Source organism: Frankia sp. AgB32 (genome assembly GCF_023243045.1).
GTDB lineage: Bacteria > Actinomycetota > Actinomycetes > Frankiales > Frankiaceae > Frankia.
The window spans coordinates 1-56,809 of record NZ_JALKFX010000005.1 but is presented as its reverse complement, the minus strand read 5'-3'; the positions used below and the strand labels follow the sequence as shown (position 1 = coordinate 56,809).

The 56,809-nt window shown below is 72.6% G+C and carries 53 protein-coding genes, 4 pseudogenes and 1 riboswitch (1 of these 58 cut by a window edge); of the genes and pseudogenes, 27 read left to right on the top strand and 30 right to left on the bottom strand.

Annotated features, from left to right (window positions below; translation table 11 throughout):
• The 8 genes from MXD60_RS02890 to MXD60_RS02850 all read right to left on the bottom strand — a co-directional run.
• Positions 1 to 252: the 5' end (the start) of an amidohydrolase family protein gene (locus MXD60_RS02890; RefSeq protein WP_248817359.1), read on the bottom strand. The gene continues 1,059 nt to the left of window position 1, outside the view; 252 of the gene's 1,311 nt are visible here — the first part of the coding sequence; its start codon is at positions 250 to 252; the stop codon falls past the left edge of the window.
• 43 nt (positions 253 to 295) lie between these two features.
• The gene (locus MXD60_RS02885) at positions 296 to 1,165 is read right to left on the bottom strand and encodes a methylenetetrahydrofolate reductase (protein ID WP_248817358.1); all 870 of its coding nucleotides are present in this window, start codon (positions 1,163 to 1,165) and stop codon (positions 296 to 298) included.
• Between the two features lie 716 nt (positions 1,166 to 1,881).
• A complete protein-coding gene (locus tag MXD60_RS02875; RefSeq protein WP_248817357.1) occupies positions 1,882 to 3,297 on the bottom strand; it encodes an aminotransferase class V-fold PLP-dependent enzyme in 1,416 nt (471 codons plus the stop codon).
• 46 nt (positions 3,298 to 3,343) lie between these two features.
• Positions 3,344 to 3,457, bottom strand: a riboswitch (SAM riboswitch).
• A 72-nt stretch (positions 3,458 to 3,529) separates the two neighbouring features.
• Entirely contained in the window at positions 3,530 to 4,345 is an 816-nt protein-coding gene (locus tag MXD60_RS02870; protein ID WP_248817356.1) for an SAM-dependent methyltransferase, read from the bottom strand.
• Between the two features lie 133 nt (positions 4,346 to 4,478).
• Positions 4,479 to 4,880, bottom strand: coding sequence for a hypothetical protein (locus MXD60_RS02865; RefSeq protein WP_248817355.1), 402 nt, complete (start codon positions 4,878 to 4,880; stop codon positions 4,479 to 4,481).
• 96 nt (positions 4,881 to 4,976) lie between these two features.
• On the bottom strand, positions 4,977 to 5,372 hold the full coding sequence (locus tag MXD60_RS02860; protein ID WP_248817354.1) for a DUF1634 domain-containing protein: 396 nt from the start codon (positions 5,370 to 5,372) through the stop codon (positions 4,977 to 4,979).
• A gap of 41 nt (positions 5,373 to 5,413) precedes the next feature.
• On the bottom strand, positions 5,414 to 6,253 hold the full coding sequence (locus MXD60_RS02855) for a sulfite exporter TauE/SafE family protein (RefSeq protein ID WP_248817353.1): 840 nt from the start codon (positions 6,251 to 6,253) through the stop codon (positions 5,414 to 5,416).
• A gap of 146 nt (positions 6,254 to 6,399) precedes the next feature.
• Positions 6,400 to 7,479, bottom strand: a complete 1,080-nt coding sequence (locus tag MXD60_RS02850) for an alpha/beta hydrolase (RefSeq protein ID WP_248817352.1) — start codon at positions 7,477 to 7,479, stop codon at positions 6,400 to 6,402.
• A gap of 168 nt (positions 7,480 to 7,647) precedes the next feature.
• Here MXD60_RS02850 and MXD60_RS02845 point away from each other — a divergent pair, with 168 nt between their 5' ends.
• Positions 7,648 to 8,268 carry a TetR/AcrR family transcriptional regulator gene (locus MXD60_RS02845; protein ID WP_248817351.1) on the top strand — a complete coding sequence of 207 codons (621 nt, stop codon included), beginning with the start codon at positions 7,648 to 7,650 and terminating at the stop codon, positions 8,266 to 8,268.
• Between the two features lie 216 nt (positions 8,269 to 8,484).
• The gene (locus MXD60_RS02840; protein WP_518467229.1) at positions 8,485 to 9,981 is read left to right on the top strand and encodes an MFS transporter; all 1,497 of its coding nucleotides are present in this window, start codon (positions 8,485 to 8,487) and stop codon (positions 9,979 to 9,981) included.
• A gap of 68 nt (positions 9,982 to 10,049) precedes the next feature.
• Here the strand turns inward: MXD60_RS02840 and MXD60_RS02835 are convergent, their stop codons facing one another.
• Both MXD60_RS02835 and MXD60_RS02830 read right to left on the bottom strand, forming a co-directional pair.
• Positions 10,050 to 10,550, bottom strand: a complete 501-nt coding sequence (locus tag MXD60_RS02835) for a hypothetical protein (protein ID WP_248817350.1) — start codon at positions 10,548 to 10,550, stop codon at positions 10,050 to 10,052.
• Positions 10,547 to 11,482, bottom strand: a complete 936-nt coding sequence (locus MXD60_RS02830) for a ParA family protein (protein WP_248817348.1) — start codon at positions 11,480 to 11,482, stop codon at positions 10,547 to 10,549. Before MXD60_RS02830 ends, MXD60_RS02835 begins: the two co-directional genes overlap by 4 nt.
• 790 nt (positions 11,483 to 12,272) lie before the next feature.
• Here MXD60_RS02830 and MXD60_RS02825 point away from each other — a divergent pair.
• The 4 genes from MXD60_RS02825 to MXD60_RS02810 all read left to right on the top strand — a co-directional run bounded on the left by MXD60_RS02825 (position 12,273) and on the right by MXD60_RS02810 (position 17,296).
• Positions 12,273 to 14,198 carry a phosphatidylglycerol lysyltransferase domain-containing protein gene (locus tag MXD60_RS02825; protein ID WP_248817407.1) on the top strand — a complete coding sequence of 642 codons (1,926 nt, stop codon included), beginning with the start codon at positions 12,273 to 12,275 and terminating at the stop codon, positions 14,196 to 14,198.
• Positions 14,199 to 14,265: 67 nt separating this feature from the next.
• Positions 14,266 to 15,378, top strand: coding sequence for an alpha/beta hydrolase (locus MXD60_RS02820; RefSeq protein ID WP_248817346.1), 1,113 nt, complete (start codon positions 14,266 to 14,268; stop codon positions 15,376 to 15,378).
• A gap of 287 nt (positions 15,379 to 15,665) precedes the next feature.
• A complete protein-coding gene (locus MXD60_RS02815) occupies positions 15,666 to 16,409 on the top strand; it encodes a rhomboid-like protein (RefSeq protein ID WP_248817344.1) in 744 nt (247 codons plus the stop codon).
• 464 nt (positions 16,410 to 16,873) lie between these two features.
• Positions 16,874 to 17,296 (top strand): ricin-type beta-trefoil lectin domain protein, encoded by a 423-nt coding sequence (locus MXD60_RS02810; RefSeq protein ID WP_248817342.1) that lies wholly within the window; start codon positions 16,874 to 16,876, stop codon positions 17,294 to 17,296.
• A gap of 166 nt (positions 17,297 to 17,462) precedes the next feature.
• Here MXD60_RS02810 and MXD60_RS02805 read toward each other — a convergent pair whose 3' ends face one another.
• Together MXD60_RS02805 and MXD60_RS02800 are read right to left on the bottom strand one after the other, a co-directional pair.
• Positions 17,463 to 19,634, bottom strand: coding sequence for a protein kinase domain-containing protein (locus MXD60_RS02805; protein ID WP_248817340.1), 2,172 nt, complete (start codon positions 19,632 to 19,634; stop codon positions 17,463 to 17,465).
• Between the two features lie 86 nt (positions 19,635 to 19,720).
• Positions 19,721 to 20,620, bottom strand: coding sequence for an MFS transporter (locus tag MXD60_RS02800; protein WP_248817338.1), 900 nt, complete (start codon positions 20,618 to 20,620; stop codon positions 19,721 to 19,723).
• Between the two features lie 276 nt (positions 20,621 to 20,896).
• Here MXD60_RS02800 and MXD60_RS30190 point away from each other — a divergent pair.
• From MXD60_RS30190 to MXD60_RS02790, 3 genes and pseudogenes are all read left to right on the top strand, one after another.
• Positions 20,897 to 21,166 (top strand): annotated as a pseudogene (locus MXD60_RS30190) (helix-turn-helix domain-containing protein); the annotation flags it as partial.
• A 217-nt stretch (positions 21,167 to 21,383) separates the two neighbouring features.
• A complete protein-coding gene (locus tag MXD60_RS30185) occupies positions 21,384 to 21,602 on the top strand; it encodes an MmyB family transcriptional regulator (protein WP_308222345.1) in 219 nt (72 codons plus the stop codon).
• A gap of 22 nt (positions 21,603 to 21,624) precedes the next feature.
• Positions 21,625 to 22,206, top strand: coding sequence for a nucleoside/nucleotide kinase family protein (locus MXD60_RS02790; RefSeq protein ID WP_248817336.1), 582 nt, complete (start codon positions 21,625 to 21,627; stop codon positions 22,204 to 22,206).
• A 32-nt stretch (positions 22,207 to 22,238) separates the two neighbouring features.
• Here MXD60_RS02790 and MXD60_RS02785 read toward each other — a convergent pair whose 3' ends face one another.
• On the bottom strand, positions 22,239 to 23,258 hold the full coding sequence (locus MXD60_RS02785) for a Rieske 2Fe-2S domain-containing protein (RefSeq protein WP_248817334.1): 1,020 nt from the start codon (positions 23,256 to 23,258) through the stop codon (positions 22,239 to 22,241).
• 289 nt (positions 23,259 to 23,547) lie between these two features.
• Between MXD60_RS02785 and MXD60_RS02780 the strand changes: the two genes are divergently transcribed.
• From MXD60_RS02780 to MXD60_RS02755, 6 genes are all read left to right on the top strand, one after another.
• A complete protein-coding gene (locus MXD60_RS02780; RefSeq protein ID WP_248817406.1) occupies positions 23,548 to 24,363 on the top strand; it encodes a ribonuclease FAU-1 family protein in 816 nt (271 codons plus the stop codon).
• Between the two features lie 204 nt (positions 24,364 to 24,567).
• Positions 24,568 to 25,623, top strand: a complete 1,056-nt coding sequence (locus MXD60_RS02775) for an Rv2578c family radical SAM protein (RefSeq protein WP_248817332.1) — start codon at positions 24,568 to 24,570, stop codon at positions 25,621 to 25,623.
• 73 nt (positions 25,624 to 25,696) lie between these two features.
• Positions 25,697 to 27,340, top strand: a complete 1,644-nt coding sequence (locus tag MXD60_RS02770; protein ID WP_248817330.1) for an ABC-F family ATP-binding cassette domain-containing protein — start codon at positions 25,697 to 25,699, stop codon at positions 27,338 to 27,340.
• A 77-nt stretch (positions 27,341 to 27,417) separates the two neighbouring features.
• A complete protein-coding gene (locus MXD60_RS02765; protein ID WP_248817405.1) occupies positions 27,418 to 28,380 on the top strand; it encodes a phospholipid scramblase-related protein in 963 nt (320 codons plus the stop codon).
• A gap of 596 nt (positions 28,381 to 28,976) precedes the next feature.
• Positions 28,977 to 29,723, top strand: a complete 747-nt coding sequence (locus MXD60_RS02760) for a CE1 family esterase (protein WP_248817328.1) — start codon at positions 28,977 to 28,979, stop codon at positions 29,721 to 29,723.
• A gap of 132 nt (positions 29,724 to 29,855) precedes the next feature.
• On the top strand, positions 29,856 to 30,464 hold the full coding sequence (locus tag MXD60_RS02755) for a P-loop NTPase family protein (protein WP_248817326.1): 609 nt from the start codon (positions 29,856 to 29,858) through the stop codon (positions 30,462 to 30,464).
• A gap of 33 nt (positions 30,465 to 30,497) precedes the next feature.
• Here MXD60_RS02755 and MXD60_RS29205 read toward each other — a convergent pair whose 3' ends face one another.
• Positions 30,498 to 30,845, bottom strand: a complete 348-nt coding sequence (locus MXD60_RS29205) for a hypothetical protein (RefSeq protein WP_248817415.1) — start codon at positions 30,843 to 30,845, stop codon at positions 30,498 to 30,500.
• 113 nt (positions 30,846 to 30,958) lie between these two features.
• Positions 30,959 to 31,258, bottom strand: a pseudogene (locus MXD60_RS29200) (class I SAM-dependent methyltransferase); the annotation flags it as partial.
• A gap of 373 nt (positions 31,259 to 31,631) precedes the next feature.
• Between MXD60_RS29200 and folD the strand changes: the two are divergent.
• The 4 genes from folD (at position 31,632) to MXD60_RS02725 (ending at position 36,407) form a co-directional block, all read left to right on the top strand.
• The gene (folD, locus tag MXD60_RS02740) at positions 31,632 to 32,492 is read left to right on the top strand and encodes a bifunctional methylenetetrahydrofolate dehydrogenase/methenyltetrahydrofolate cyclohydrolase FolD (RefSeq protein WP_248817324.1); all 861 of its coding nucleotides are present in this window, start codon (positions 31,632 to 31,634) and stop codon (positions 32,490 to 32,492) included.
• Positions 32,493 to 32,722: 230 nt separating this feature from the next.
• Positions 32,723 to 35,038, top strand: a complete 2,316-nt coding sequence (locus MXD60_RS02735) for an MMPL family transporter (protein WP_248817322.1) — start codon at positions 32,723 to 32,725, stop codon at positions 35,036 to 35,038.
• A 63-nt stretch (positions 35,039 to 35,101) separates the two neighbouring features.
• The gene (locus MXD60_RS02730; protein WP_248817320.1) at positions 35,102 to 35,557 is read left to right on the top strand and encodes a MaoC family dehydratase; all 456 of its coding nucleotides are present in this window, start codon (positions 35,102 to 35,104) and stop codon (positions 35,555 to 35,557) included.
• Positions 35,558 to 35,579: 22 nt separating this feature from the next.
• On the top strand, positions 35,580 to 36,407 hold the full coding sequence (locus tag MXD60_RS02725) for a crotonase/enoyl-CoA hydratase family protein (RefSeq protein WP_248817318.1): 828 nt from the start codon (positions 35,580 to 35,582) through the stop codon (positions 36,405 to 36,407).
• A gap of 270 nt (positions 36,408 to 36,677) precedes the next feature.
• On the opposite strand, the gene MXD60_RS02720 is transcribed toward MXD60_RS02725, so the two are convergent.
• From MXD60_RS02720 to MXD60_RS02710, 3 genes are all read right to left on the bottom strand, one after another.
• Positions 36,678 to 36,920 (bottom strand): hypothetical protein, encoded by a 243-nt coding sequence (locus MXD60_RS02720; protein WP_248817316.1) that lies wholly within the window; start codon positions 36,918 to 36,920, stop codon positions 36,678 to 36,680.
• 33 nt (positions 36,921 to 36,953) lie between these two features.
• Positions 36,954 to 37,937, bottom strand: a complete 984-nt coding sequence (locus MXD60_RS02715; RefSeq protein ID WP_248817315.1) for a beta-ketoacyl-ACP synthase 3 — start codon at positions 37,935 to 37,937, stop codon at positions 36,954 to 36,956.
• A 264-nt stretch (positions 37,938 to 38,201) separates the two neighbouring features.
• Positions 38,202 to 38,918, bottom strand: a complete 717-nt coding sequence (locus MXD60_RS02710; protein ID WP_248817314.1) for a TetR/AcrR family transcriptional regulator — start codon at positions 38,916 to 38,918, stop codon at positions 38,202 to 38,204.
• A gap of 485 nt (positions 38,919 to 39,403) precedes the next feature.
• On the opposite strand from MXD60_RS02710, the gene MXD60_RS02705 reads away from it, so the two are divergent.
• Complete coding sequence (locus MXD60_RS02705; protein WP_248817313.1) at positions 39,404 to 39,565, top strand: hypothetical protein; 162 nt, start codon at positions 39,404 to 39,406, stop codon at positions 39,563 to 39,565.
• 15 nt (positions 39,566 to 39,580) lie between these two features.
• Here the strand turns inward: MXD60_RS02705 and MXD60_RS02700 are convergent, their stop codons facing one another.
• The 5 genes from MXD60_RS02700 to MXD60_RS02680 all read right to left on the bottom strand — a co-directional run bounded on the left by MXD60_RS02700 (position 39,581) and on the right by MXD60_RS02680 (position 44,173).
• Positions 39,581 to 40,243 (bottom strand): TetR/AcrR family transcriptional regulator, encoded by a 663-nt coding sequence (locus MXD60_RS02700; RefSeq protein WP_248817312.1) that lies wholly within the window; start codon positions 40,241 to 40,243, stop codon positions 39,581 to 39,583.
• A gap of 265 nt (positions 40,244 to 40,508) precedes the next feature.
• Complete coding sequence (locus MXD60_RS29195; RefSeq protein ID WP_248817311.1) at positions 40,509 to 42,320, bottom strand: acyl-CoA dehydrogenase; 1,812 nt, start codon at positions 42,318 to 42,320, stop codon at positions 40,509 to 40,511.
• Positions 42,321 to 42,324: 4 nt separating this feature from the next.
• Positions 42,325 to 43,491: an acyl-CoA dehydrogenase family protein gene (locus MXD60_RS02690; protein ID WP_248817310.1), complete on the bottom strand. Its 1,167-nt coding sequence runs from the start codon at positions 43,489 to 43,491 to the stop codon at positions 42,325 to 42,327.
• A 126-nt stretch (positions 43,492 to 43,617) separates the two neighbouring features.
• Entirely contained in the window at positions 43,618 to 43,911 is a 294-nt protein-coding gene (locus MXD60_RS02685; RefSeq protein WP_248817308.1) for an EthD family reductase, read from the bottom strand.
• Positions 43,912 to 43,975: 64 nt separating this feature from the next.
• The gene (locus tag MXD60_RS02680; protein ID WP_248817307.1) at positions 43,976 to 44,173 is read right to left on the bottom strand and encodes a hypothetical protein; all 198 of its coding nucleotides are present in this window, start codon (positions 44,171 to 44,173) and stop codon (positions 43,976 to 43,978) included.
• A gap of 200 nt (positions 44,174 to 44,373) precedes the next feature.
• Between MXD60_RS02680 and MXD60_RS02675 the strand changes: the two genes are divergently transcribed.
• Positions 44,374 to 45,015 (top strand): TetR/AcrR family transcriptional regulator, encoded by a 642-nt coding sequence (locus MXD60_RS02675; RefSeq protein WP_248817305.1) that lies wholly within the window; start codon positions 44,374 to 44,376, stop codon positions 45,013 to 45,015.
• A 32-nt stretch (positions 45,016 to 45,047) separates the two neighbouring features.
• Here MXD60_RS02675 and MXD60_RS02670 read toward each other — a convergent pair whose 3' ends face one another.
• Both MXD60_RS02670 and MXD60_RS02665 read right to left on the bottom strand, forming a co-directional pair.
• Entirely contained in the window at positions 45,048 to 45,260 is a 213-nt protein-coding gene (locus MXD60_RS02670; RefSeq protein WP_248817303.1) for a hypothetical protein, read from the bottom strand.
• Positions 45,257 to 46,177 (bottom strand): amidohydrolase family protein, encoded by a 921-nt coding sequence (locus MXD60_RS02665; protein ID WP_248817301.1) that lies wholly within the window; start codon positions 46,175 to 46,177, stop codon positions 45,257 to 45,259. Before MXD60_RS02665 ends, MXD60_RS02670 begins: the two co-directional genes overlap by 4 nt.
• Positions 46,178 to 46,534: 357 nt before the next feature.
• On the opposite strand from MXD60_RS02665, the gene MXD60_RS02660 reads away from it, so the two are divergent.
• The gene (locus MXD60_RS02660) at positions 46,535 to 47,293 is read left to right on the top strand and encodes an SDR family NAD(P)-dependent oxidoreductase (protein WP_248817299.1); all 759 of its coding nucleotides are present in this window, start codon (positions 46,535 to 46,537) and stop codon (positions 47,291 to 47,293) included.
• Between the two features lie 92 nt (positions 47,294 to 47,385).
• Positions 47,386 to 47,583, top strand: a pseudogene (locus MXD60_RS29670) (hypothetical protein); the annotation flags it as partial.
• 109 nt (positions 47,584 to 47,692) lie between these two features.
• Here MXD60_RS29670 and MXD60_RS02650 read toward each other — a convergent pair.
• Complete coding sequence (locus MXD60_RS02650; protein WP_248817296.1) at positions 47,693 to 49,525, bottom strand: acyclic terpene utilization AtuA family protein; 1,833 nt, start codon at positions 49,523 to 49,525, stop codon at positions 47,693 to 47,695.
• A 67-nt stretch (positions 49,526 to 49,592) separates the two neighbouring features.
• Positions 49,593 to 50,387 carry an enoyl-CoA hydratase/isomerase family protein gene (locus tag MXD60_RS02645; RefSeq protein WP_248817294.1) on the bottom strand — a complete coding sequence of 265 codons (795 nt, stop codon included), beginning with the start codon at positions 50,385 to 50,387 and terminating at the stop codon, positions 49,593 to 49,595.
• 434 nt (positions 50,388 to 50,821) lie between these two features.
• Here MXD60_RS02645 and MXD60_RS02640 point away from each other — a divergent pair, with 434 nt between their 5' ends.
• Positions 50,822 to 51,226, top strand: coding sequence for an NAD(P)-binding domain-containing protein (locus MXD60_RS02640; RefSeq protein WP_248817292.1), 405 nt, complete (start codon positions 50,822 to 50,824; stop codon positions 51,224 to 51,226).
• 12 nt (positions 51,227 to 51,238) lie between these two features.
• Complete coding sequence (locus MXD60_RS02635; protein ID WP_248817291.1) at positions 51,239 to 51,730, top strand: efflux MFS transporter permease; 492 nt, start codon at positions 51,239 to 51,241, stop codon at positions 51,728 to 51,730.
• Positions 51,731 to 51,817: 87 nt separating this feature from the next.
• On the opposite strand, the gene MXD60_RS02630 is transcribed toward MXD60_RS02635, so the two are convergent.
• Positions 51,818 to 52,066 (bottom strand): hypothetical protein, encoded by a 249-nt coding sequence (locus MXD60_RS02630; RefSeq protein ID WP_248817289.1) that lies wholly within the window; start codon positions 52,064 to 52,066, stop codon positions 51,818 to 51,820.
• A gap of 360 nt (positions 52,067 to 52,426) precedes the next feature.
• Entirely contained in the window at positions 52,427 to 52,609 is a 183-nt protein-coding gene (locus MXD60_RS30180) for a hypothetical protein (RefSeq protein ID WP_248817287.1), read from the bottom strand.
• A 255-nt stretch (positions 52,610 to 52,864) separates the two neighbouring features.
• Here MXD60_RS30180 and MXD60_RS02620 point away from each other — a divergent pair, with 255 nt between their 5' ends.
• A complete protein-coding gene (locus MXD60_RS02620) occupies positions 52,865 to 54,661 on the top strand; it encodes a CocE/NonD family hydrolase (protein WP_248817285.1) in 1,797 nt (598 codons plus the stop codon).
• 88 nt (positions 54,662 to 54,749) lie between these two features.
• On the opposite strand, the gene MXD60_RS02615 is transcribed toward MXD60_RS02620, so the two are convergent.
• A complete protein-coding gene (locus MXD60_RS02615) occupies positions 54,750 to 55,205 on the bottom strand; it encodes a TetR/AcrR family transcriptional regulator (RefSeq protein WP_248817283.1) in 456 nt (151 codons plus the stop codon).
• Positions 55,206 to 56,312: 1,107 nt separating this feature from the next.
• Between MXD60_RS02615 and MXD60_RS28480 the strand changes: the two are divergent.
• Positions 56,313 to 56,809, top strand: a pseudogene (locus MXD60_RS28480) (collagen-like protein); the annotation flags it as partial.

The following is a 56,809-nucleotide window of genomic DNA, read 5'->3' as shown; positions in this document are numbered from 1 at the left end:
CTCGATGGCGCCGGCGAGGTCCCCGGTGACGTTGCGGGCCAGCGACGCGGTGAGCGCCTTGTCCAGATGCGCGTGCGGCTCGACGAACGACGCGAGCAGCACCTGCCCGGTCAGGTCGACGTCGTCCGGCCCGGTGCGCCCGGTGCGCCCGGCCTGGTCGGTCGACGGGACGACCTGGCGGATCATCCCGTCGGCGATCTCCACGTCGACGACGTCGCCGTCCGCCGTCGTGGCGCCGCGCAGCCAGCTCATGACCGCACCGCCCGCATCACAGCGCCGCTCATGAAGGTGCCGCTCATGAGAGTGCCGCCCGGGGATGAACGCCGAGGATGCGGCGGGCGATCTCGGCGGTGGCGCCCGCGGCTGCAAGTTCGTGGCCGGGCCGCGCGCCACCGGAGAGGTTGATCCCGTCGACGCCGGGCAGCGCCAGCATCCGTTCGGCGAGCTCCGCCCCGGCGCGCACGCCCGACACCCGCGGATCGACCGCCTCCATGATCCCCTCCAGGTAACCGGCGGGCAGGCGGGGACCGGCGAAGGACGCGACGACGGCCGCGCTGGCCGCGCTCGTCACCACCGGCACGCAGCCGAGCACCGTCCCGCCGAAACCCGTGTCGCGCAGCGCGGCCACCGCGTCGGCGAGCGGCTCCAGGCCGCCGCAGTGGTCGACGAACACCACGTCGGCACCAGCGTCGATCTTGGCGTCGAGCCGGGAGAGGCGACGGTCCGCCGGCGGCGCGGCCGGCGCGTGCGCCACCGACACCAGCGGCCCGCGGCTGCGGGCCAGCGCGACGACGTCGAGGCTGTCCAGGTCGAACACTCCCGGCGCGTCGGCCCGGTGACCGAGCGCCGGATGGTCGCCGGTGACGCAGTGCAGCCCGGTCACGCCCGCGTCGGCGCAGGCAGCGATCTCACCCTCGAGCGCGACCCGGTTGCGGTCCCGGCAGTTGATCCCCGCCCATACCGCCACCCCGAGGTCCGTGAGCAGCCGAGCCCGGTACGACGGCGGAAACTGCACCCGCGCGCCACCGTGATCCCCGAGCAGGCAGGCGTCGGCAGCCTCGGCGAGCACGGCGGCGCTTGCCCGCAGACTGTCCGCGGACAGCGCGGCCGCCGGCAGGTCGGCGACGACAACCGGCCGCACCGCCGCCACCGCCCGAAACGCCACGGCCGCCGCAGAGCGGACACCCGCCGCGGATCGGCCGGCCGTGAGGGGCTGGACGGCTGTGTCGGGCTCGGCGGCCGTGGCGGGCTGGGCCGCGTTGGGCCCGCCAGCGCCAGCCGCCGCCAGTCGGGGGGCGCGTACGGCCAGGCGGCGAGGGCGTCGAGGAACGAGCACGGACCGGTGCCGGGGACCTCGCAGAGCCCGTCCTCAGATACTCCCGCGCAGGGGCCGTGCACCATCTGCTTGGGGCATCGGGCGACCGCGCCACGCCAGGTGGCCTCGGCGAACGCCCCGATGTTCATCACGCCAACACTGTCGGGCGAGGCCATCGACATGCGGTTTCGAGTCGATAGACCTTCTGTTAAAGGTTCACCTGCGTCCGTGCCCGGACGGTCCGGGGGACACCCATCGCCGCGCCCGCCTGGTCGGTATCCGTCCACCCCGGGCGAGGCCCCAGAAAGGATGATCGTGGACGGACCGCCGTCCCTGCGTCCGGCAGATCTCGAAGGTCCAGATCACACAGGGCGACGAGGTCGGGTTCGCGCCCGGATTGTCGTCCAGAGGGACCCACCTGCGCGCGCCGACGCCGCTGGACGTCACGCTCCGTGGCTGGCTGGCTGGCTGGCTGGCTGGCTGGCTGGCTGGCTGGCGACGGCGCGGGCGGTCGGTTCGGAACCGGCCGCTACGGCTCGTGGCGCTGGGAGCGCGGCTGGAGGCGGTCAGGTGCCGCAGGGCGAGGCGCCGGCTGCGGCCGGGCCGGTGGCGAAGTCCTCGACCCACTGCGGTGGGCGGCGGTCGTCGGGAGCGGGCTGCCACTGGCCGTCGCGGACGGCGTAGGTCCAGCCGGTGCCGACTCGCAGGTAGCTGTCGAGGGCGTCGAGCAGGCGGTCGACGTGCTCGGTCGTCGAGCCGACGCCGACGCTGGCGCGCAGCGCGCCGCCGGGGACGCCGAGGCGGGCCAGCAGCGGATGCGCGCAGAACCGGCCGGCCCGCACGCCGATGCCGTGCTCGGCCGAGAGGTAGGCCGAGACCCGGCCGGGGTCGTGCCCGGGCAGCGATAACGCGACCACGCCGATCCCGGCGCCGCCGACCTCGTCGCTGTCCGCCCAGATCCGGTGGATCACGACGCCGTCCAGCGCGTCCAGTCCGCGCAGCAGTCGCTCGCGCAGCTGGGTCTCGTGCTGCTCCCAGGCACCGGCGGGCAACGCGGCGATCGTGCGGCAGGCGGCGGCGATCGCGGTCGCGCCGGCGAGGTTGGGCGTGCCGGCCTCGTGCCGGGCGGGGCCGGTGGCCCAGTCGACGGCGTCCGTACCGACCTCGCGGACGGCGCCGCCGCCGGCCAGGTACGGCGTCGCCGCGTCCAGCCAGTCGGCCGCCCCCACGAGCACCCCGGCGCCGAAGGGCGCGTAGAGCTTGTGGCCGGAGAAGGCGAGGTAGTCGACCCCGAGCGCGGCCATGTCGACCCGGCGGTGCGGCGCGAGCTGCGCGGCGTCGACGAAGATCCGCGCGCCGGCGGCGTGCGCCAGCCGGGCGAGGCGGGCCAGCGGTGGCGCCTCGCCGGTGACGTTCGACGCCCCGGTCACCGCGAGCAGGGCCACCGGGGCGGCCCGCAGCTCGGCGTCCAACGCGGCCAGGCTTTCCGCCAGGGTCGACCGGGTCGCCACGCAGCGCGCCCCGCGCCCGCGCCACGGCAGCAGGTTCGCGTGGTGTTCCAGGTCGAACAGCACGACGTCGCCAGCGTCCGCGGGCAGCGCGCGGGCCAGCAGGTTGACGGCATCGGTGGTGTTGCGGGTGAACAGGACGAGGTCATCGTCGCGGGCGCCGACGAACCGGGCGACGTCCGCCCTGGCGCCCTCGTACAGCGACGTGCACACCTGGGAGGCGAACCCCGCCCCGCGGTGCACGCTCGCCGAGTAGGGCAGCACCCGCTCGACGTGCTCGGCGACGGCGGACAGGCACGGCGCGCTGGCCGCGTAGTCGAGGTTGGCGTACTCCACCCGGCCGCCGCCGACGAGCGGCACGCCCAGCCCGGCACCCCGCACGGCCAGCAGCGCTGCCGCCGGTCCCGTGTCACCAGCGGCGGCAGGCTCGCCCGGCTGGGTGGGAACCACCGGGCGGCGAGCGGATTCGGGCATGACAGAAACGATCGAGGTCAATGTCGCTCCTCTTGGACCCGTGACGGGTCGGCACTTGCCGCTGGCGGGTTGCCGCAGCCCTGTCATCACCCGGGGCACCCCAGTGCGGACGCAGGGTTGCCGGCCAGCAAGCCGGGGCTGAACGCTGGCGCTCAAGACCTGACAGGGACTCTAGCAAAACCCGCCTATCCGCGTCGGGCAGATCGACTTTCGAGCGCCTGACCTGCGGCGACTACGGCAGCCGCGCGACGCCGCCGGCGATCCAGACCCGCTCGTGGCCGTCGGGCAGCGGTCCGGCGGGGCGCCAGGCCGGGACGAGGGTCACGCCGGGGTCCAGCAGGTCGAGGCCGTCGAAGAAGGCGCGGATCTGCTCGGTCGTGCGCAGGGTGAGACTGGAGGAGGACTTCTGGTAGGTCGACACGATCGAGCCCGCGCCGGCGGTGGCCGCGTCGGAGACGGCATGGGACAGCGTCAGGTAGCTGCCGGAGGGCAGACCGTCGAGCAGGGTGCGCACCACGCCGTACGGGTCCTCCTCGTCGGTGATGAAGTGCAGGATCGCGACCAGGCAGAGTCCGACCGGGCGGGTGAGGTCGAGGGTGTCGCGCACCTCGTCGGAGGCCAGCAGGGGCAGCGGCTCGCGCAGGTCGGCCTGTAGGTAGGCGGTGCGGCCCTCGCGGGTGCCGCCGAGCAGCGCCCGGGCGTGGGTGAGTACCAGCGGGTCGTAGTCGGCGTAGACGATGCGGGCGGCCGGGTCGATCGCCTGGACGATCTCGTGCAGGTTCGGACCGGTCGGAATGCCGGTACCGATATCGAGGAACTGCCGGACGCCGTGATCGGCGGCGAGGTGGGCGACGGCACGGTTCATGAACGCCCGGTTCTCCCGGGCCATCAGTGGCGCCTCCGGAGCGGCGGCGATGACTTTTTCCGCTGCTTCCCGATCGGCGCGGAAGTTCTCCTTTCCGCCGAGGTAGTAGTCGTACATTCGCGCAGAATGCGGAACGTCGATGTCCAGGGCGGCCGGCACGATGTCAGGGCGATCGGCGGTCATGGCGCTTCCGTTTCCCGAGTAGGCGGCTGGCTGGTCTGCGGCGAAGCTCCCTGGGCGCCCCTCCGAGAGGCAGGCGCGCACGGTTTCCGTGCACGCTCCCGGCGTCCGCCCGCCTGGGAGCGTGGCAGATCGGTCACGGGCTGATGCGTGGAAACTCCGCAACAGTAACGGCTTCGCCACCCGTTCGGCGGAGCGGTCGGAAAGGCCCGGACGGACCATTGCCACGTCCTGTCTGGTCGACCACCGCGATGTTCCCCGCGTCCATGAGTGGCGACGACGCGGTCAGCACCGCTCGTGCGGGCGCGTTTTCGGTGATCGACCAGCCGGGCACGTGTTCGGCGGAGCGGATCGGGCCCAGCCGCAGGCGCAGCCCGACACGCCAGCCGGCGACCAGCGCCGGCCGCATCGACGCCGGCGCGCCCACGAACACGGCGCGGACCCACGTCAGCGCGTCGTGGCTGGCCGCCGCCGGCACCGGCAGGGAGATCGCCGTCGCGTGGTCGTGCGGGCCGAGGTGGTCGCCCAGGGTTCCCATCTCGGTACGGGAACCCGGCTGGGCCGCCCGGTGGTCGCCGGTCGCCGTGGACGCGGGGGAATCCGGATCATCCCGTCACGATGCGCCGCCGGCGCCTCATTCCGCGGCGCCGAGGCCGCCGGCCACGACCAGCAGCAGGATCACGACCGCGGCGACCGCGGCCAACCACGGCTGACGCGAGCGCAGCCAGGCGAGTCCCGCCGCGGCGACCCCGGCGGCCGGGGTCGCGACCAGCACGGCCATGCCGAGCAGCATGACGGCGCTGGACCGGGCGTGGCGCAGCCCGCTGGCAAGGTCGGACAGGCGCAGCGCCGCGGACCCGTCGAGCAGGCCGCCACCCGTACCGTGCACCCACGCCGCACCGTTCTCGCTGAGTCCCGTGGCCAGCCCGGCGAGGACGAGCGCCATGCCGAGGACGCCGCCCACCCGGAGCACGACAGCGACCGCCCGCGCACCGACCTCCGGGGTTTCGCCCTGCGCTGTGATGGTCATGCCGCCACCTGCCCCTTCTCGCGTCCGTCCGTCGTCCGTCATCAGGCCAGCCCGCGCAGCAGCATCTGGGCGCTGATGACGAGCAGCACCACGAGGAACACCGCCCGCAGGGTCGTCGTCCGCACCCCGGCGAGCATCCGGGAGCCGAGGCGCGCCCCGACGACCGTGCCGATCGCCACCGCGGCGGCCAGCGCCGGCACCACGTCACCGCGCTGCAGGTAGACGACGGCGCTGGCGGCGCCGGTCACCCCGATCATCAGGTTGCTCGTCGCCGTCGACACCTTGATCGGCAGCCGCATCGCGAGGTCCATGGCCGGCACCTTCATCGCGCCGGAGCCGATGCCGAGCAGCCCGCTGACCGCGCCCGCGGCGGTCATCATCGTCAGGCCGGTGGCGGTCCTGGTCACCTGGTAAGCGCGCTGGCGCTGGCCGTCGGTGACGCTGCCGTGCAGGGTCAGCACGTCGGCGATCCGGTCGCCCGGCACTGCCAGCCCGGACCGTTCCTGCCGGTTGCGCAGCATCTGGACGGCGCTGAACGCCAGCACCGTGCCGAACACGACGTACAGGGTGCGGGCGCTGAGGTGGCCGGCCAGCAGGGCGCCGCCGACGGCCCCGCTCACCGTGGCCACCTCGAGGGTGACCGCGATCCGCAGGTTCGCGAAGCCCTGGTCGAGGTAACGCGGCGAGGCCGCGGCACTGCCGGCGACGACGGAGATGACGGACGCGCCGATCGCGAGCCGCACATCGAGGCCGAACGCGAGGGTGAGGATCGGCACGATGAACGTGCCGCCTCCCAGGCCCAGCAGGCTGCCCAGGCAGCCCGACGCGACGCAGACGAGGGCGATGACGACGATCTCCACCAACGGGCTCACGGTGCTCACCGATCTTTCACCGATCCCTGACAATTAGGTCTGTTACAGAGCTTATCTGGAGCAGAGATATCGGTCCAGGGGAGCGAGTCGGGAATGGCGAGGTCAGCGGGAGGGCGGCCCGCCGCCGTGGCGTCGGATCCGAGCGGGCCGGGCGGTCAGCGCCCGAGGGCCCGATCCAGGAAGTCCACCACCGCGGCCATCCGCGGCGCCGCCGGGAACAGGGCGCCGTGGCCGGCTCCGGGGATGATCGTGAGCTCGACCGCGGGGGCGCCCGCCGCCCGCAGCGCCTCGGCGAGTTCCAGGGACTGTCCGTGTGGTACGACGCAGTCGGCGTCGCCATGCTCGATGAGGAACGGCGGCAGCGCCGCGCGACCCAGATAGTGCAGCGGGCTCGCGGCCCGCACGAGCTGGGGTGCGGTGGCGACCGTGCGGCCGAGGAAGCGGGACTCCGGGGAGCCGGCGCGACCGTGCTGGGCATCCGCGGGGGCGCAGCGCGGGTTCGAGCGGGCCTGCTCGTCCATGGAGGCGAAGTTCACCGGGGCGTAGAAGTCGATGACGGCCTGCACGGCGCTGGACACGCCCGGGCTGCCGAGGCGCGGGTCGTCGTACATCGCCACGCCCGCCGTCGCGCCGAGCATGACCGCGAGATAGCCGCCGGCGGACTGGCCGCTCGCCGCGATCCGATCCGGGTCGAGGCCGTGGTCGTCCGCATGCGCGCGCAACCACCGCACGGCCGCCTTGACGTCCTGGACCGCGGCGGGGAAGCGGGCCTCTCCGGAGAGCCGGTAGTTGACGGCCGCGACGGCGTAGCCGGCCGCCAGCAGCGTGGCGACGACCGGAGCGTCGTCGCGCTTGTCGCCGAGCGCGAAAGCTCCGCCGTGGATCGTGAGCACCACCGGAAGGCGGCGCGCGCCGGCGTCGGCGCTCGACGGCGCTGTCGGCCGGTACAGGTCGAGGCGCTGCGCCGCGGACAGCCGCGCGTAGGGCACGTCCCGCAGCTCCCAGGTGCCCGGCGGGGTCGCGCTGTGATCGCCGGAGAACTCGGTGGCCCTGGGTCCGCCGGGCAGCCGCGGGTGCCGCCCGGTGGCCCGGGTGGCAACGGCGACCCCCGCTGCCAGTGCGGCGCAGGCCGCGGCGGCGGCGGTGTGGCGGCGCTGTACGGCGGGAATGACGGGATCCTCTCGGGTGGTGATCGGTCGGCCGCGCTTGGTCGACCTTGTGGGCCCGACCATCATCCCTGGCGGCGGCGGTGTCCGCGCGTTGCCGCGGCGCCGGATCGGTCGGGACGATGTGGTCGGCGACACGTCGATGTCGGCGTCGCGAGTTCCAGTACAGTACGGTACTGTTTTCATGAGCTCAGGGACGCCCGCAATCGTGGGGTCTCCGAAGGAGGGGAGGAGGTTGTGAACATCCCCTGCGGCGCAGGCCGCGGACGGCCCCGGGACGATGCCCGGGAGCAGGCGATCCTCGACGCCGCGCTGCAGCTGCTCGTCGAGGTCGGCTATGAGCGGATGAGCATGGTCGCCGTGGCGAACCTGGCCCGCGCCAGCAAGGCGACGATCTACCGGCGCTGGTCCAGCAAGGACGAGATGGTCATCGAGGCCCTGCGCCGGCGCGCACCGGTCGACAACATCCCCGCCGACACCGGGTCCCTGCGCGACGACCTGGTGGCCCAGGTGCGCCTCATGATCGAGGCCGCGTCCGGCCCCGAGGGGGCGCTGCTCGTCGGCGTCCTGCGGGCGGCGAGTGAGTCACCGCAGCTCGCCGAGGTCATCCAGACCAACATGCGCCAGCACAAGGCAGAGATGTGCTGCTGCCTGCTGGAGCGCGCGGTGAAGCGGGGAGACCTGCCCGAATCCGCCGACCCGGGTCCGCTGGTCGAGGTCATCGTTTCGATGATCTTTATGCGGCTGCTGGTCACTGGAGAGGCGCTGGATGACGCGTTCGTCCATCACCTCGTCGACGAACTTGCGCTGCCCCTGCTCGCCGGCCGCGCGGGAATCCCGGCGGAGCCCGCGTCGTGAACTGATAGTCTTCCGAACATACGATCGAACGCTCCGAGCTGCAGCGCGGAGCGCTCCACGGGACCCGCGGGGGCGGTCGGCTCCGTCACCCCGTAGTGATCCGCCTCGTCTTCCCTGTGTCCTGTCGCCGGGGCCGTCGCGATGCCGTCGGTCCCAGTTGTCGAACGCCGGTAACCGGTCCGTCCGGTTCCGACCTTCCTGGCAAGGAGCCTCCACGTGACCGAAACCGTCGACCGCCGGACAGCGCCCGATCCGGTGGGCGTGGCCGACGGAACGCCCGACCCTCGCCGCTGGCTGGCGCTGTGCATCATCGCGGTCGCGCAGCTCATGGTCGTCCTCGACGCGTCGATCGTGAACATCGCCATTCCGCACGCCCAGTCGTCGCTGCACATCTCCACCGCCAACAGGCAGTGGATGGTGACCGCCTACACCCTCGCGTTCGGCGGCCTGCTCCTGCTCGGCGGCCGCATCGCCGACTACCTCGGCCGCAAGCGGGCCTTCATGCTGGGGCTCTTCGGCTTCGCGCTCGCCTCGGCGCTCGGTGGTGTCGCCCCCAACGCGGGGCTGCTGTTCGCCGCCCGCGCCCTGCAGGGTGCGTTCGCCGCGGTGCTCGCCCCGGCCGCGCTGTCGCTGATCACGGTCACGTTCACCGAGAGCAAGGAGCGGGCCAGGGCGTTCGGCGTCTACGGCGCCATCTCCGGCGGCGGCGCGGCCATCGGCCTGATCGTCGGCGGCATCCTCACCGAATACGCCTCCTGGCGCTGGTGCCTGCTGGTGAACGTGCCGATCGCGCTGATCACCGCCGCTGCCGCCGCGCCGATCGTCCGGGAGAGCCGGGCGACCGGTGAGGCCCGCTACGACCTGCCTGGCGCACTGACCGTCACCGGCGGTCTCGTCGCCCTCGTGTACGGGTTCACCCTGGCCGCCGAGGACGGCTGGAGCGATCCGCGCACCCTCGGGCTGCTCATCGGGTCGGTGGCGCTGCTCGTCCTGTTCGTCGTCATCGAGTCGCGGTCGACCGCCCCGCTGCTGCCGCTGCGGGTGGCGTTGGAGCGCAACCGGGGCGGGTCGTTCCTCGCCTGCCTGCTCACCGGCGCCGGCCTGTTCTCGATGTTCCTCTTCCTCACCTACTACTTCCAGCAGACCCTGGGCTACAGCGCGCTGAAGACCGGATTCGCGTTCCTCCCGTTCAGCGGTGGGATCATCGTCTCGGCCGGCATGGCCAGCCAGCTTCTCCCGCGGGTCGGCCCGCGGGTGCTCGCCACCGGCGGTGGCCTGCTCGCCGCGATCGGCATGGCCCTGTTGGTGGGGATCGGGCTCGACACCAGCTTCGTCGCCCACGTCCTTCCGTCCGAGCTGCTCATCAGCTTCGGCATGGGCCTGTCGTTCGTGCCGCTGTCGAGCGTCGCGCTTGTCGGCGTCGGCATGCATGACGCCGGGGTTGCCAGCGCGCTGGTCAACACCACCCAGCAGGTCGGAGGCGCGCTGGGGACCGCGCTGCTCAACACGGTCTACGCGACCGCGGTGACCGGCTACCTCGCCGATCACCACGGCCCGCGGGCCGTCGACCAGTCCCAGATCGAGGGTTACACCACCGCCTTCATCTGGGCCGCGGTCTTCATCGCCCTCTCCGCGATCGTGGTGGCCGTCCTCGTGACCGCCGGCCGGGACTCGGCGGCGACCACGGACGGCGTGCCGGCGCACGTCGGCTGACCCGGATCCGGCCCCGCCGCCCGGCGGGGCCGGATCGTCGCGGGTGCCGCCGCGGGTCGCGGTGAGCCTCAGAGGTCGGGGCCGCGCATGGCACGTGCGCTGAGCCGAAATCCGACCGTCTGATCCACGATCTTGCGTAGGACGGTGGCCTTCGGGTCGCGGCCGCCGACACCGTCCACGCCGAGCGCCTCGGCCAGGGCGCGCAGCTGAGGCACCGACACCCGGCCAAGCTCGGCCAGGCGCGCGGCGGCCTGCTCCCGGCTCGCGGCGGCGAGCAGCGCCGCGCGCAGGGCCTCGACGTCGATCGCCGCCGGTGGCGCCGGGGGCCGTCGGATCCGCGCCGGGCCCTGCGCCCGGGGCGCGGCCATCGGCGCGGCGGCCGAGGTGGAGCCGCCGGCCTCGGCCGAGGGGACGATCGCCAGCCGGGCTCGGCCGGCGATCAGGTCGTCGAGCTGGCGCGGAGCCAGCTGCGCGAGCAGATCGGCGACCTGGGCGAGCAGCAGGGAGCTCAGCCGGACGGCGTCACCGGCGGCGCCCGCCGGCGCGTCCGGCGCGGTCGTGTCGGTCACGGCTGAGCCGTCCGGACGCGGGCGAGGAACTCCTCGACGAGATGGCGCAGTTCCCAGGCCAGGGCGGGGGAGAGCTGGTCGGAGAGGATGGCGGGAATCTGCGCGCGGGCGGCGCCGGCGAAGTGGCTGTTGCTCTCGCGGACCATGGCGTCGAACACCGGTAGCCCCAGCTCGCGGGTCTGTGTCAGGTAGGGGCGCAGCGCCGCGATCGGGCGGCTCGCGTAGAGCTGGACCATCGTGAAGACGACGCCGAGGATCGCCGGCTGCAGCTTGCGGATCATGGGCCCCTGGTCCGAGCGTAGGTCGACGATCTGGTTGAACTCCCAGACGAACCGGCGCAGCCTCGACTGCAGATGCTCGATGCCCAGGGTGGACAGCTCGTCCGGCCGGGCGGGGATGAGTAACTGGTCGCAGGCGGCGACCGCCGCCCGGGTCAACACGCCGAAGTTCGGCGGGCAGTCGAGCAGCACGAGGTCGTACCCCGGGCGCGGCAGGGTGGCCAGTGCCGCCGCGAGCCGCAGGTAGACGTCGAAGTAGTGCCGCGTCGACCGGTGGACCTCCGCGCCGCCCAGGCGGGCGGCCAGATTCATCTCGACGTCGCCGAGCGACAGGTGGGAGGCGATCAGGTCGAGGGTGCCACTGCCGGACGCGATGCGGTCGTTCACCACCGGCGGCGAGCTGATCAGCGGCTCCACCGACAGCCTGGGGCCATCCATCCGCCACGCCTCGAACCAGTTCTTGATCGTCCGGCTCTCGGCCAGTCCCGCCCGCCACTGCTCGGGACGCAGGAAGGAGAAGGTCAGGCTCGCCTGCGGATCCAGGTCGACGAGCAGGACCCGCTTCCCCCAGGCGGCGATCTGCGCACCGATGTTCGCCGTCAGCGTCGTCTTACCGACGCCGCCCTTGTAGTTGACGACCGCGATCACCCGCACGGCAGGTCCGGCCCGCGTGCATCCGTCGACGCCGGCACGATCATTGATCGCGACACCGCACCCCCTGTGGCTGCTACATCCTGTATCCGCGGCATCGCGGCAGCGTCGCCGCCAGAGGTGACTGGTGACGTGCTGGCCAGCACACCACGGCGCAGCGCGGACAGAAGTGCGTCGACCCGACCCGGGTGGCCGCGGTGCGTGCGTCTTGACCTGCAGTGGTGCGACTGGTTCTACGTTGTGGCGACGATGGGCCACCTGAGCGCTACCTGGCGGGACCGCCGAAGGCACCGCCACGGCCGGGAGGATCGTCGGGAAACAGCCGATCGGCCGGCTATTCTCGGCCCGACCCTGTGCTGTAGCAGTTACCTCCTCGGGGGACGATGAGTGGATGAGTAGTTCGAGTGGGGCCGGCTCGGGCACCAATCTCGGCCGTGGCACCGGGCCGACCCGGGATCCTGGGCACGCCCGGGGCGCCGCGGCGCGCACCATCGGACGGGTCACGAGCCGGCGCGCCAGGTCGTCGTCGCGCGGCCACCGGCCGCCCGGTCCGGCCGCTGGGCGGGCCGATGTCCGCCCGGCCACGGCCGTCGGCGCGGTCCCGTCCGACCCGGCGACGTCCGACGGCCTGCACCCCGCCGCACCGGGTGCCGCGGGCCCGCACCCTGCCGGCGTGGCGTCCCGCGCACCGGAGGTCGACTCCGGCCGGCTCGCGTCCGGCGGCCCGGCTTCCCGTGGGCCGGCCGACGGCGCGCGGTGGCGGTGGCAGCTGCCGGCCGCGGGCCGGCCCTGGGTGCCGCGGCTCGCGGCGCTGCTGACCTTCGTCGTCGGGCTGCTGGACGTGGTGTCGGCGCTGACCCCCGAGTGGCGTACGCGCCTGGCCGACCTGCGGGTTCTGCTGCCTGGCGCCGCATCGCGCCAGGCGGCGGCGTTCACCGTCGTGGTCGGCATGCTGCTGATGTTGCTCGCGGCCGGACTGCGGCGGCGCAAGCGGCGGGCCTGGCGGGGCGTCGTCGTCCTGCTGGGTGTCGGCGTCGTCCTGCATGTCGCCAAGGGCCTCGACTACGACGAGGCGGCCGCGTCGGCGGCGTTGCTCGGCGCCCTCGTGCTGGCCCGCGGCGAGTTCCGGGCCAAGGGCGATCCATCGACCCGCTGGCGGGCGCTCGGCGTCGGCCTGCTGCTGACCGCGGTGTCGATCGCGAACGGCTTCCTGCTGCTGCACCTGCGCGAACACCGCATCGCCGGGCCGCACTCCTGGTCGGCCCAGCTCGAACAGATCGTCCTGGGGCTCGTCGGTATCCCCGGCCCGTTGCAGTTCACCACAGATCGGTTCGCCGACCTTGCGTTCCGGGTGCTGCTGACCCTGGGCGTCGGCACGATCGGGATGACGGCCTACCTGGCGCTGCGCCCGCCGCGCCCGCGGCCACGGCTCACCGAGCAGGACCAGGTGCGGGTCCGTGACCTGCTGGCGCGCCATGGGGGAGCCGACTCGCTCGGCTACTTCGCGCTGCGCTCCGACAAGTCGGTGATCTGGTCGCCGACCGGGAAGGCCTGCGTCGCCTACCGGGTCGTCAACGGGGTCATGCTGGCCAGCGGAGATCCTCTCGGGGACCGGGAGGCCTGGCCCGGGGCTATGCGGGAGTTCCTGCGTGAGGCCGCCGACCACGCCTGGACCCCAGCCGTCATCGGCTGCTCGGAGCCCGGGGGGACGGCGTGGACCAGGGCGGGACTCACCGCCCTGGAGTTCGGGGACGAGGCCGTGGTCGACACCGCCACGTTCAGCCTTGAGGGCCGGGCGATGCGCAACGTCCGGCAGGCCGTCGCGCGCGTCGAACGGGCCGGCTACACCGCCGTTGCCAGCCGCGTGCGTGATCTCGATCCCGACGCCATCGCCCGGGTGAAGGGCCAGGCCGCGGCCTGGCGCGGCGCGGAGACCGAGCGCGGGTTCTCCATGGCGCTGGGTCGGCTGGGCGATCCGGCCGACGGGGACTGCGTCGTCGTCCTCGCCTACGACGGCGCCGTCCCCGTCCGCGGGAGCGCGTCGGCCGACGCCGTCCCGTCAAAGGTCACACCGTCAAAGGTCACACCGTCAAAGGTCACACCGTCGAAGGCCGTGCCGTCGAAGGCCGTGCAGGCACAAGCCGTGCAGGCCGAAGCCGTGCCGGCGAAGGCAGCGGGCGCGGGGGGAGTGGCGCCGCAGCTGCGGGCGTTGCTGCACTTCGTGCCGTGGGGCCGCGACGGGCTCTCCCTGGACGCCATGGTGCGCGACCGGGAAGCCGACAACGGCCTCAACGAGTTCCTCATCGTCAGCACCCTGCGCCAGGCCCCGGACCTCGGCGTGCGGCACCTGTCGCTGAACTTCGCGTTCTTCCGCTCGGCCCTGGAACGCGGCGAGCGACTCGGAGCCGGCCCGGTCATCCGTGGCTGGCGCGGACTGCTGATGTTCCTGTCCCGCTGGTTCCAGATCGACAGCCTCTACCGGTTCAACGCCAAGTTCGCTCCGACGTGGCAGCCGCGCTTCGTCTGCTATCCGGCCACCGCGGAACTTCCCCGGATCGCCGTCGCCATGTTGGAGGCCGAGGCATTCCTCGTCTGGCCCAGCTGGCGGGCCCGGCTGTCCCGGCCCCGCCGGATCGCCGCCGGCCTCGTGCGGCGCCGTCGCGGCAACCGCCACGACGGCGCGGACACCGGCCGGACGCAGACGCCGGGCGTGTCCTGACTGCCGCCGGCCGCCGCGCAGCGGCCACGCGGGTGAGTGCGGAGCGTTCGGTGTCAGGGGGTGGCTGGTGGGCTCGGTCGTCATCATCGGGAAGTGGTTCCTGCTGGGCCTCGGCGCCCTGGCGGTCGCCGCCTGGGTGACCTGCGTGCGGCTGTCCCGCCGTGGCCGGGCCGTCACCATCGCGGCGGCCGGCCTGGCCGTCGTGCTCAGCGTTGCCACCGCCGCCGACCTCGTCAACGCGCACTACAGCTACCTGCCGCGCGTGGACGACGTCGTCGGGGTGAGGTCATGGCCAGCCTCGTCGTCGCGGGTTGCCGTCGCCGCCACGCCGGCGCGCACGCACCCGCAGGGGACTGTCGTGACCCTGCGGATACCCGGGGTGCGCAGCGGCTTCGGCGTCCAGCAGGCGCTGATCTACCTCCCGCCGCAGTACTTCAGCGAGCCGCACGCCCGCTTCCCGGTGGTCTACCTGATGCACGGCTCGCCGGGCGTGCCCGTCGACTGGTTCCGGGCGGACCGGGCGGCGCAGACCGGGGCGTGGCTCGCCGCGGACCACCGGGCGGCGATCCTCGTCGCCCCCCGCCTGAGCCATGGCTGGCTCGACGACAGCGAATGCGTCGATCGGCCCGGCGAACACATCGAGACCTACCTGGTCGACGACGTGATCCCCACGATCGACGCCCGGCTGCGGGTGCTGCCGGGGCGCACCGACCGCACCTTCGCCGGGATGTCCGCGGGCGGGTTCTGCGCGCTCAACCTGGGCCTGCGCCATCGCGACCTGGTCGCCACGATCGTCGACATGTCCGGCATGGACCGACCCACCCACGACGGCGGGATGGTCGGACTGTTCGGGCGCAGGGCCGACCTGGCCCGCGTCGTCGCGGCGAACACCCCGGCCCGCTACGCCGCGCACCTGCCGGCGGATCCCCCGATGCGGATCTGGTTCGACTGCGGCGTGTCCGACCGTGAGGCGTACGGGGACACCCGCGCGATGGCCACTACCCTGGCTGCCCGGGCGGGGTTCACCGTCGTGCTGCGCCTGCGCCCCGGCGGCCACGACTTCGGCGTGTGGCGCCCGGCGCTGCGCGACGGGCTCGCCTGGTCCCTCGCCCCGCACCGCGCGGTACAGGTTCGGCTGCCCCGCGCGCACACCACCCGGACCAGGACCGCCCGGGCGTAGGCCGCCTCGGCCACCCGACCCCAGCACATCGGCGGCCCTTCGCCGCGGAGTCGTCCGAACTATGGAAATCCCCATGGCGGCATGGCTGGTGCTGTCACGGGGAATGCCGAGCCAGGTCACGATGTCACAAAAGGATGTACGCGTTCCTCGTCGGGTGGGGGTGCTCCGTGAAGCGTCCAGATCCATGGCATGACTGCCGACGCGGGTTCGCGGCGCCCAGCCCGCTGTCGCCCGGTGGCGCGCCCCTGTCCGCGCCGCGCCTCGACGGCAGGCCGACGAGGCTGCCGGTGGCCCGCACCGCGGCCGCGGCCCGCTCGGCGCGGCGCGTACTGGCGTCGGCGGCCGCCGGGGGTTCCCTCGCACGCCGCTTCCCGGTGACCTCGGTGCTGGTGGCGGCACTGATCGCGGCCCGGGTGATGCGCGTTACCGCCCCCGAGGTGACCCACCGCTGGCAGTGGGCGACGAGCACCACCCTGGACCAGCTCGTGCACCATCCGCTGGGAGTTCTGCTGGGCAGCATCCCGTGGGTCACCGATGGACCGGTCGCGCCCTGGGTCGCTCTCGCCGGTCTCGCGGTCGGCGGACTGGAGTACACGGTCGGCAGCCTGGCCGCTTTCGGGGTGCTGTTCGGCGGGCACACCGGCGCCACGCTCATCTCGGAGGGCGTCCTCGGGCTGCGGGTGGCCGACCGGCAGCTCCCCGCCAGCGCGCTGCACATCCTGGACGTCGGTCCGAGCTACGTCGTCGCGGCCTCCCTCGCGGCAGTGGTGGTGCTGCCCAGCCGCCACCAGCTGCGGACGGTCGCCAGGCTCGCGCTGGTCGCCATCCTGCCGGCGATGACCTACGGTGTGGTCGACGTCGACCTCGACAGCGTCGGCCACATCGCCGCCTTCGCTCTGGGCGCGCTCGCCGCGACCGTCCCCGCTCTGCGCCGCCGCGCCGATCCGGACCGCGCATCCGTGCCCGCCCCGCCGGCCGCGGATCCGACGGAGGCGCCCGGCGCCGCCGTCGCGACAGCTGCTCAGCGGTAATTGCGCCGAATCAAAGTATGGGCTAATAAGTGCACGAATAAATTATCTTGGGGCTGTCCGCAGTGTGCGGCCGAAGGTGGGAAGTGCATGGCTTCTGTCGATCTCCCGGGCGGGTTGCCTTTCGCAATGAAATGCGCGAGCTCGACAACCCTCCCATACCGGTCGGCGATGTAACGCATATCGGAGTGCCGAGTGGCGTGGGCCCGGCGCCGCCGCTTGGCCGGGCATGATGACGCTGGCGCCAAGGGCGGGCCACAGCACCTCCTGAACAGCACCTCCTGAACAGCACCTCCGAACAGCATGCTCACGGGCCCACGCACACCCAGCGTCGAGAGCACGTCGCCGTGTCGGCGGTACTCCACCCGCGTCGCGGCCCGGAGTGTCCGAGGCGCGAGGCGTGTGCCATCCCGTACGACTGCGGCCTTCATCAGGCCAGCCACCGCATGACCAGAAACGGGGAGAGTATGAGCACGATCTCTGACGGCGTGTACCGGATCAGCATCGACGGCCGGGACAATCTGACCCTGAGCTCGCCCGACAACCGCAACCTTTTCCTCCTGCCCGGCGAGGGGCCCGGGCAGGACTGGGAAATCAAGAATTCAGGTAACGGAAGCAACGGCGACAGCACCTACACGATCCGCCGCGCGTCCGGTCCTCTCTTCGTCGGGTTCGAGGGTGAGCCCGACGTGTTCGAGCGGGTCCTCCCGCGGCCGGAGCCGCGCGAGTGGCGGATCTCCGAAGGCCCGCGGCCCGGCACGTTCACCATCGGCGTCGTCGACAACCCGCTCACCCTCGGCCTGCACCCGGCCCTGATCTTCCCGCCGCTCGTCGCCCTGTCGCCGGTCTTCGACGAGGACCGCGGCTGGGCCCTGACGCCGGCCGGCTGATCTGGCCTGGCCGGCTCACCCGTCGGCCGGCCGCCCGGCGTCGCGCGGACTGTGAGGAGCGGCGTCCTCTCGGTGCGCCCTGGCCTTCCGGCCGGGGCGCACCGCCCGCCGTCCCAGATCCGTAGGCCGGCCCGGTGTTGACGCCTGCCGGGGCCGGAATGCCGCGTCACCCCGGGGGGATCGCCCAGCGGACGGGGCCGCTCGCCGTCCCGGAGCCGAGCAGGCGGTCGCCGGAACCATCGGGATTCATGACGTGGACCGGGCCGGTCGCCGCGAAGAACTGGGTCGCCGCCATGTCCTCGACGTACACGAGGCCGCCCTGCGGCGACCAGCTCGGATGCCACGTGCCGGAACCGCCGACCCGGAGAGGCTCGCCGCCATCCGCGTCGATCAGGAAAACGCCTCCCGCGGCGGTGCTGAACGCGATCGTGTGGCCGTCGGGGGACCAGGCCGGCTCACCCGCGCCGGCCCCCGGCACCGGCGAGCCTGTCAGCACATGGTCGGCGCCGTCGCGGGCCAGAATGTGGAGAGACTGGTCGGCGCCATTGCGATAGACCAGCTTGGTGCCGTCCGGTGACCAGGACAGCTCGAAGGCGTCCCGGACCTGGCTGATCCGCTGGCGGCCGCCGCCGTCGGCGTTGATCAGGAAGACGCCGCCGATGTTGCGGGCGTAGGCGATCGTGCGACCGTCGGGGGAGTAGACCGCGCTGTCGGACGACCCGTCGGGTTCGTCGGTGAGCTGCCGCTCGTCCCCGCCGCCGGCGGTCCGGAGGCTGACGATCTCCCCGGCGGTACTGGTGAACACGACCCGGCTGCCATCCGGCGCGAGCGCCGGGTTGTCCCCGACTCCGACCTGACGCTCGGCGCCGGCGGGGCTCACGAGGATGATCGGGCTCTCGTTGATCGAACTGCTGTCGGTGTACTGCTTGAAGACCCGCCAACCCCGGGCCTCGGCCTGCGAGCCGTCGCCGATGCGCACCACCACCGTGCTGCCCGGGGCGAGGCGGGTGCCCGCCGGGGGTGACGTGTCGATCACGCGTCCCCGGGAGGCCGCGCCGCTCGGCTCCGACATGCTGCGTGCCACGAACCCCGCCCGCCGAAGTCGCTCCACCGCCACGGCACTCGTCCGTCCGCGATAGTCGGCCAGCGTGATCACACCCGCGGTTGCGGCGGCGGTGGCCTGCGGCGAAGGCGCCGTAGGCCCACCGCGGTCGCGCTGCGACACGGCGAGTCCTATCCCGCCGGTCGCGAGCAGCGTGGCGATGGCGGCCGCCACCAGTGGCCACCGAGGCGGGTGCGCCGGCCACCGCGGACGGGAGGGCGTGCGGCGGCGGGCTGGTTGTGTCCGGCGGGCTCGTCGGGGTTCCTCGGCGGAGCCGTCCTGGGGCATGTCCTGCCCGGCCGTCGGCCGCGGGTCGTGGAGAAGCCGCGTGGGCGAGTCGCGTACCGCGCCGGGCGGGCGGGGGACAGCCGCTGAACCAGGTGTGCCGATCTCGCCGACGGTGGTCGGCGCGGGGGTGGCTCCGGTCAGCCGCAGCAGCAGGGCGCTCGCCGTCGGACGCGCCGCCGGGTCGCGCTGCATCGTCCACTCGACGAGGTCGCGCAGCTCGGGGGCGAGGCCGGAGAGGTCCGGCTGGTCATGCACGATGCGGTACAGCAGTACCGGGGTGATCGCCTCGCCGTGCGGGGTGCGGCCCGTGGCGGCGAACAGCATCACCCCACCCCAGGCATGGATGTCGGCGGCGGGTGTCAGCGGTTCGCCGAGTGCCTGCTCCGGTGCCATGAACGCCGGAGTGCCGATGACCCCCCGGTGGGTCAGGGTGGTGGTGGACTCCAGCGACCGGGCGATGCCGAAGTCGATGACCCGGGCGCCCGACGGGGACAGCAGGATGTTGCCCGGCTTGAGATCCCGGTGGATCAGGTTCGCCCCGTGGATGGCGCCCAGCGCGCCCGCGACGGCCACGCCGAGGCGTTCGAGTTCGGCGGCGTCGAGCGGGCCGCCGCGCCGCACCCGCCCGGCCAGCGTGGGGCCCTCGATGAACTCGGTGACCAGGTACGGCTCGGCGCGGTCGGTGTCGACGTCCAGCACCTCGGCGGTGCAGAACCGGGCGACCCGGCGCGCCGCCTGGGCCTCCCGCGCGAAACGACTGCGAAAGTGCGGCTCGCGGGCGAAGTCACGACGGATGACCTTCACGGCGACCGGGCGCCCGGCGGGGGACCGACCGTAGTAGACCGTGCCCATCCCGCCGACGCCGAGCCTGCCGGCGAGCTTGTACGGGCCGACCGCCGACGGGTCGTCGTCCTCCAACGGCTCGACACCGGCCGGGAGGTCCGCCATCGCCGTTCCCGCCCCGCCCCGCCGCAGTGGAATGCCCCGTCCTGTCCCAGTATCCCTGTCGGGCCGAACCTGGACGGACGGGGCAGTCACCTCACCGCTCGGCGTCGAGGATCGGCGGCGCCAGCGCCGGCACGGCCGCGAGCCCGTTGCTGGCGGCCCCGACCTCGGCGACCTCGCCGAGCCCGGCTGGCGCGGCCTGCGACGGGACGACGGTGGTGACAGGTGGCGACTGCGGGACGCCCGCCGAGGCCCGCTGGCGTGCCGTGCCGCGGGTCAGGAACGCCGCGCTTCAGCGGGCGCCCACCGGCGGCGGACACCTGCCGCTCCACCACGACGAACACGACGGCGAGCACGACCGACGCGGCCAGCGACGCGAACGCCCACGCCGGCCAGCCCAGGTCGTGGCCCAGCACCAGCGGCAGCACGAACAGCAGCACCGTGGCGGACAGGACGAACAGGCCAGGCGCGTCCAGGGACGGTCCGTGCCGCGCCTCGTCCCGCGGCAGGACGCGTGGCGCGGCGACGAACAGCAGCAGTCCGATCGGCACGTTGACGAGGAAGACGGCCCGCCAGCCGGTGTCGAACAGGTCGGCACTGACGAGCAGCCCTCCGGCGGCCTCGCCGACGACCACCCCACCGGCGATCACCGCCGCGAAGTACCCCAGAGCCCGGGCCAGCGCGGGCCCGGCGAAGTTCCGCTGGATCAGGCTCATCACCTGCGGTGTCATCAGCGCGGCACTGGCACCCTGCAGGAACCGGGAGGCGATGAGCGTCCCCGTCTGCGGCGCCACCCCGCAGACGGCGGAAGTGAGGGCGAATCCGGCGAGGCCGAGCAGGAATGCCCGCCGATAGCCGATGATGCCGCCGAGGCGAGCGCCGGTGATCAGGAACACGGCGTAGGCGAGGATGTAACCGGCGGCGACCAGCTGCAGGCCGGCGTCGGAGACGTCCAGGTCGGCCCGCAGTGTGGGCAGGGCGACGTTCACGATGCTGATCGAGGACCGCCATGAACTGCCCGACCAGAATGACGGCGAGCAGCACCCCGCTGGCCCGGGCCCGCCCAGCGGCGGGCGGGGTGGCCTGGGAGCTGGAAGGTCCGTGTCGGGTCAGTGGTTCACGACGGGATGACAGTGCAGGGGCAGCTGGCGTGTTCCGCGACATGCATGGAGCGTGGAGCCAACCTGGTACTGGTACCGAGAGCCTGCTCATACTGGTACTGACAGCACCTGGCGCATCATCTCGACTCCGGCGAGGCTGTGGTTATGACGACGCCCGTAAAGGTCCCGGCCGCGGTGCGAGACATCTCCTCCGTGTCACCGGCCCGCCTCGGCGCCCGCGGGCGACGGCGCGGCGAGCTGGCGTTGTTCCTGCGCAGCCGGCGTGAGCGCATCAGCCCGGAGGCGGTCGGCATGCCGCCCGGCCCCCGCCGGCGCACTCCCGGGCTGCGCCGCGAGGAGGTCGCGCAGCTCGCCGGGGTGGGCGTCACCTGGTACACCTGGCTGGAACAGGGCGGTCCCATCAACGCCAGCGGCCAGGTTCTCGACGCCGTCGCCCGCACACTGCGCCTCGACGACGCCGAGCGGCAGCATCTCCACCGGCTGGCCGACGTGCCGCAGGCGCAGCCCGCCTCGGACAAGGACGACGACGTCCCGCGGGATGCGCCCGCGATCCTCGGCGCCCTCGATCCGTTGCCCGCCATGCTGATGAACGCCCGCTCGGACGTGCTGAGCTGGAACGAGGCGTACGCCAGTGTGGGCCACCCACGACGTGGCGCCGCCACGCCCGTGCGACAAGGTGTTCTGGTATCCGGAGGTCGGCTACATCGCGATGCGGTCGACCAGCCTCGACCTGACCGATCGGCCCGGCAACCGTCTGGTCATCTACACCCCGGGTGACGGCGACAGCCGTGACCGGCTCTCCCGGCTGCGGGCGCACCCGGAGTTCGCGGTCGCCCCGCACCGCCACTGATCCGGGCCTGTCCGCGGCGGGGGTGTCACTGCGAGTGGACTCGATCGACGCGGCCGCGGCGCGGGTCGCCCGGTGGTTTGCGCGCCGGCCCACACGGGCCGGCAACACCCGGGTTCTCGCGGTGGATGGCCGTTCCGGCGGGGGAAAAACCACTCTCGCCCGGGCGGTCGCGGGGCGCCTCGGGGCGCCCGTCCTGCCGATGGACGACCTGTACGACGGCTGGGACGGGCTCGCCTCCGGTGTCGGGCAGCTCGTGGAGGGCATTCTGCGGCCGCTCGCCGACGGTCGCCGGCCACGCTGGCGGCGATATGACTGGGCGGCGGGACGTTACGGAGCGCTGGTGACCCTCGACCCGGTCGGCCTGCTGGTGGTCGAGGGCGTCGGTGCCGGCGCGCGGGCGGCGGCCCCCCTCCTGTCGGGCCTGGTCTACGTCGCCGCGCCGGCGTCGCTGCGCCGCCGGCGCGCGCTGGCCCGCGACGGCGACACCTTCATCCCGCACTGGGACCGCTGGGCTGGCCAGGAGGAGCGCTACCTCGCGGCCGACGACGTCGCCGGCCGAGCCGACATCCTGGTCAACGGCGCGCCCGGCGCCGACGAACTCTAGGCTCCCCGGCCCGCGGGTTCGCGCGCGGTGGCCTACCAGGTGGGCAACCACCGACCAGTTACCAGATCGGTCCACAGGCGGCGGATGGCCAGGCTGTTGCGGTCGGCGCGGACGTGCGCGTTGAGGTGTGGCGCCAAGGGGAACGGCGTGGGCAGCAGTTCGAGCAGGTCGCGGTCCTCGTTTTCCACCGCCACGTCGAAGTCCAGGATGTCGGCGGCGGGACGGTCCACCTCGCCGTCGGTCCGCAGCACGATCTGCGTAAGCACGCAGCGGTTGTCGTCGACCGGCGTGATCGCCTTCACCATCACGTGCCGAAGCCCGTCCGGGTAGGTGATGTGCAGGTGAGCGTGGAACGGGGCGTAGAGCCGCGACACGGTCGTGCGCACCGTCTCGCCGGCCTCGCCGGGCCGGGAGTCCACCGGCACCCGCCCCTCGGTCCGGATGCCGTAGGTCTCGCGGGTGACGACGGTGTCGGTCAGCTCGGCGCGGTCCGGGTTGCCGAAGGTGTTGCGATGGACGAACGCGACGTGGCCGGGGTCGAAGTTGTTCTCCAGCAGGTGCATCGCCGTGCAGTCGAAGGCGAACTCGTATTCGGGGACGACCCGCCAGGCGGGATCGTCGTACTCGGGCACCGGCGGGATGCCGACCAGCGGATCGTCGTCGAGGCAGACCCACACCAGGCCGTAACGTTCCTGCGAGGCGACCATGGTCAGGCCGCCGCGGGCTGGCAGCGGCGAGTCTGGAAACTGCGGAATCCGCCGGGTCTGCCCGGCCGCGTCCCACTCCCAGCCGTGGTACGGACACACCAGGTGGCAGTTCGCGATCCAGCCTCGGGACAGCGGGGCGTCCCGATGGGCGCACCGGTCCAGGGCGACACTCGGCGCCTCCCCAGCAGCCGCCCGCCACAGCACCAGCCGGGTACCAAGGACGGTGCGGGCCAGCGGCTCGGACCCCAGTTCGGCGGCGAAGGAGGCCGCGTACCAGAAACGGCGCAGCACCGGATGTTCGGAGATCACCAGATGGTCTGGACCGTCGTGACGGGTTGTGCGCATCTGGTCGTCGTGTGACGGGCCGGGGGTCGGCAGTGCGGGTCGGGGCGATGCGGCGGTGGTCACGAGGCGAGCCGCTCCTCCGTTGGCGACGTGGAGGCGGAACCGGTCCGCCGGGTGCCCACGAGGCCGCGCCTCCAGCAAAACGAGACCAGATGGCGGCGCGGTTTCCGCCGAGTTCCGGCCGGGCGTCTGTGTCCCTCGGGACAGCCGAAGCGCACCGGTGCAGTGGTCCAGCAGGTCGGTGGGGGGTGGCCGGGAGGGTGCTTCGCCGTACAGTCAGCCCGTGACAATGCCGGACAGCCCCGCGGTCAACGATCCCGGCGGCGCGATGCCGCCCTCCGAAGCCGGATCCACCCGCGGTGCGCCAACCGAACGTCACACCGTCCCTGCCTCTGGAACCGCCGCGTGGTCGGACGCCGAGGCGGAGTCGAGCACCGGATCGCGGGGAGTACAGGCCGCCGCGCCGTACACGCCCGGCGAGATCGTCGTGCACCGGTCGTTCACGACGAAGCGCCTTGTCTTCGTCCGCACCGGCCATGTCGTCGGGCACGACGAACGCGGCCTGCGCCTGTGGATCCCGCACGGCTGCCCGATGGCGGTCGAGCTGAGCGCGGACGGCCGCGGTCTGCGGGACATGCCGTTCGCGGAGTGGATCCGCCAGCCGACAGTGATGACGACATCGGTGTGGCGCGGACCGAACATCTTCATGCTGGTCCCTGCGCGGGGCGCCAACTCGGTGTGGTGGTTCTGGGACTGGCAGGGCCGCTTCGTCCGCTGGTACATCAACCTGGAGCAGCCGGCCACCACCTGGCGCCGGGACGGGCTGGTCGGAGTCGATACCACCGATCACGATCTTGATGTCTGGGTGACGCCGGAACGCGACTGGGAGTGGAAGGACGAGCACGAGCTGGCCGAGCGGATCGCCTACCCCGGCCACTACTGGGTCCGCGACGCCGACGCCGTGCGCGCCGAGGGGGAGCGGCTGCTGCGCCTGGTCGAGGCGGGGGCGTTCCCGTTCGACGGCACCTGGACGGATTTCCAGCCCGATCCGGCCTGGCGGATACCGGACAGCCTCCCGGCTGGCTGGGACGGCCCGCGCGCCTGATCTCAAACGGCTCCAGCCCGTCGGCAACCGAAACGGCCAGCGGCCACCTCCTGGCCGTGCGCCGCCCCGCGCCACTGCCCAGCCGCCCATCCACCTCGCCATCCACGCGCGCACCGCTGCACCTCCTGCCGGGTTGCCGGGTTGCCGGGTTGCCGGACTGCCGGACACCTGGACTTCGTTTCGAACGCATGTTCTCATGGGTGCGTGCGATGGGACAACCTACGACTCGCCGACGAGGCGCCGACCGATGCGGGCGCCGCGCGGGCGTTGCTGCCGCGCGACGCGGTGGCCCGCACCTTTGACGCCCCCGAATTCGCGGGCATGACCTTCTACGAGGTGCACGCCCGGTCGGCGCTCAACCGGGTGCCGCCGGCGTCGCGGATGGCCGTCCGCTGGACGGTGAACCCCTACCGCGGCTGTTCGCATGCCTGCCGATACTGCTTCGCCCGATCCACCCACACCTACCTGGATCTTGACGCCGGCCGCGACTTCGACACGAAGATCATCGTGAAGGTCAACGTGGCCGAGCGGCTGCGCACGGAACTTGCGGCCGGTCGCTGGCGGGGCGAGCACGTCGCGATGGGCACGAACGTGGACCCCTATCAGCGCGCGGAGGGGCGTTACCGGCTCATGCCCGGGGTCATCGCCGCCCTGCGTGACGCGCGCAACCCGTTCTCGCTGCTCACCAAGGGCTCGCTCGTGTTGCGCGATGTCGAACTGCTTGCCGCGGCAGCGGAGGTGACGGACGTCGGGGTGGCGCTGTCGGTGGGCTTCATCGACGACGAGCTCTGGCGGCTCGTGGAGCCCGGCACCCCTCATCCGCGCCGCCGGCTGGCGGTGTGCGCCGAGCTACGTGAGCGTGGGCTGGGCGCCGGGGTGCTGATGGCACCGATCCTGCCGTACCTGACGGACTCGCCCGCCGCGCTGGCGGCGACCGTCCAGGAGATCGCCCAGGTCGGCGCCACCTCGATCACTCCGATCGTCCTGCACCTGCGGCCCGGCGCGCGGGAGTGGTATCTCGCCTGGCTGGGGGAGCATCATCCGGCGCTGGTCGGGCCCTACCGCAGGCTGTACGGCAACGGCGCCTACGCGCCCCGCTCGTACCGGGACCGGATCACCGCGCAGGTGCGCGAGCTCGCTGAAGGTGCCGGGGTCGGGGCCTCGGCCGCGAGGCCCGCCGTCCGCCTCGGCGCCGTCCCGGCGGCAGCGCAGCCCGCGTTGCCGGACCAGCAACCGACCCTGCCCGGGCTCGGCGGCTGAGGATGGCGGCGGTGCGGGCGATCAGGCTCGGGGGAGTGACCGCGCTCCGGCACGCCTGCGCGAAGATGGTTGAGTGTCTGCCACCCTTGTCGCCTCCGGTCTCACCGTCACCCGCGGTGGAGCCACCATCCTCGACGGGGTCTCCCTCACCGTCGCGCCGGGTGACCGGCTGGGGGTGGTGGGGCCGAACGGGGTCGGCAAGTCGACGCTGCTGCGGGCGCTCGCCGGCCTCATCCCCCTCGACGAGGGCCGGCTCGACCTCGCGCCGCCAACGGCTGGTGTGGGCCTGCTGCCGCAGGAACCCGACCGCCGTCCTGGCGAGACGCTGCGGGCCTTCCTCACCCGTCGGACCGGGGTCGGCGCCGCCCAGAACGAACTCGACGCGGCCGCCGAGGCACTCGCCGAGGGCGCCGTCGGCGCCGACGACCGTTACAGCGTCGCGCTGGAGCGCTGGCTCACGCTGGGTGCCGCCGACTTCGACACGCGGGCGGAGGAGGTCTGCGCCGACCTGGGCCTGCCCGCCGATGCCCTGGACAGCCAGACGACGGCGCTGTCCGGCGGGCAGGCCGCCCGCGGGTCGCTGGCCAGCGTCCTGCTGTCCCGGTTCGACATCACTCTTCTCGACGAGCCCACCAACGACCTCGACTTCGATGGCCTCGACCGGCTCGAACGGTTCGTCCAGCAGCTGTCCGGCGCCCTCGTCCTCGTCAGTCACGACCGGGAGTTCCTCGACCGCACCATCGACACCGTCGCCGAGATCGATCCGCACCATCACGGCCTCAGCCTGTTCGCCGGAGGCTGGACGGCCTACCTGGAAGCCCGCGAGGTCGCTCGCCGCCAGGCCCGGGAGCGCTACGAGGACTACGCCGACCAGCGCACCGGCCTCGTCGTCCAGGCCCAGCGGCAACGGGAGCAGTCCGTGCGCGGAACGCTACGGGCCAAGCGGCGCTCCCCGGACGGCGACCGCGCAGCCCGCGGGGCGCGGATCGAGGCCGCGACGAAGAGCGCCGGCCGGGTGCGCTCGCTCGAGACCCGCCTCGAGCGGCTGGAGGAGGTCGAGGAGCCACGCAAGGAGTGGCAGCTGCGCATGTCGATCGCCGCCGCTCCCCGCTCCGGCGATGTTGTCGCGACCCTCACCGGGGCCACGGTGCGCCGAGGCGCGTTCACGTTCGGTCCGGTCGACCTCACCGTCGCGTGGGCGGACCGGATAGTGATCACCGGTCCGAACGGTGGTGGCAAGACGACGCTGCTCGGCGCCCTGCTCGGTCGTGTTCCGCTCGACGCCGGCAGCCAGTCGCTCGGTGCCGGAGTGCGGCTCGGTGAGATCGACCAGGCCCGTGGGCTGTTCCGGGGCGAGGTGAGCCCCGTGGCAGTCGCCGAACAGGCGACGGGCTGGCCGGCCGGCGAGGTCCGGACCCTGTTCGCCAAGTTCGGTCTCGGCGCCGACCAGGTGACCAGGCCCGCCTCCTCGCTGTCGCCGGGAGAGCGGACCCGCGCCGGCCTGGCGCTGCTGCAGGCGGTCGGGGTGAACTGCCTGGTGCTGGACGAGCCCACCAACCACCTGGACCTGCCCGCACTCGAACAGCTCGAGGAAGCTCTGACCGGCTACGCCGGCACCCTGCTGCTCGTCACCCACGACCGTCGAATGCTGGACACCGTCGCCGTCACCCGCCGCCTGCACGTCGACAACGGGCAGGTCATCGAGCAGCCCGTCTGAGCCTGGCCGGGGAGACGGAACGTTGCCCGGCGGAGCGGGTGTGGTCGTAACGGCCGCACGATGCCAAAGTGGGTGACATGACGCAGACGGTCCCGCCAGGCTGGTATGCCGATCCGAGTGGGCAGCACGGGGCTCGATGGTGGGATGGCACTCGCTGGACCGAGCACACCCAGCCGGCGGCTCTACCCGTCCAACCTGCCGGTCCCGGTCAGGGTCCCCCCGGGGGTCAGCCTGGCGGCCAGGGCCAGTACGGAGGGCCGGGCCAGTACGGCGGTCAGGCCCAGTACGGTGGCCCTCCTCAGCAGGGTGGGCAGGCCACGACGACCTGGGGGACGCCGCAGGGCGTGGACCCCGCCGCGGTGCGGACGGACGCCAGCCCGGAGAAGGTGCAGCGGCAGGTCCGCGAGGAGGCGGGAGTGGTGGCCGCCGGGCCTGGCGGAGGGACGCTGTTCAGCGAGCCGGTGCTGGTCGTCAACCAGAAGACCAAGATCATAGAGCTGGCCGCCGAGTACGCCGTGTTCGACCAGCGGGGCAACCAGATCGGCTCGGTCGTCGAGGTCGGGCAGGGCGCGCTGAAGAAGGCCGCTCGCGTCCTCACCTCCTGGGACCAGTTCTTCTCCCACCGGCTGGAGGTTCGCGACGCCGCCGGCGTCGTCCAGCTGCTGTTGCACCGGCCGGCGAAGCTGCTGAAGTCCAAGGTCATCGTTTCGCTGCCCGACGGCAGGGAGCTGGGCGTCATCGTCCAGCAGAACGTGTTCGGCAAGATCAGATTTGACCTGCAGTCGGGTGGCGCGACGATCGGGTCGATCAAGGCCGAGAACTGGCGTGCGTGGAACTTCGCCATCTTCGACCACACCGAGACCGAGGTCGCCCGGGTCACCAAGACCTGGGAGGGCTTCATGCGGACGATGTTCACCACCGCCGACAACTATGTGGTCCAGCTGCACAGGCCGTTGCCGCAGCCACTGCTCAGCATGGTCGTCGCCTCCGCACTCACCATCGACACGGCGCTCAAGCAGGACTCCCGCGGTCTGAACTGAACCGGCTCGCCGTCGCGGCGGGCGCGATCTCTCACCCAGCTCACATCACCCGCCGCTACGGTCGGCGTCGTGAGCGCACACCAGACCTTGACATGACACGGACCGACGCGGCTCAGACCAAGGGCGCGATCCGGCAGGCCGGTCGAGGCAACGGTGTCGTCAAGGGTTCGGTGTCGTCAAGGGTTCGGTGTCGGCCGATGGTTCGGTGTCGGCCGAGCGTGCGGTGTCGGCCGAGGGTGCGGTGTCGGCCGAGGGTGCGGCGTCGGTCGCGGCGGCGGCGCGCGCCGGGGCAGGTACCGGTGGGTGGGTCCGCCCGGTCTGGCCAGGGCCGCGCTGGTGCTCGCGGTTGCCGCGAGCCTGGCGGGCTGCGGTGGGTCGACGGCCGGACCAGCGGGGCCGCCACCCTCGGCGACTGCGCTGTCCGCGGTGCCGCCGACCGCGTCGCCCGGCGCATCCGGGCGCGCGGTCGCCCATGCCGGCACCACCGAGCACACCCTGACCGTCGGCGGGCGCGCGCGGACCTACCTGGTGACGTCCCCGCCGCGTCCGCGGCCAGCTCGTCCCGCGGCCAGCTCGTCCCGCGGCCGGTGGTCGTCGTGCTGCACGGCGCGGGAGGGTTGGCGGCCCAGGTCGAGCAGCAGACCGGCCTCAGTGAAGTGGCCGACCAGGCCGGGTTTCTCGCCGTCTACCCCAACGGCGGCGGCCGGCTCGGGACGGCGCTGCTGACCTGGAACGCCGGTACCTGCTGTGGCTACGCCCACCAGACGGGCCCGGACGATGTGGCCTTCGTCGCCGCCCTGCTCGACCAGGTCGCCCGGGACTACGCGGTCGACTCCCGCCGCATCTACGTCACCGGCATGTCGAACGGCGGGATGATGGCCTACCGGCTCGGCTGTGAACTCGCCGACCGGATCGCCGCGATCGCGCCCGTCTCCGGTGCCCTTGACACCGTCACCTGCGCGCCGAGCCAGCCCGTCCCGGTCATCGCCTTCCACGGCACCGCCGATCAGAAGGTCCGCTACGCCGGCGGCGATTCGTCGCTGGCAGGCCTGCGGCAGGGCGACGAGCGGGCTGACCGCTCGGTCGCCGAGGCGATGTCGTTCTGGACCCGCCGCGACGGCTGCGCGGCCACGCCGACCCGCAGCCAGCAGGGCGCCGTCCGCCACGACGTGTACGGGTCGTGCGCGTCGGGTGTCGCGGTGGAGTTGTACAGCATCGAGGGAGCCGGGCACGCCTGGCCGGGCGGGACCCGTCCCCGGAACGAGGCCGACGCGCCGCCGCCGGCGCCGAACGCGTCGGAGGTCATGTGGCAGTTCTTCGCGGCGCACCCGAGGGCGGGCTGACAGGCGGACCGCGGAGTCCGAAACGGGAGCCCCGTCGACGAGCCGGCGACGCCGGGATGACGCCGAGTGCAACGTGCGCCGAAGGGCCACGTTCGGCAGCACAACCGTTCGCCGCAATGGGAGACTGAGAGCGTGAAGACGCTCGGGACGGGCCCGGACGGGCCCCCGTCGATGACCCCTGACATCCAGCGGGTCCTCGTCGTCGGCAGTGGGGGTGCGGGCAAGAGTACCCTCGCCCGGGAGCTTGCGCGCCAGGCCGGTCTTCCGGTGGTGCACCTCGACCGGTACTTCTGGCGGCCCGGCTGGGTGGCGACGCCGGTGCAGGAGTGGTGCGCGATCGTCGCCGGCCTCGTGGCGAAACCGGCGTGGGTGATGGACGGCAACTACAGCGGCACGCTGGACCTGCGCATCCCCGCCGCCGAGCTGATCGTCTTCCTCGACCTGCCGCGCCGCGTCACGATCAGCCGGGCGCTGCGGCGCTGGGCCAGGTGGCGCGGGCGGACCCGGCCGGACATGGCGCCCGAGTGCCCCGAGCGGGTGGACATGGCGTTCCTGCGCTGGCTGTGGAACTACCCCCGGGACAGCCGGATCCGCCTGCTGCGGGCGCTGGACAGGCACGGCGCCGCCGCTCGGGTCGTGCGGCTGCGTACGTCGCGGGAGGTGCGGTTGTGGCTGGGCGCGGCGGCGTCGCCAGGCCTGCCGGCGATGCGCCCGCTGTCCGCGGGCCAGTTCGGCACCTGACCGGCCGGGCTGTCGCGAGCCGGGCGAGCAGGCTCAGCGCGGCGCGGTGATGTCCGATCCCGGCCGCACGAAGATCAGGGACCGGGAGCTGCGGCCGGTCGGCTGGGGCCGATCGGGGTCGGACAGCGCACGCAGGGCGGCGAGCGCCGGTTCGACGACGGCGGTCCACGGGGCGTCCGTCAGGTCCCACAGGTGCGAGTGGGTCCGGGCCTCGATGTCCGCGCCGGCGCCGCGCGGGATGAGCGTCTCGCGATCGTCCCGGACGAACGCGAAGTCCGCCGCGAGGGTGAGCCCATGACGCCCGGCGGTCTCCAGGACGCGTTGCGAGAGGTCCTGCACGTCACTGGTGGCGCGCAGTGCCGTCCGCAGCTGTCGGAGCACCGTACCGACGTCGCTGGACAGGCTGTGTTCGCCGCCGCCGACGACCGCGAGCCGGCCGCCGGGCGCAGCACCCGGGTGAGTTCGGCGAGGACCTGGTCGAGATCGTCGACGAGGTGCAGCACGTGCACGGCGAGGCAGGCGTCCACGCTGGCGTCGCGCAGCGCCAGCGCCGAGGCGTCACCGCGCACGAGGCGCCCCGGGACGCGGCGGCGGGCGCGGGCGAGCATCTGTTCGGACAGGTCGATGCCAGTGACCCGTCGACCGAGATCGGTGAGGGCGCGCGCGATCAGGCCGGTGCCGACGCCGATCTCCAGCAGCCGCTGCCCCGGCAGCTGTGGGGCGATGGCCGCGGCGACGGTCCGGCCGCGTTCCTCGCCGCCGCGTTCCTCGCCGCCACGGGGTCTCGTCGCCACGGGTCTCGTCGTACCGGTCGGCGATGCGATCGAAGTTCACCGAAGCCGCCATGGGACCGAAGCCGCCATGGGACCGAAGCCGCCATGGGACCGAAGCCGCCATGGGACCGAAGCCGCCATGGGTACGAGGCTATGACGTCGCTGGCTGGTCGACGAGGGGGAGGTCGCGTGGCGTAGCGTGCACGCTCGGACGAGGCGTCGGCCGCGGGGGTGTGCCACCACGCCAGCCGCTGTCGGCGGGGTGTCCGGATGACGGCAGGTGGCCGCGGTGGCCGCGGTGGCCGCGGTGACCGCGGGGTGGGCCGGGTCGGCGGCGGATGTCGGGTGGCCGCCGGCCTGGCCGGCGGATCGAGCGTGAGGGTGAGGGGTCGACGTGAGTGCAGTGATCATCGAAGGTAAGGCCGTGGCCGCGCGGGTGCGGGCGCAGGTGGCCCAGGACGTCGCCGAGTTCCGCGCGGCCACCGGCCGGCAGCCGGGGCTGGCGACCGTGCTGGTGGGCGACGACCCGGCGTCCGCGGTGTACATCGGCGGCAAGCGCAAGGCGTGTGTGGAGGCGGGCATGGCCGACCTGCATCAGCACCTGCCGGCCGACACCCCGCAGGAGGAGGTCGCCGCGCTGCTCGACGCCCTGGCCGCGGACCCGACGGTGTCCGGGATCCTGCTGCAGCTGCCGGTGCCCGCCGGTCTCGACGGCGCCGCCCTGGTCGGGCGCATCCCGCCGGGCAAGGACGTCGACGGACTGACGACCGCGAGCGTCGGGCTGCTCGCGCGGGGCCTGCCGGGCCTGCGGCCCTGCACCCCGTCGGGGATCATCGAGCTGCTCGATGCCTACGACGTCGAGCTGGCGGGTACCCCCACGGTCGTCGTCGGCCGGTCCGAACTGGTCGGCCGGCCGGTGTCCCAACTGCTGATCGGCCGCAACGCCACCGTCACGGTGTGCCACTCGCGCACGCGGGACCTCGCGGCGGTCTGCCGCGGGGCGGACGTCCTCGTCGTCGCGGCCGGCCAGCAGGCGATCATCGGGGCGGACGCGGTGAAGCCCGGCGCCACGGTCATCGACGTCGGCATGCACCGCACGGAGCAGGGCCTGCGCGGAGACGTCGACGCGGACGCCGTGCGCGAGGTGGCCGGCCTGCTGACGCCCGTTCCCGGCGGGGTGGGGCCGATGACGATCGCGATGCTGCTGCGCAACACCTTGCTTGCCGCGCGGGCGGCCGCGGACAGCCTCGGCTGACCCGCCCGCAGGCCCGGCTGGTACCACCCGTTCGCCAGCGTGTTCTAGGACACATGTCGCGATTCGGACAGCGATCGGGCCGCCCCGCTCGGCCATGTGGCGGTCATGGAGCCGCAACATGGCATTTCACCATCCGTCCCGCGGGGACGGGGGTGGAAATTTCTGTCGGTGGGGTGCGCCAGAATCACCGTGAGCAGGACGAGACCGCGCGAGATCGGGTGGAGATGGGCATGGCCGGAGAAGACTCCGAGATCCAGGCTGGCGGCCGGGCGGCCGGCGGTGAGGCGGCGACCGCGGCCGTCGCGCCGGGCGCGACGGCCGAGTGGGCCGGCGGCGCGCCGGGCGACGCGGGCGGGGGCCGGCGCAGGCGTCCCCGTTTCGTCTACGTCTTCGGCGCGCTCGCTGTCGTCTGGTTGCTGGTCGGCCTGGTCGGCGGTGGTTACCAGAGCAAGCTCGGTGACGTCCAGAAGAACGACAACGCGGCGTATCTGCCGAGTTCCGCGGAGTCGACCAAGGTCGACAAGGCCCAGCAGCAGTTCCGCACGCTGCAGACGATCCCCGGCTTCATCGTCTACCAGCGCGAGAGCGGGCTGACCGCCGCCGACAAGGCGAAGATCACTGGTGACGTCCGCAGGCTCGCCGGGGTCAAGGGCGTGGACGGCGGCCAGACCGCCGCCCCCCGGTTCGCCAGTAGCGGAAAGGTCGCGAGCATCTCGGTGTCGCTGATCGGCAAGAACGGCACCGAGGAGGTCAAGGGGCCGGACATCGCCGACGCAGAGAAGGCGGTGCTCGCTGCGGCGCGCGAAGGCGCGGCGGCCGGGCTCGTGGTGCACTCCGCCGGGCCGGGTGGCCAGCTGGTCGCGTTCATCGATGCGTTCTCCGGGATCGACGGGCTGCTGCTGCTCGCGGCCGGGCTCGTCGTCATCGGCATCCTGCTGCTCGTCTACCGCAGCCCGGTGCTGTGGTTCTTCCCGCTGTTCAGCTCGGTGCTCGCCCTCGGTGTCTCCTCACTGGTCATCTACCCGCTGGCCAAGCACAACGTGCTCACGCTCAACGGGCAGAGCCAGGGCATCCTGTCCGTCCTGGTGATCGGCGCCGGTACCGACTACGCGCTGCTGCTGGTCAGCCGGTACCGCGAGGAACTGCACACGCACGCGAGCCGGGTCGAAGCAATGATCACAGCCTGGCGAGGAGCCGCTCCGGCGATCTTCGCCTCGGCCGTGACGGTGATCCTCGGCCTGCTGTGCCTGAGCCTGGCCGAGCTCAACTCCACCCGCAGCCTTGGGCCGGTCGCGGCCATCGGGATCGCGGCGACCGCGCTGGTCATGCTGACCTTCCTGCCGGTCTTCCTCGTCCTCGCCGGCCGGTGGATCTTCTGGCCCCGCATCCCCCACTTCGACCACCCCGACAACGGCCAGACCGACCTCGCCGGCCACGGCGGGTGGGTCCGCTTCGCCGAGGGACTCGTCCGCCGGGCCCGCGGTGCGTGGATCATCACCGCGGTGGTGCTGTTCGCCTGCGCCGGCCTCATCACGACGCTGAAGGCGGACGGCCTGTCCTCGACCGACAACATCCGCGGCAAGCCCGACGCGATCATCGGGCAGAAGATCTTCGACGCGAACTTCAGCCAGGGCGAGGGCGCGCCCGCCGTCATCGTCACCAGCACCGCGGCCGTACCGGCGGTCATCGATGCCGTCTCGAAGGTCGACGGCGTGGCGACCGGTCCCGGGGCCGTGTGCGTCGAGGTCGACTACGCCAAGGTCGCCGAGCTGGTCAAGGCCGGGAAGCGGCCGCCGGCCGCCGGCAGGGACGGGTGCCCCGCTGCGGCAGTGCGCGTCTCCCCGGTCAACGGTCGAATCGCGGTGGACGCAACCCTGGTAAACCGCTACGACTCCGACGCGGCCTACGACTCGATCAAGGCGATCCGTTCGGCCGTGCACCCGGTCGCGGGCGCTGACGCGATCGTCGGTGGCCAGTCCGCGATCAACCTCGACACGCAGTCGGCGTCCCGCCACGACCGCAACCTGATCATCCCGATCGTGCTGCTGGTGATCCTGGTGGTGCTGGGGCTGCTGCTGCGGGCCCTGGTCGCGCCGGTGCTGCTCATCGTCACCGTCGTGCTGTCGTTCGCGGCGACGCTCGGCGTCAGCGCGGTGGTGTTCAACCACATCTTCCACTTCGCCAACGCCGATCCGGGCTTCCCACTGTTCGCGTTCATCTTCCTGGTCGCCCTGGGAATCGACTACAACATCTTCCTGATGACCCGGGTGCGGGAGGAGACGCTCAACCACGGCACGCGCCGCGGTATCGTCCGTGGTCTCGCCGTGACCGGCGGAGTGATCACCTCCGCCGGTGTGGTGCTCGCGGGGACGTTCGCGGTCCTCGGGGTGCTGCCGGTGGTCTTCCTCTCCGAGGTGGGTTTCTCGGTGGCCTTCGGCGTGCTGCTCGACACGATCCTGGTCCGCTCGGTGCTCGTGCCGGCCCTCGGTTACGACATCGGCCGACTGGTCTGGTGGCCGTCGAAGCTGGCCCGCGGCGACGCCTGAGCAGCGGAGTCCCTACTGGCCCGGTCCGATGCGCGGGCCGGGCCGGTAGGGAAGGATGAGCCCATGACGAAGAGCATCAACGGCGTCGAGGAACTGCGGGCCGTCGCCGGCCAGGAGCTGGGGACGAGCCCCTGGCGTGAGGTGACCCAGGCCCAGGTCAACCTGTTCGCCGACGCGACCGACGACCATCAGTGGATCCACGTGGACACCGAGCGCGCGAAGGAAGGCCCGTTCAAGCAGACGATCGCGCACGGGTTCCTCACCCTGTCGCTCGTTCCCGCGCTGCTCGGTGAGGTCGTGAAGTTCAGCGGCTTCAAGCTGGCGCTGAACTACGGCCTGAACAAGGTGCGTTTCCCCACCCCGGTGCCGGTGGGCGCGCGCGTGCGCGGGCACGTGAAGAACCTTTCCGTCGAGGATGTGAAGGGCGGTGTGCAGTCGGTCACCCAGATCACCGTGGAGGTGGAGGGCTCCGCCAAGCCGGCCTGCGTCGCCGAGTTCATCTCCCGGTACGCGGTCTGACCCGGACTGCCGGGCTGTAGCGATGACGCCGCTGGTCCTGGTCGACATCCGCGATGGCGTCGCGGATGTCCGGCTCAACCGACCCGAGAAGATCAACGCGCTGGACCAGGCCATGTTCGCGGCGCTCGCCGAGGCCGGCGAGGACCTGCGCGGGCAGCCGGCGGTACGCGCGGTCGTGCTGTCCGGGCAGGGGCGCGGCTTCTGCGCGGGCCTGGACGTCGCGATGTTCTCTGAGATGGCGGCGGGCGCCGCGGGCGGTGCGGCCGCGCTCGTCGAGGTTCTGGCCACCGACGGGCGGATCACGCATCTCGGTCAGCAGGCCGCGTGGGTGTGGACCGAGCTCGAGGTGCCGGTGATCGCCGCGATCCACGGTCCGTGCCTCGGCGGCGGACTGCAGATCGCCCTCGGCGCGGACCTGCGGATCGTCGCCCCCGACGCCTCGCTCGGCCTGCTCGAGATCCGCTGGGGCATCATCCCGGACCTGACCGCGAGCCTCACCCTGCCTCGGCTCGTCGGCCCGGACGTGGCCAAGGAGCTCTACTGGACAGGGCGGACCGTCGACGGTGCCGAGGCCGTCCGGCTCGGCCTGGCAACCCGGCAGGCGCCGGACCCCCGCGCCGCCGCGCTGGCCCTCGCCGCCGAGATCGCGGCCCGCAGCCCGGAGGCGGTGCGGGCCGGCAAACGGCTGCTGACCGAGCCGGCCGGGGGTTCGCCGGCTGGACGTTCGGCGGCCGAGCAGCTCGCCCGTGAACGCGAGGAGATCACCGCTCTGTTCGGCGGGGCGAACCAGATCGAGGCGGTCGAGTCGTTCTTCGCGAAGCGCCCGCCGGTCTACCGCGACCCACGGTAGGCGCCGCCCCGCCGGCCACGGCCAGGCTCCGCCGCCGACGACCGCGCAGGCGTTGTCCTGCTGATCGGTCCAAGGCCGGAGCGCCTGCGATCGGACCGTCCGCGCACGAACAGCGTGACGTCGCGGCGGGGGAGAGGTCCGGGCCGGCGAGCCTCGGCGCGGAACCCGAGCCCGGGGGCACGAGGGGCCGGCCGAAGCGGATCCGGGTCAGCTCGACGATCGCCGCGCGGACCCCCGCGGGATCGCCGTCGAGCGCCAGCTCCGCGGGGGTCAGCACGTCGGGCATGCCCGCCCGGAGTAGCCGAGCAACGCCACGCCGGCGTACGGGCGCCGCCGGGCCTGCTGGTAGGCAACGAGCATCGCGCCCATGGAGTGGCCGACGCCGAGCAGGACCGGGCCGCCAAGGTCCGGGCCGAGGTCCAGGCCGGCGACGAGGCGCCCGACCGCGTCGACGTCGACGTCGGTCTCCGGCGCGCCGGCCACGGGGACGCGGACGGTCGCACGTTCGATCATGCCGACCCGCCCGCAGGCACGGTCGTCATCCGGTCAGGGCACGCGGATGACCTGCGCCGCCCAGCTCAGGCCGGCGCCGAAGCCGACGAGCAGGGCGAGGTCCCCGGAGGCGATCTCGCGCTCGTGGCGCAGGCGGTGCAGGGCGAGCGGGATGGACGCCGCCGAGGTGTTGCCGCTGTCGGCGCCGTCGCGGGCCACCACCGCCCCGGTCGCCCCGAGGCGGGTCGCGATCGTGTCGACGATGCGCAGGTTGGCCTGGTGCGGGATGACGGCGGCGAGATCGGTGGGCGCCACGCCGGCGGCGTCACAGGCTGCGAGGGCGATCGCGGGAATGGTCGTCGTCGCCCAGCGGAACACCGCCTGGCCCTCCATGTGCATCCACTGGGTCTTGTCGATGATGTGGATGAGCTCGGCCGCCGAGCCGTCGCTGCCCCAGACGACCGGCCCGATGTCGCTCGGGTCCCCGACGCCGAGGACGGCCGCGCCCGCGCCGTCCCCGAAGATGATCGAGGTGCCGAGGTCGTTCGGATCGACCCACGCGGTCATCTTCTCCGCCGCGACGACCACGGCGTGGCGGGCCGAGCCGACCCGGATGGCGTCGGCGGCCGTGGCGATCGCGTAGCAGAAGCCGGCGCAGGCCGCGTTGAGGTCGAACACGTTCGCCCGGTCGGCCCCGAGCTCGGCCGCGACCCAGGCGGCGACTCCGCCGAGGCTGCGGTCGACGCTGCAGCTCGCCGCGATGATCAGGTCGATCTGCTCGGGCGGGACGTGGCTGTCGAGGACGGCGTCGCGGGCGGCCCGCAGCGCCATGTCGTGCACGGTCTCGTCCGCCGCGGCGATCTGCCGGGTGCCGAAGCCCGTCCGGGTCCGGATCCACTCGGGGGGTCGGCCGAACCGCTCACCCAGCTCCTCGTTGCCCAGCCTCCCGGCCGGCCGGTAGACCCCCAGACCGGTGAGCTGGGCGCCAGCGGCTTGGGGGACGCACCTCGGCGCCTGCGGCGCACCATCGTCTGCCATCGATTGGCCGTCCTTCGTCGCTGCCCCGATCCGTCTGGGCAATTCCACTGCAACATAGCAGATGCTATGAGGCTCGTCGGGGGACACGTCGACGGCAGGTGGCGGGAAAGTAGGTTGGTCGCGCCGGGCGGCGAGACCCCGGGACGGGCCACGACGGGCGACGAGCGCACCCGCGTCGGCAACATCGTAGTCCGGCCGGGGCTGAACACCCTCACGCGAGGCGATACGGGTCGCTCATCGATCGGTTGATGCGGCAGACGGAGATCAGGTTGCGGTGTCGGGGAAGGACTCGCCGGCGGGTTCGGCCGCCAGCGCGTCGATCACCGGGACGATCGTGCGCCGCAGGTAGGCACGCAGGCGTTGCTCCGAGGTCGTCCGGGCGCTGTCGAACATCAGCAGTGACAACAGCCAGCGCACCGACGTCTCGACGATCTCGTCCAGATGCGGTCCCAGTGTCGGGTTGTAGCCGACAACCGGGGCGATGATGGGCCTGGCTGCCGCGAGCGCGTGCGCCGACAGCGCCTCCTGGGCGTTCCGGTGCTCCGTCCCGACCCCCATGATCGGCGCCAGGGCCGGCTCGGCCCGGAACTCCCGCCGCACGGCGATCAGCGCCTCCACCACGAACTCGCTGGCGCTGCGGGCGCGGCGCCGGGTGGTCACCACGACCCGCTGGCTGATCTCGACCCCCACGCGCTCCAGCGCCGCCGGGATCAGATCCTCCCGGGCGTCGAAGCGGGCGTACACGGTTGGCCGGGACACGCCCGCGATCGCCGCGATCGTGCTGATCGATGACCGTTCGACCCCCCGGCGTCGAATGCAGACCGTCGCGGCATCGATGATCTTGTCTCGAGCGGGGGTCGACGTGCCCGCGTCCGGATCGGTGGCGGCCTCCGGCACCCGGCCGGACCAGGGGGCGCGGCGGGACTTCGGCTCGGCCCGGCCCCCGCCCGCCGCCGGCGCACCGAATCCCTCGTCGTCCATCCACACCTCCCCGACGCGTCCCACGCCCGGGCGCCGCCGCGCCCTGACCATCCATTTTGACCGCGACCTGCCCCGGGACGGGAGGCTATCCGCGCTCGGCCGGGCGCCGCCCGGTCGGCGCGCCGCGCTCCGGCCGAGGCGGCACAGATCACGTCCGGTCCAGGCGTCGCGGGCAGCCGGCAGGGGCGCGGGCTGGCGGTCCCGGCCGGACGGCCATAGAACGTGATGCGCTTAATTATCTAACTTTTGCTGGCCGGGCCTGGGCTGGTTACTGTCTGCGGACGCTGTTGATCGTGTGACCGGGACCACCCGTCACGGAGGTCGCGAGATGCGGACCAGGGCCGCTGTGTTGTGGGAGCAGCCGGCACGTGGCAGATCCACGAGCTGGAGGTGGAGCCGCCCCGTCAGGGTGAACTCCGCCTTCGGATGGCGGCCTCCAGGGCTCGCCGTTCGGTGCGTCGAGCCCGTCGAAGGACATCCCGGCCATGCTGGAGCTGTACCGACAGGGCCGGCCGCGCCTCGACGAGCTGATCACCACCCGCTATCGCCTGGACGAGCTCAACGACGGGAACGCCGACCTGCGCGCCGGGCGCAACGTGCGCGGCGGCGTCGTGTCCGACCACTGCCCTGTCACGGCTGACCTCTGACGAGGCCCGCGGACGTCAGCGCTGGCGCTCCTCGGCGGCGACGAGACCGGCGAGGAAGAACCGGCGGGCCTCGGCCTCGTGCTGCCCGGTGTTCTCGGGCGCGACGCACTCGGCGAGCTGGCTGCTGATGGCGAACCCGCGGATCGCGTGGAACAGCGCGCTGCGGGAGGCGTCGTCGGCGTCCGGGCCGAGGGTTTCGGTGAGCAGCCGCGCGACCTCGTGGGCGACGCGGCGCTGCTGCTCGGAGAGCGCCTCGAGGGCGGCCGGTGAGGTGTCCGGGTCGTGCTGGAGGTTGAGCATGATCTGGATGCTGGCGAGGTAGATCGGCCGGCCGTAGTGCTCGGCGAGCAGGTCGTAGAGCGACACCACGCGTTGCGCGAGCGTGTCACCCTCGACGTGGCGCTCGTCGAGGGTGCCCAGGAAGTTGTTGTGGAGCTCGTCGACGGCCGCCAGCATCAGCGCCTCACGGGAACCGAAGTGGTACTGGATCGCTCCCCAGCTCACCCCGGCGCGCCGGGCGATCTCGTTGGTGCTCGTCCGGTAGAAGCCGAGTTCGAGGATGCAGGCGACGGCCGCGGACAGGATCTGCGTGCGCCCGGCCGGGTCCTTCGCCACCGCCCGGCGCCGCGAGCGGTCCCGCGGGGCCCGCGCGCTGGCGTTCTCGGCGGTTTCCGCCACGGTGTTCCTCCCAGTTCAACGCCTGGTGGCCGATCCTTTCACGACCGCCATCCGGCAGCGATGATGTGCTTCGTCACGTCTGGCTCTGGCGCCCGGGGTCAGGAGCGGCTGAGCAGCACCTGGTGCGGCTGGCGCTGACCAGGGCGAGCCGGGGGTCGTCGAGCAGGTTGGCGGCGGTGCCGCGACGCTGACGCACCGCCTCGGTGGTCAGGTTCAGACCGTGGACGTAGCCCTCTGCGATCAGTCCCCCGGTGGTGTTGAGGGCTCAGAGCCAGGCCGGGTCGGTGTCGAGGGTGGTGCGGTCCAGGGCGGCGAGCAGGTCGAGCTGCGGGCCGGTGCGCGGTAGCTCCCAGCGGAAGAAGTAGCGGGCGGCGGCCCGCTTGCCGTCGTAGAACGCCCCGTCCCTGCCATGGGCGGCCAGCGCCTGCTCCAGCCACAGCCAGGCGATCACGGTGTGGCCGACGGCCTCCAGGTAGACGGTGGCGTTGGCGAGACAGGCGTCGGCGTCCGGCTCGGCGCCGAGCGCCGCGGTGATGTCGACGATCCGGCTGGTGACGGCGGCAAGCTGGTCGGCGAACGGAGCGAGTTCCCCGCCGGCGGCCCGGCCCGCGCCGACGGTCGTGGTGATCGTCTCGACCAGCGCGGTCAGCCCCGCGCCGCCGCGGGCGCCGACCTTGCGGCCGAGCAGGTCCAGGGCCTGGATGCCGTGGGTGCCCTCGTGGATCGGGTTCAGCCGGTTGTCCCGGTAGTGCTGCTCGACGTCGTACTCCCGGGTGTACCCGTAGCCGCCGTGGACCTGGATGGCGAGGTCGTTCGCGGCCAGGCACCACTGCGACGGCCAGCTCTTCACGATCGGCGTGAGCGTGTCGAGCAGCAGGTGCGCGCGCTCGCGGGCGGCGGCGTCCGGCGCGGTGCGCTCCTCGTCGAGCAGCCGGCCGGCGTAGAGGACCAGCGCCAGCGCCCCCTCGACGTAGGACTTCTGCGCGAGCAGCATCCGCCGCACGTCGGCATGCTCGATGATCGGCACCTGCGGCGACGCCGGGTCCTTGCCGGCCGGCGGGCGGCCCTGCGGCCGCTCGCGGGCGTAGCGCAGCGACTTCAGATAACCGGTGTAGCCGAGCGCCATCGCGCCCGCGCCGACCCCGATGCGGGCCTCGTTCATCATCGAGAACATGTAGGCGAGGCCGTGGTGCTCCGCGCCGACGAGGTAGCCGACCGCGCCCGGCTCGCCGCCGGGGGTGTGCCGGCCCTCGCCGAAGTTCAGCAGGGTGTTCGTCGTGCCGCGGAAGCCCATTTTGTGGTTTAGCCCGGCGAGGGCGACGTCGTTGCGCGCATCCAGCGTGCCGTCCGCGCCGAGCAGCCACTTCGGGACGACGAACAGGCTGATGCCCTTCACCCCGGGCGGTCCGCCGGGGATCTTCGCGAGCACCAGGTGGACGATGTTCTCCGACAGCTCGTGGTCCCCGCCGGAGATCCACATCTTGTTCCCGAACAGCCGGTAGGCGCCGTCCGGCTGCCGCTGCGCGCGGGTGGTGATGTCCGACAGGGACGAGCCGGCCTGCGGCTCCGACAGGCACATCGTGCCGAGGAACCGCCCGTCGAGCATCGGCCGGACGAACGTCTCGACGAGCTCCGAGCTGGCATGGGTGAGCAGCAGGTTCGCGTTGGCGATCGTCAGGAACGGGTAGCCGGATGTCGCCACGTTCGCCGCCTGGAAGAACGCGAAGCAGGCGCCGGCGACCACCGACGGCAGCTGCGCGCCACCGACGCCCGCGTCCATCGTTGCGCCGAGCAGGCCGGTCTTCGCGAACACCGCCAGCGCCGCGCCGATCTCGGGGATGAGGTGGACCCGTTCGCCGTCGAACGTCGGCTCGCACGTGTCGGCGAGCCGGTTGTGCGGGGCGAAGTGCTCGGCAGCGACCTGTTCGGCGAGGTCGAGCGCCGCGTCGAAGGTCTCCCGGCCGTGCTCGGCGAAGCGCTCCCGGGCGGGGAGCGCCCCGACGTTGAGCCATTCGTACAGCAGGAAGTCGACGTCCCGGCGGGAGATGAGATCGCCGCGGGAGGTTGCGGTTGGCACGGGGTCAGCCGTCCGTGCGGTGCTGGCGGGCGAGGTCGCGGCCGATGATCTCCTTCATGATCTCGTTCGTGCCGCCGAAGATCGGCTGGATGCGGGCGTCGGCGTAGGCCCGGGTGATCGGGTACTCCAGCATGTAGCCGTAGCCGCCGTGCAGCTGCACGCACCGGTCGACGACCCGGTTGTGCAGGTCGGTCAGCCACCACTTGGCCTTCGCCGCGTCCACCGGCGTCAGCGACCCGTCGTTCAGGGCGAGGACCGCCCGGTCCACGTACACCTGGGCGATGTCCAGCTCGGTGGACAGCTCCGCCAGGGTGAACCGGGTGTGCTGGAAGTCGCCGATCGGCTGGCCGAACGCCTTGCGCTCGAAGACGTACTCGGTGGTCCAGTCGTAGGCGGCGCGGGCGAACGCGTACGAGGTCGCCCCGATCGAGAGCCGCTCCAGCGGCAGCCGTTCCATCAGGTGCCCCAGGCCCCGGCCGGGTGTGCCGAGCAGCGCCGTGGCGGGTAGCGCGATGTCGTCGAAGAAGAGCTCGGCGGTGTCGTTGCCGCGCAGGCCGAGCTTCTCCAGCTTGCGGCCGCGCCGGAACCCCTCGGCCGCGCTCTCGACGAGGAACAGGCTGTACCCGCGGGACCCGGCGTCCGGGTCGGTGCGGGCGAACACGATCACCACGTCGGCGTGGATGCCGTTGGTGATGAAGGTCTTGCTGCCCGACAGGCGCCAGCCGTCACCGTCGCGGACCGCGGTGGTGCGGATGCCCTGCAGATCGCTGCCCGCGCCGGGCTCGGTCATCGCCAGCGCGCCGATCGCCTCGCCGGCGACCAGCTGCGGCAGCCACGCCTTGCGCTGCTCCGGGGTGCCGAGGTCCATCAGGTAGGGGACGACCAGGTCGTCCTGCGCGCAGGTGCCGGCGTTGAACGACGCCGCGCCGACCCGGGCGAACTCCTCGATCAGCACCATCCGGTACCGGTAGTCCCGCTCGCCGGCACCGCCGTGCTCGGCGGGGGCGGCGATGCCCAGCAGCCCCTGGGCACCCGCGGCGAGCCAGGCCGACCTGTCGACCAGGCCCTGCTCCAGCCAGGCGTCCTGATGGGGGACGACCTCGCGTTCGACGAAGGTGCGGGCCGTCTCCCGCAGCGCCTCGTGGTCGGCCTCGAACAGATCTCGCCGCACGCCGCACGCTCCTCGCTCAGGGTGGTCCCGTACCACCGGCAACCGGATGGCAGTAGTCGCTACGGCCCGCGGCCGGCACGATCCAGGTGCTGGCTGGTCACCGGGGCGTGCCGGCCGGGCCGGCGGTCAGCGGACGACCTCGCCGATCTGGATGGCGGGGGAGAGCGTCGTGTAGTTCGGCGTGTCCTCGCCGAGCGCCTTCGTCCCCGGCGAGCCGAGGGCGGCGTTCAGCTCGTCCATGGAGGAGAACGTGAAGTGCACGGCCGCGACGTGCGGACCGCTGATCCCGCGCTCGACGCGGATGTCCAACGGGCTCCACGTCGTCTCGCACAGCGGGATGTGGACGTCCCGGTAGTAGTCGTGGTCGAACGGCGCGCCTTCGGTGGCCGGGTAGAAGACGCTGAGCCGGGCCTGTGCCATGAGATGTCCTCCGTGGTCGTCTGGGCGGTCGTGGGTCGTGGGTCGTGGGTCGCGGCCGGTCGGATCAGGGCAGGCGCTGGACGACCTCGACGAGGTAGCCGTCCGGGTCGGTGAAGAACGGCACGATGGTCGGCCACCGCTCCAGCCGCGTCGGCGCCATCACCTCGGTTCCGCCGTCGTCGACCGGGAACGCCGCGTCGTTGCGGACCAGCCCACCATCGATCAGATGGCCGAGCCCGTCGACCAGTTGCTGGACACTCATTCGCCCTTCCCTCTCGTTCGGGTTTTCGCGGTTCGGGTTTTCGCGGTTCGGATTGTCGCAGTTCAGATTGAGGCAGTGCTGAGAAGTTCTGCTGTTGCGGCCGCGTGGAATGTGCTACGGTGCATTTCCGGCCAGGGGTCGGTCGTTCCCGGCGGGGCGCCTGAAACGGTCGGGAGCGGCTGGTCGGTAACATGCGGACCGTGCGTGAATCCCTCACTCCGGCCCGCGTTCTCGATGCCGCGACGGCGCTGCTGGAACGGCACGGCGTGCGGCAGTTCTCGATGCGCCGGCTGGCCGCCGAGCTGGGAGTCGCGCCGACGGCGATCTACTGGCATGTCGGTAACCGCGAGGAGCTTCTCGACGCCGTTGTCGAACGGGCCGGCGGGATTCTCGGCGCGGTCGGTACGGCGGGGGACTCGCCCGTGGCGCGCATCCTGTCGACCGCGACGTCGGTGGCGGCCAACATCGACCGGCATCGCTGGCTGGTCGAGCTCGCCCACCAGCGCGGCGTCCTGCTCGACCTGCTCGGCCCGGCCCGCTGGGCCATCGCCGCGGACTTCACGGCCGCCGGGCTCACCGGGACGCGGGTCGCGGACGCGACGAACGGGGTGATGCAGCTCGTCGGCGAGCACGTCACCTTCGAGCGCTACGCCGTGGACTGGCCCGCGCAGGCCGTCGCCGCGGGCGCCCGCGAGGCCGCGGGCCCGGGTCTCGACGAGGAGGCGGTCGTCGCCCTCGCCCGGACCCCGGACCGGGCCAGAACGTTCACCGTCATGCTGAGCGCCCTCGTCCACGGGCTCCTCACGCGGCCCGGGGACGACCCGGACGCCGCCGCCGGGTAGGACGCCGCCGCCCGGTAGGGCCAGGTCGCCGCTCACGCGGCTGCCGGGACCTCGGCCGGCGACGGCCCGATCCGGGCGGCGGCCGAGGTCAGCACGTCGGCGTCGAACCGGCAGAAGTCGATCGGGTTGAGGCCGAGGATGCGCCGGGCCGCGCCCGCCGGGACGGCCGCGACGGCCTGGGCGATGGACGCCCGGCTGTTCGGCCAGGTGCTCTCCGAGTGCGGATAGTCGCTGCCCCACATCATCCGCCCCACATCATCCGCCCGACGCCGGCCTCGTGGCGGCGGCCGGCCTCGGCGGCGCGCAGGAAGCTCACCCCGAACCAGATGCTCTGCCGCAGGTACTCGCTCGGCGGGCGGCGCAGCGAGGAGATGAACTCCGCGCCGACGAGCTGGCGCATCGCGTCCGCGGTGTCGTGGTCCCTCGCGCCGGTGAGGACAGCGTGCAGGCCGTCGTGGGTGGCGGCGGCGCCCAGCACGCCGTCGAAGCTCTGCTCGGTGACGACGTAACGCAGGCCGGGGTGCCGCTCGAACACGCCGGCCCAGATGATCGGCCAGAGGTTGCGCTGCGAGGAGAAGGTGAACTCCTGCGGATGGACGAGCCGGACCAGCCCGAGGTGGCCGCCGTGGTGGTTGACGGGGACGTCCAGGTCGGCGCACGCGGCCCAGATCCGGTCGTAGCTGTCGTCGAAGATCGGCGGGATGGGCGGGCCGGATGGGATCGCGGGCAGCAGGATGCCGCCGGTCAGCCCGTTCTCCCGGGCCCAGGTGATCTCCCTGACGGCCGCGTCCGGGTCGTTGAACAGGACCTGCGCTATCCCAGCGCGCCGGTGTGCCTGCAGCCCGCCCCGCCCGCGCTCGTGGTCGACGGCCGACGCAGGGCCGGCCACCGGCGCTGTCCGCGGACAGAACGGCGGCGCGGTGTTCGGGAAGATGACCTCGGCGACGATGCCGCCCGCTTCCAGGTGGCATGATCGCTTGGCGCTGTCCCAGTTACGATCCGCATAGATATCGTCGAGGTCCTGCCATGGATTCACGAAATCTCGCGACCATCGGTCGAAATCGTTGTGCCATTCCCGCGGGAGATAGTCTCGATAGCCGAGAAGCGAGGCCCCCGCATAACAGTCGGCGGACACGACGACGTCCGGCTGATCGGAGACCATGACGCCCTCCAAGGCGCAGTGAGGGGAGTTCTGTGGAGGGACCGTAACGGGCGTAACATAGCACGTGAAGATGTTGCCTGGGTGGGTCGGCCGGATATCGCCGCCACCCGCGGGACCGGGGTGGCGGCGGCGGGTGGTCGGGTGGGACGGTGGTGCGAGCTCGGAAGTTGGTCGAGGGGCTCGGCGGCTGTAGCGGAGGTCACGTGGCGGGCTCTGTCAACGTACCCCTGTCGCACCGCACTGTCGCCTTCAACGGGCTCCGACCCTCGGCCGCGGGCGGCGGAACCACGCTCGAATAGCGTCTACTATGTGCTGCGGTCCGTGCTGGCAGCGCGGGCCGGGAGGGAGAAGCCGACCATGCTTGAGCGCTTCAGCCTGGCGGGCAGGGTGGCGCTGATAACCGGGGCCTCGTCGGGTCTCGGTGTCGCGTTCGCCGCCGGATTCGCCGAGGCCGGCGCGGATGTGGTCATCTGCGCGCGCCGGGTGGACCGGCTCGCGGACACCGCCCGGCTCGTCGAGGCGGCGGGCCGGGCGTGCCTTGCCGTCGAGGCCGACGTGACGAAGGTCGAGGACTGCGACCGGGTCGTCGCCGCAGCGGTGGAGACCTTCGGCGCGGTCGACATCCTCGTCAACAACGCCGGCGTCGCCTCGGCGTGCCCGGCGACCCGGGAGAAGCCGGACGACTTCCGCCACGTCCTCGACGTCAACGTGCACGGCTCCTACTGGATGGCCCAGGCCTGCGGGCGGGTCATGCGCCCCGGCAGCAGCATCCTCAACATCGGCTCGGTGCTCGGTTCCACCACCGCTGGCCTGCCGCAGGCCGCCTACAGCACGAGCAAGGCCGCGATCATCGGCCTGACCAGGGACCTCGCCCAGCAGTGGACCGGGCGCAAGGGCATCCGCGTGAACGCGCTCGCCCCCGGCTTCTTCCCCAGCGAGATGGTCGAGCAGTACCTGCCCGGCTACCTCGACGGGCAGCTCGCGGCCCGGGTGCCGGCGGGCCGGGCCGGCGACCCACGCGAACTCGCCGCCGCGGCGGTGTTCCTGTCCAGCGACGCCGCCTCCTACATCACCGGCGTGCTACTCCCCGTCGACGGCGGAATGCTGATCACCTGAGGTGACCGACGACGCACCCGAGGTCAGGATCGAACGCGCCGGCCCGGTCACGGTGGTGACCGTGGACCGGCCGGGCGCGCGCAACCTCCACGATCCGGCGACGGCTGCACCGGCTCGCCGCCGCCCTGCGCCGCGCCGCCGGGGACGGGACACGGGCGTTCGTCCTCACCGGCGCGGGCGAGGTCAGCTTCTGCGCGGGCATGGACCTGCGGGCGCTTGCGACCTCCCCGCGCGACGAGATCGCCGCCGCCGTCGCCGCCTTCGACGCCGCGATGACGGCGCCGGACCGGCCCGTGCACATCGCGGCGGTCGGCGGCGCCGCGACCGGCGGCGGGTTCGAGGTCGCGCTGCGCGAGGGCGTCGCGTCCTTCCTCGGGGAGCGCCCCCACGCTGGTGATCTCAGGGCAAGGCCGCCGTCTGCGGAGTGGTTCCGGCGGCGACGAGGTTGGCGGGGGCGTCGATGTGGCGGGAGCGGACGTACTCGCCGAGGCCCTTGGCCTGGGGATCGGGTCGGGTCGACGACGCGACGCCCTCGCCGAGCAGGCCGACGACGACGAAGTTGACCGCTCGCAGATTCGGCAGCTCGTAGCGGCGGACCGGCAGGTCCCGCGCCTCCGGCAGCAGGTCGACGAACCGTTCGACGCTCAGCGTGGACCGCAGCCAGCGGTAGGTCGCGTCGTCGCGGGCCCACAGGCCGACGTTCGCGTTGCCGCCCTTGTCCCCGGACCGGGCCCCGACCAGCCGCCCGAGTGGAACCCGCACGGTCGCCTCGTTCCCACCCGCCGCCTCGGCTGCGCCCGCCGCGCCGACCGGCTTCGCAGCAGTGGCCGCGGTCGCCTGTCCGGCCGCTGCCCCGCCGGCGGTCTGGTGTGAGTCGGAGTCGGCGGGACTGTGCGCGACGGCCGCCACCGAGCCATCGTCGAAGACCACCTGCTGGTCGACGACGCGGCGGTCGACGGTCGCCGGCCAGTACACGCCGTAGGTGCTCTCGGCGGTGGGGGTGGTGGTGGTGTGCACGCCCGCGTAGCCGCCGAGCACGAGAGCCTGGGTGGCGTTGGAGAACGCCCGGCCGACGCGGGCGCGGTCGGCGTCCTTCACGGTGATCCGCAGGTGTGCGGTCGCCAGCGCGTTGGACTCGGCGTCGGGCCGGTCGAAGCGCAGCAGCCGCACGTCCACCTCGTCGAACGAGTCCTCGCCGCCGAGCAGGTCGAACAGTTCCCGGCGGGCCCAGGCGGCCTTGCGTTCGATGTCGAGGCCGGTAAGGACCAGCGTCATGGTGTTGCGGTAACCACCGAGGTAGTTCAGGACGACCTTGAGCCGGTCGGTGGGCGGGCCGCCCCGGGTGCCCGCCAGCCGCACCCGGTCGGGGCCCTGCTGGGCGAGCCGCACGGTGTCGAAGTGGGCGGTGACGTCAGGGCCCGCGTACGCGGGCCCGGCGATCTCGTACAGGAGCTGGGCGGTGACGGTGCCGACGGAGACCAGCCCGCCGGTGCCGGGATGCTTGGTGATGACGGCTGAGCCGTCCGCGGCGACCTCGGCGATCGGGAAGCCCGGGTAGCGCAGGTCGGTGATCTCCTCGAGGAACGCGTAGTTGCCGCCGGTGGCCTGCGGCCCGCACTCGATGACGTGTCCGGCGGCGACCGCGCCGGCCAGGCGGTCCCAGTCCGTCGGTGACCAGCCGTGCCACCAGGCGGCGGGGCCGAGGACCAGGGAGGCGTCGGTGACCCGCGGGGTGACGACCACGTCGGCGCCGCCGGCGAGCGCCGCGGCGATGCCCCAGCCGCCGAGGTAGGCGTTGGCGGTGACCGGTTCGATGCCGGCGCCCGCAAGGTCGCGCCCGGTGTCGAGGTGGGTGAAGCGTTCGCCGGCCGCGGTGAGGTCCCCGAGGCGGTCGGCCAGGTCGTCGCCGGTGATGTGGGCGATCTTCGGGGCCAGGCCCTGCTCGGCGGCGATCTTCGCCACAGTCGCGGCGAGCCCGGCGGGGTCAAGCCCGCCGGCGTTGGTGACGATCCGGATGCCCCGCTCCAGGCAGGTCCCCAGCACGTCGGTGACCTGGTCGACGAAGGTCCGCGCGTAGCCGGGCCCGCCGCGGGAGCGGGCCTTCCACAGAATGAGCATGGTCAGCTCGGCGAGGTAGTCGCCGGTGAGGACGTCGATCGGCCCGCCGTCGACCATGAGTCGGGCCGCGTCGAGGCGGTCCCCGTAGAAACCGGAGCAGTTCGCGACGCGCACCGGGCGCCTGTCGGTTGTCGCGCCGGTGTCCCTGACTTCGGTGTCCCTGACTTCGGTGTCCCTCACCTCAATGTCCCTTCCACACCGGGGGGCGTCCCTCCCGGAAGGCCCGCGGGCCCTCCTGGGCGTCGTCGCTGTGGTAGACCGGCGCCCACAGCCGCTCGGCCACCTCGAGTGCCTGCTCCAGCGGGTATCTGGCCAGCAGCCCGACGGTCTTCTTCGCCGCTCGCACCGACAGCGGCGCGTTCGCGGCGATGCGCCGGGCGAGGTCGCCCGCGGCGGCGTGCAGCTGGTCGGCAGGCACCACCTCGTTGACCAGGCCCAGCTCGCAGGCGCGCCGGGCGGAGATCGGCTCGCCGGTGAGCAGCAGGTGCATCGCGACCCGCGGCGGCAGCAGGTAGGGCAGCGGCGCCGCCCACGGGGTGCCCCGCCCCACCTTCACCTCGGTGATCGCGAACCGGGCGTGCTCGGCGGCGACGACCAGGTCGGCGTACTGGGCCAGCAGGAACCCGCCGGCGTAGGCGACGCCGTTGACGGCGGCGATGACTGGCTTGTCGATCTCGATGTTGCGCCCGAGCTGCGGCAACCAGTCCGGCGGCGGGACCCGCAACGTCTCGGCCGCCATCTCCTTGAGGTCACCGCCGGCGGAGAACGCCTTGTCCCCGGCGCCGGTCAGGACGAGGACCGCGGCGCCGTCGTCGTCCCGGAACCGCCGCAACCCGGCCCACAGGCCCGCGCGCACCTCGGCGGACAGGGCGTTGCGGCGTTCCGGCCGGTCGATCGTCAGCCAGGCGACCGGCCCGTCGAGGGCGTAGCCGACCGCCGGGCGCTCGGCGACGCTGTCGCTGCTGGGTACCGTCACGACGTCCCTCCTGCCCCGGTCGGGACCTGTCTCCTGAGCCGGTCACGGCCGTCCCCGTCCCGACGTGACGACGTGACGACGTGACGACGGACACGGTACGTCGCCCTACGCCGGCTGGCGGGTCAAACGCCCTGACGGCGGCGACGTCGCGTCCCGGTGCCAGCCCGTCGACGAGATCAGCCTGAGCGGGACGGACCGTCGGAGACTGTTCGAGGCGTGCGTCGCGGAACCGGGAGGCATGTTCGGCGGAGCGCCTGATCCCGGAATCGGCCGCCGGCGCTCGCCCATGGTCGCTGGTTGTCCGGGGCGGGGCCGTCGCATCGATCCGTCGGACGCAGAACCGCACGTCGACCGGACTGGCCGGGGCCGGGGCGGCGGCTGCGCAGGCCCGTCGGATCGGATGCCCGGTCCGCGGCATGTGTGACGATGGCCTCATGACGAGGGTTGGGATGATCGGGCTCGGAGACCTTGGTGGGCCGATCGGGGAGCAGCTCGCCGCCAGCGGTCTGGCGACCACCGTGTACGACGCCGTGCCTGCCGCGACACCGCCGGCGGTGGCCGCCGGCGCGACGGCGGTGGGCAGTCCGGCCGAGGTCGCCGCGGCGAGCGACATCACCCTGATCTGCGTGCGCACCGCGGAGCAGGCCGCCGCCGTGCTGCGCGGCGAGGACTCGCTGCTCGACGGCGCGAAGCCGGGGCACGTGGTCGGGCTGATCTCGACCGAGCTTCCCGACGCCGTGCGCGAGTTCGCGGACCTGGCCGCCGGGCACGGCGCCACCCTGGTGGACACCCCGGCGGCCGGCACGGGGGCGGCCGGCGTGCGCGCGCACACCATGTGAATCTGGTCGGGGGTGTCCGCGGTCGGCTCGGTGTGCGGACCGCTGGCCGGCGGCGTGCTGCTGCGCCATTTCTGGTGGGGATCGGTGTTCCTGGTCAACCTGCCGGTCGTGGCCCTCGTGCTGCTTGCCGGATATCTGTTCGTGCCCGACTCGTGGGATCCGGCCGCCCGCCGGCTCGACCCTGTCGGCGCCGCGCTGTCGATCCTGACGCTGGTGGCGTTGCTGTGGGCGATCATCGAGGCGCCGGTGCGCGGCTGGGTGTCCGCCGGCGTGCTGGACGCGTTCGCCGCCGCGGTGGTGCTGCCCGTCGTGTTCGTCGGCTGGGAGGCGCGGGTCTTCCCTGCCATGACGCCAGGTCAAGCAGTCCCGGTCCCTCGAACGCCCGCGCCCAGTCCACCAGACGCCAACCGCCGCGACCGATATGCAGGCTGGTCGGGTGAAACTCGCTGTGACACAGCCCGAACGGTTCCATTCTCCGCCCCGTCGGACAACGGGACGGCATGATCCTTCAGCATCGCCAACGGGCCCTTCAACCAGGCGGTGTCCACCCACCGACCCTCGGACCGAAGTTGATGAAGATACGCCAGTGCGTCAGCCGGCAACTCCGCCAACGCGGCGCGGTCCACCCGTGGAATCTCGTCCGCCGAGGCGGTCCTGTGCACGGACCTCCGCCGTCGCCGCGAAGAACCACGCCGGACCGATGTCGGCGATCTCTCCCGACAGCTCCACCCGGTTCAGCGCCGCCAGCGTCCCCGACTCACGCAGAATCCGAAGCTCCTGGGCCGTCACATCCAGGTCCGGGTCATCGAGCACGGTCGACGAGAACAGATAGCTGTACACCTCGTCCGCCGTGCGCAGGACCGCCGCCGGATCCGCCGGATCCGCCGTCCGCTGGCCGCTGGCCGAACGAACGGACGAAGTCCAACGCCTGCTGCTCCACCGTCGCGGACTCCGTCTCCGGCAGCGACAACAGCCCCTCGACCACCGTCTGCCAGTCCACCGCAGCCACGTCGGCCGCCCGCTGCGCTGGAAGAAGCACTCCCGCGGCTCGATCCGCAGCAACCGGCCGTCCACCGAGATCCCCGGGATACGCTCCCACCCCGGGGTAAACGGCTCCGATATCACAACCTCGATCGCCGTGTCCAACTCCGTGGCCATCTCGACATCCCTTCCATCAGTCACCGGCGCCGGCCGGGGACCTCATGTCAGCCCGACCGGAGCCGCTACAACGATCGTGATCCGGATCGGCTGGTCAGCTTCGGATTCGACATTCTCGACCTGCACCGCATCACCGCTGCTATTGGACCTGATAGCAAGGCATCCATCGCTGTCGTGAAGAACCTCGGATTCACCGAGGAAGGAAACCTTCGCGACCACGTCCACACCAACGGTGCATGGCGCGACAGCATCCTGTACTCAGTACTCGCTCACGAGTGGTCGCGCGATCAAACATCCTGACTTCAACTGGTTAATCAACCCCATAGTCGCGTGGCTGTCGCAACCCGCGAAAGGTTGATGGTCATCCTGGTCGACGGCGGGCACACGCTGGCCTGACCGACCGCGCACGGCCGAGCTCACGCCCGCCGCGGTGCGGCCCATGCCACACGCTCCACCGCGCGCGTCGACGTTGCCGCCGCGGTGACCCGTGGTTACCGTCTCGTCGCGCGGTTGCTGACCGCCGGTGGGAGGGTGTGGCGGATGTCGGTCGCGAGCCGACTGCTTGCCCGGCGCCTGCGCCTGCCGCCGGCCACCCACCGGGTCCGGGTGGACCGTGATGTTCCGATACCCGGTGCCGACGGGCACATCCTGCTCGCCGACCGGTACTACCCGCTGCCTCGGCTGTCGCCCGCGCGCGACACGGCGGCTCCCACCGCGGCGGCTGTCGGGCCGCGCTCGCCGCACCCGGTCCTGCTCGTCCGGTCGCCGTACGGACGCCGAGGGATCTTCGGCCTGCTGCACGGCCGGTTGTTCGCCGAACGCGGCTACCAGGTGGTGGTGCAGAGCTGCCGGGGCACCTTCGGTTCGGAAGGCACCTTCGAGCCTTACGTCCACGAGAAGGCCGACGGGCTCGGCGCGCTCGCGTGGATCCGCCGCCAGCCCTGGTGCGGCGATGTCGTGGCGACGATCGGCGGCAGCTACCTCGGCTACACCCAGTGGGCGGTCGCGGGGGAGATGGAAGCGCGCCTCGCCGCGGTGGTCCCGACGAACACGACCCCGCACTTCGCGCTGTCCGCCTATGACGGCGGTTCGTTCGCCCTGGCCAACGCCCTGGAATGGACACGGCTGGTGACGACCCTGCACGGCCGCGGCGGGCTGGCCAGGCACCTGGCCGACGCCTCCCGCGGCGGTCCGCGGGCGCTGAGGCGCGGGTTCGCGACCCTGCCACTGGCCGACGCCGACGCCGTCGCCACCGGCCGCCGGGTCGGCTTCTTCCAGGACTGGCTGACCCACGCCCCGCCCGACGAGTACTGGACCCGTCTGGACCACCGGCCGACCCTCCCGGACGTCACCGCCCCTGTGCTGATGGTCACCGGCTGGTACGACCATTTTCTGCCCTGGCAGCTCGAGAGCCATCAGGTGTTGCGCGCCGCGGGCAACCCGCCCCGCCTGGTCGTCGGCCCGTGGACCCACCTGGCCGGGTCGGCGGTCGGCACCACCACCCGGGAGACCCTCACGTTTCTCGACGCCCACACCCGCGGCATCGCCGCGGCGCCACCCGCCCACGTCCGGGCGTTCGTCACCGGCGTGGGCGGCGGGTGGCGGGAGTTTCCGGACTGGCCGCCACCGGGCACCGTTCCCACGGCGCTGCACCTGCACCCCGGCGGACTGCTGGCGACCACGGTGCCCCCGGCCGGCACGGTGCCCCCGGCCGGCGCCGCGGCGGACGTCATCCGCTACGACCCGGCCGATCCGACGCCGTCGGTTGGCGGCCCCCACCTGGGCCGGGCCGCCGGCGTGACGGACAACCGGATCCTCGAGGCCCGTCCCGACGTGCTGACCTACACCGGCCCGCCGCTGCCCGACGCGGTGGAGATCGCCGGTACCGTGACGGCGTCGATCCCGATCAGTTCCGACCGGACGACCTTCGACGTCTTCGTCCGGCTGTGCGACGTGTATCCCTCCGGCGCCTCGATGAACGTGTGCGACCGACTGATACGACTCGCGCCCGAACCGGACACGCCGGCCGGGACGGTGCGCGCCGCCCGGCTCGAGCTGTGGCCGGCCGCCCACCGGTTCGCGCCCGGCCATCGGATCAGGGTCCAGGTCTCCTGTGGGGCGCATCCCCGCTACGCGCGCAACCTCGGCGGTGCCGAGCCGCTCGTGTCCGGGACGACGATGCACGTCGCGACCCAGACTCTTCAGCACGACCCGGAACGTCCCGGCACGATCGTGCTCCCTGTCCTGTCTGCGCGCAGCGCTGACGTCGTGGGCTGAGAGTCGGCTGAGATCGGCGCGGCGGTGGCCCTCCTACTCCAGAGCCGCGCCGTCGGACGCGGCGGATGTCGGGGCCGGGGTCAGGAAGTCACGCCAGACCCGTAGTTCGAACTCGACGGCATCGGCGGACCTGCGGTCCGGATCCCCACCGCACTCGGCCACCGCCAATACCGAGCACAGCCCGGCCGAGATTTTCCGCGAGGATGTGGGGCTCGATGTCCGCCCGTATCGTGCCGTCCCGCTGACCAGCGTGGACGACATTGATGAACGCCTTCCAACCGGCTCCGAACTCCCCGAGGAATCCCTTCTGCTGCTCCGGGTCCACGCCGAGTGAGCGCATCGAGAAGTCGACCATGTTGATCACCTGTACATGGTCCGGTGGCATCTGCGCAACCCACCGGAGCTGGGTTATCACCTGATCCAGGGGTGTGCCGGTCGGCCCGTTGGGATGGGCGATCGACAGCGACCGCAGCGCCATGCTCTGGGCGGAGATCACTGCCTCGCCGAGGGAGTCGAAGTACTTGTAGAAAGTCTTACGACTCATTCCCGCCATCGACGCGACCAGCGTGACGTCGATGGGTCCGCCCTGCGAGCGCGACACCGCCCGGATGACCGCGTCCGCGATCGGATCCCGCTGTGACTGGCGATAGTCGTCCCACTGAGTGTCAGGTGCGGATGGCGGCGTACGTACTGGATGCGGCTTGATTCGGTCCGGCCGGTGCTCGCATCGACATGTGGAAGGTATCCCCTGAGGTCGGATTCGGACCTTCGTCGCCGGCCCCGTCCCCGAGGCCCCCATCCGGCAGAAAATGCGTCCATCGGTAGCTGTCGACATGCGCGGAGGTTCCGGCTTGGTAGGTCGGTGAGAATTAGAACTCCGGAGCGCCCGACCGCCGGAAAATCCCGCCAGATCAGGGTGTGGGAGTCGGCCGCTCCGGCATGATCACCGGTCGGCGTGTCGCGCCGGCAATGATCTCCTCATCTGATATCGATATGAGCCGTCGGGAGCCGACCGGCGAGCCGCCGAAAAAGTTCGGCGCGCTGCCGATGTTCGCGCCGGCGTCGTCACCAGACAGACGCCAGTCGTAGACAGCACAAGATGCCGCTGAGGTGACGGAGAGGAGGTATTGGCCAGGCGGCACCATCACGCCGAATCGCTCCGGTTCCACTCAGGGGCGGCACAGGCGGCAAAGGTTGTATTGCACCGATCCGGTAACGCGAGGAATCGAGCGGAGAAGAATCCGGCAGGCGAGTCCATGGGACCCCTCGCTGCCGCCTTCTTGCTCCATATATCCCTCGGACCTGCTTCTCGCGCACCTCTGGGACCTGTTGACCCTCCTGTCCCGACCTCGCCATCCCATTCTCTCCTCGCCTACCGCTACAGCTGTGGCCCCGCGGCTGAATCCACCTACTTGAGCGCCATGTCCTGGCCAGCCCAGCGCCTTCGCTGGCCATCGCTGCTCGACTGCGGACACCTGAAACTCTCTGATACGGACTGGGTGGCTGGGATGTGGACATCTCTCCCCCGGAACCCACGCCAGCTCTGAGCGCATTCATGCGATCGGCGGCTGTGGCGTGCAGATGAGCTCGTCCCGGCTGAAATTCCTGCTACCTGAACAACGCCTTTCCTACGAATAACTAAGAGGTAATTGTGAACCGTAAGTCCCTGAACAAGGCCGTTGTCAGAGCCGCATTTCTGGTGACCGCCACCAGCGGTGTGCTCGGTCCCATGGCGATCGGCCAGGCGGTGGCCGCCAACGCGGCGGCTCCCGTCGTCAGCCCCACCCAGAACCCGCTGAACATCGACATTGATTTCGACAAGGACAAGCGTGGCCCGCAGGGTCCGCAGGGTCCGCGTGGTTACCAGGGCGCTCAGGGTCCGCAGGGTCCGCGTGGCTACCAGGGTCCGCAGGGTCCGCGTGGCTACCAGGGTGCGCAGGGCGCGCAGGGCGCGCAGGGCGCGCAGGGCGCCCAGGGTCCGCGTGGCTACCAGGGTCCGCGTGGCTACCAGGGTCCGCGTGGCTACCAGGGCGCGCAGGGCGCGCAGGGCGCGCAGGGTGCGCAGGGCGCGCAGGGTCCGCGTGGCTACCAGGGCGCTCAGGGTCCGCGTGGCTACCAGGGCGCTCAGGGTCCGCGTGGCTACCAGGG

Coding starts and splice junctions, on each gene's coding strand:
- MXD60_RS02725 (WP_248817318.1), top strand. CDS start 35,580: ATGACGCCGCTGGTCCTGGTCGACATCCGCGATGGCGTCGCGGATGTC.
- MXD60_RS02615 (WP_248817283.1), bottom strand. CDS start 55,205: ATGAGTCGTAAGACTTTCTACAAGTACTTCGACTCCCTCGGCGAGGCA.
- MXD60_RS02735 (WP_248817322.1), top strand. CDS start 32,723: ATGGCCGGAGAAGACTCCGAGATCCAGGCTGGCGGCCGGGCGGCCGGC.
- MXD60_RS02640 (WP_248817292.1), top strand. CDS start 50,822: ATGACGAGGGTTGGGATGATCGGGCTCGGAGACCTTGGTGGGCCGATC.
- MXD60_RS02875 (WP_248817357.1), bottom strand. CDS start 3,297: ATGCCCGAATCCGCTCGCCGCCCGGTGGTTCCCACCCAGCCGGGCGAG.
- MXD60_RS02850 (WP_248817352.1), bottom strand. CDS start 7,479: ATGATGGTCGGGCCCACAAGGTCGACCAAGCGCGGCCGACCGATCACC.
- MXD60_RS02780 (WP_248817406.1), top strand. CDS start 23,548: ATGCCGGACAGCCCCGCGGTCAACGATCCCGGCGGCGCGATGCCGCCC.
- MXD60_RS02860 (WP_248817354.1), bottom strand. CDS start 5,372: ATGACCATCACAGCGCAGGGCGAAACCCCGGAGGTCGGTGCGCGGGCG.
- MXD60_RS02710 (WP_248817314.1), bottom strand. CDS start 38,918: ATGGACGACGAGGGATTCGGTGCGCCGGCGGCGGGCGGGGGCCGGGCC.
- MXD60_RS02730 (WP_248817320.1), top strand. CDS start 35,102: ATGACGAAGAGCATCAACGGCGTCGAGGAACTGCGGGCCGTCGCCGGC.
- MXD60_RS02680 (WP_248817307.1), bottom strand. CDS start 44,173: ATGAGTGTCCAGCAACTGGTCGACGGGCTCGGCCATCTGATCGATGGT.
- MXD60_RS02665 (WP_248817301.1), bottom strand. CDS start 46,177: ATGGTCTCCGATCAGCCGGACGTCGTCGTGTCCGCCGACTGTTATGCG.
- MXD60_RS02810 (WP_248817342.1), top strand. CDS start 16,874: ATGAGCACGATCTCTGACGGCGTGTACCGGATCAGCATCGACGGCCGG.
- MXD60_RS02865 (WP_248817355.1), bottom strand. CDS start 4,880: ATGGGAACCCTGGGCGACCACCTCGGCCCGCACGACCACGCGACGGCG.
- MXD60_RS02685 (WP_248817308.1), bottom strand. CDS start 43,911: ATGGCACAGGCCCGGCTCAGCGTCTTCTACCCGGCCACCGAAGGCGCG.
- MXD60_RS02670 (WP_248817303.1), bottom strand. CDS start 45,260: ATGATGTGGGGCAGCGACTATCCGCACTCGGAGAGCACCTGGCCGAAC.
- MXD60_RS02870 (WP_248817356.1), bottom strand. CDS start 4,345: ATGACCGCCGATCGCCCTGACATCGTGCCGGCCGCCCTGGACATCGAC.
- MXD60_RS02715 (WP_248817315.1), bottom strand. CDS start 37,937: ATGGCAGACGATGGTGCGCCGCAGGCGCCGAGGTGCGTCCCCCAAGCC.
- MXD60_RS02660 (WP_248817299.1), top strand. CDS start 46,535: ATGCTTGAGCGCTTCAGCCTGGCGGGCAGGGTGGCGCTGATAACCGGG.
- MXD60_RS02705 (WP_248817313.1), top strand. CDS start 39,404: ATGCTGGAGCTGTACCGACAGGGCCGGCCGCGCCTCGACGAGCTGATC.
- MXD60_RS02805 (WP_248817340.1), bottom strand. CDS start 19,634: ATGGCGGACCTCCCGGCCGGTGTCGAGCCGTTGGAGGACGACGACCCG.
- MXD60_RS02765 (WP_248817405.1), top strand. CDS start 27,418: ATGACGCAGACGGTCCCGCCAGGCTGGTATGCCGATCCGAGTGGGCAG.
- MXD60_RS02720 (WP_248817316.1), bottom strand. CDS start 36,920: ATGATCGAACGTGCGACCGTCCGCGTCCCCGTGGCCGGCGCGCCGGAG.
- MXD60_RS02785 (WP_248817334.1), bottom strand. CDS start 23,258: ATGCGCACAACCCGTCACGACGGTCCAGACCATCTGGTGATCTCCGAA.